Origin of the sequence: Pseudomonas azotoformans, assembly GCF_001579805.1 — a bacterium.
Lineage (GTDB): Bacteria > Pseudomonadota > Gammaproteobacteria > Pseudomonadales > Pseudomonadaceae > Aquipseudomonas > Aquipseudomonas azotoformans_A.
The window spans coordinates 3,879,098-3,936,455 of record NZ_CP014546.1; the positions used below are offsets into that span (position 1 = coordinate 3,879,098).

The window sequence follows — 57,358 nt, forward strand, 5'->3', positions numbered from 1 at the left end:
GCCACTGGCGACCAGGACCTGAACAACCAGCACAAGGATTACGAACGCTACGACTACCCCGGTCGCTACAAACGCGATATCGCCGGCAAGCCCTTCACCAAAACGCGCCTGGCGGCCCTGCGCAACGACGCCAAGTTGGCACACCTGGAAGGCGACGATGAGCGCCTGCAACCGGGGTTGGCGTTCGACCTCAACGATCATCCGCGTGAGGACTTCAATGATCGCTGGCGCACCATCGCCATCAAGCACGAGGGCAAACAGCACACCAGTTTGCAGGAAGAATCGTTTGGCAGTGGCCTTGGTACCTCTTACTCGTTGAAGGCCAGCGCCATCCGCTGGACCTCGGATTGGAAGGCGCCGCTGCGGGACAAACCGTGCATCGACGGGCCGCAAATCGCCACCGTGGTCGGGCCTCCTGGGGAAGAGATTTATTGCGATGAATGGGGCCGGGTCAAGGTGCAGTTCCCGTGGGACCGCTCGGACAAAAACAACGATCACAGCTCGTGCTGGATTCGCGTCACCCAAGGCTGGGCCGGCGCGACTTGGGGCTCCATGGCCATCCCGCGTGTGGGTCAAGAGCTAGTGATCAGCTATCTGGACGGGGATCCTGACCAGCCAATTGCCATTGGACGAGCGTACCGGCAGACCAATTTGCCGCCCTACGAACTGCCCAAGCTGAAGGCGCTGGCAACCACCAAAAGCCGCGAGTTCGGGGGGACGCGGGCCAACGAGTTGCGTATCGACGACACCACCGCGCAGATCAGCGCGGCGCTGATGAGTGACCACGAGCATAGCGCGCTGCACCTCGGTTACCTCACCCATCCACGCCACCATGGTGGCGGCAAACCCAGGGGCGAGGGGTTTGAGTTGCGCACCGATGGTCACGGTGCGTTGCGCGCAGCGAAAGGTTTATTGCTGACCGCTGAAGCTCAACTCAAGGCCGGGGCGGGCCAGTTGGAGCGCCAGCAGGTGATCGATGTGTTGCAAGCTGCCCTGACGTTGGCCAGGCAGTTGGGCGCTTCTGCCGAAAATGCCCAGGGAGTTGCCCAGGACTCACAACCGCAACAGGCGCTGACTCAGGCAGTGAATGCACTGGGCCATGGTGCCAATGATCAACCCCATGGCACCGATAATGGCACGCACCCCATCATCGCGCTCAGTGGGCCAGCCGGCATCGCTGCCGCGACGTCCCGAAGTATCGCCCTGGGCGCAGGCGAGCATATTGACAGCGTCGCACAACACAACCAGCAACTCACCGCGGGTAAAAAAGTGGTGATCAATGCGGGCGACGAAATCGGCCTGTTCGCCCAGGGCGGTGACATGCGTCATATCGCCCACAACGGCCAATTGCTGTTGCAGGCCCAGCACAACAGCATTCAGGTGCAGGCGGACCAAAGCGTGGAAATCAGCGCCAGCCAGCAACATGTGCTGGTAGCGGCGGACAAGCACATCACCCTGTTGTGCGGTGGGGCGTACATCAAGATGCAGGGCGGCAATATCGAGCTGGGCATGCCCGGTAATTTCACCGTGAAGGCCGCGAACAAATACTTCATTGATCCAAGCAATGCCGCAGCCGAGCTCAATAGTTGGCCTGCCACCTCCTTCAACGAACGCTTCCAAACACGCTTCACCAACGGTGACCCCATCCGCGACCGCGCCTACGCCTTGATTCGCAAAGACGGCGCACGTTTCGAGGGCCGAACCGACGGGGAAGGCTACGTCACCTTGCAACAGGGCATGACGCTCGAAGGGCTGGTACTGGAATGGCTTGATAACGGAGAACCCGCATGACCGAAAGCCCATCGGCGCCGCGTATTGCGCCCATGACCTACAACGCCCGGGGCAACCCCGTGCATACCTGGACCCTGACACCCGGCCATATCACCGACCCGGTGCAGTGCATATTGCCGCCGGATGGGATTTTGCCGGTGATTTTTGTGCCGGGGATTATGGGGTCGAATTTGAAGAGTAAGGCTGAGGAACAGGAGGGCGGGGAGCCTGGTGAGGAGGCCGTTCCCGTCTGGCGCCTGGACGCGGGGTTCATGGGCAAGAATATGTGGCTTGCCTTGAATTGGATCAATAAAAAAGCCGGTATCCGGCAAAAGCTGTTGCACCCGGATAGGGTGGAAGTCGACAACCAAGGCGCGGTGCCTAAGCGTGCTGCCGGTACAGTATTGGCGCAGCCTGGGCTGGACAGGAAAAAGACCATCCTCGCGCTGAGCAAACGTTATGAAGAGCGCGGTTGGGGCGAGGTCAGTGAGACCAGCTATCACGCTTTCCTGCTTTGGTTGGAGGAGGCGCTCAATAGCGAATTCCTGCCCCATCGATGGCCTCAATTCGACATCCAGCCGGAGCATTTGCATACCGTCGCGGTCGAGCCTGGGCCGACGCACATCACCCGGTTGAAGCCCGAAACCCCCATCGCCATGCCAGGGTTGGGCGCCAACTTGGCCAGCCAGTTGCCGTCGATTCTGTCGGACGAGCTGGTGGCGCGAGGTGGCTATCGAATGCCGGTGCATGCGTGTGGGTATAACTGGTTGGATTCCAACGAGTACGCCGCGATAAGGCTGGCTGAGCGCATTGACGAACTGATGCACCAGTACGGTCGCAATTGTCAGCAGGTCATTCTGGTGACGCACTCCATGGGTGGGTTGGTGGCGCGCCGTTGTGCGCAGTTGCCCGGTATGGCCGCCAAAATTGCCGGTGTGGTACATGGGGTAATGCCTGCCACGGGTGCACCGGTTGCTTATCGCCGTTGCAAGGTCGGCATGAGCGACGAAGACCCCATTGCCGGCGCAGTGATTGGCCCAACCGGCCAGGAAGTGACCGCCGTTTTTGCACAGGCGCCTGGTGCCTTGCAATTGTTGCCCACACAAGATTACACCCCGGGCTGGCTGAGACTGATCGACAATCAAGGCGTATCGGCGATGCCGCGCCAGCCTGTAAAAGACCCTTATGAAGAGATTTATCTACGCCGTGATCGTTGGTGGGGATTGCTGCGCGAAGAATGGTTGGCGCCGAAGGATGGGGATCCGATCACATGGAAGGTGTTTGCAGATAACATCGGGAGCGCAAAAGAGTTTCACCAGGATATTGCTGGCTCCTACCACCTTCAAACCTACGTCTACTACGGCAGCGAAGACAAACACCCCAGCTTCGAGTCCATCACTTGGGAAATGAGCCGTGGGTCTCGCCTAAATGGCCCCCACGGTTCGCACCCCGATCGCTTCACGGTTTCAAATCTCGAGATGCATGAGGTAAGGGATGATGGCCGCAGTCCTGTGTATGTCGGAGGGCAAAATCAACCTATCCCTCCCATGCGTGGCGACCCCGACGCGCCAGTCAAAACCGTGCAAACCAGTTACTGGGAATTGCATTGCCGAATGCAGGACGGGTCTGGCGACGGCACTGTTCCCGTGAGCTCGGGCAGCGCGCCGATAAAGCATGCACGCAACGGCGAGGTTCGCCAGCAAATCAAGGCCCCCGGCTTTGATCATGAAGCCTCCTATGCCAACCCGTTGGCACAGCATTTCACCCTCTATTCCCTTATCAAAGTCGCGGCTAAAGCCAAGAGGCCCTTATGCGTCACCTGACTCTCTTTTTTGCGTGTCTGGTGCTGGGTTTCTTCACCGGATGTGCCGTCTTCAAACAGCCCAGCGAACAGGAGAAAAACAACGTGAGCGAAATGACTACCCAAATGCGTACCTGGGCGCTGGGACGAGGCCTGATCGATCTACCCGTCAATTGGAGTGGCGGCGGTGATGTGAAGCTCTATTACGGTTTGGGCGCCGATCATTCGTCGGTTGAAGTGCGTGTGCTGGGGGAGGGCGTGACGCAGGAGCGGTTTGATGCGGCGTTGAGCGAGCGGGCGCATCGAATTGCGGCGGTCAAAAACTATAAGCAGTCGGATGTGCCCATGTTGGTTTCGGCGGTGCGGGTCTCACAGCAAAGTGTGACGCTGCAGTACTACAAGCAAGCATCACGCCGCCAAACCTTCGTCCATGAATTCCACCTGCTGGTTGGGGACGCGTACGTCATGCTGCGAGCCGAATCGTACGATGGTGAAACCGCCCCAGTTGAGGCGCGCCTTTTAAAACTGTCCAAAGAAATCTTCAAGGTGACTGCCCCACAGAACGCAGGCGCAGGCTTCGCTTTGGGCCCCATCGTCATCAGAAGCCATCACGATCAGGAAATCGCCAGCTTCTACTTTCGCCCCCCAGCTTCGGATGTGGCGCTAAATGTCTATATCAACGCCTTATCCCGGGATGATGAAGATCGGCTGCATGTTCGCACTAAAAAAGACGCGCAAATATTTCTAGCTGGCGACTATGAAAACTTGCGGGCTGGAGAAATCACCTTGGCCGACATGCAAGCCGAAGAGTCCCTGATCGGCTTCAGTGACGACACTCACCGTCAACTGCTCTTCGTGAGCGAAAACTATCGCGACAACCCCTCACTGAATCGCCCAGCCATGAGTTTTCGCCTGTCGGCAGGCGGAAAAAAACGCTCCGCCATTGATCCGAGCAAACCCAAAGACCTGGTGCGCTGGACGCTCCCCCAATTTGCCAGCAAAGGCTACCAACGCCCGCTCTGGCAACTTCCTGCGCCGAAAGAACCCGTCAACCCGTCTCTAACCGACTACGAAGCCATGGCCGTCTGGGACGCGATCCTCAAGTCCGTGCGCATCCGCTACGGCGCGGTCGCACCCAAGCCGGACCCATGGTTCAACCCCCGTGGACCTACGCCCGAAGACGCAGCCGAAAGCAAACGCATCCTGGATGAGTTCATCGCCAGCTTTGAGGCGCGCAAGCCATGACGATGGGTGGGGTTTTAGCGAGAGCGAGGGGCATATTCATCCTGTCCATGGGCAACGAACACAACAAATACGCTAGGAGCGATTCATGAAAACGGTCTGGAGTTACCTCAAACGCTGTGGCCTGCCGGTACTGCGTCAGCTCAACCAGGCGGTGCCCGTACTGGTGCTGCTGGGCGTGGTGTTTTTGTTGATCGCCATCTGGTGGTTGGGCCCGCAGTGGACCTGGCGTGAGCGTCAGCCGCTGAGTGAATTGTCGATGCGTATCTCGGCCAGTGTCGTGGTTTTGGTGGTGCCGTTGCTGATCTGGGCATGGCGGGTGCGTAATCGTTATCAGCGCCTGCAGCTTGAACGCCAACATGAGGCTGCGGTGCAGGCCGACCCGTGCCTGCCCTATGTCGAGGCGCAGGAACGGGCGCTGGACCGCAGCTTGGGCAATTTATTGAACAACATGGAGCGCCGCCGTTCGCTTTATCAACTGCCGTGGTATCTGGTGCTGGGCGAGGAAAATGCCGGCAAAACCAGCCTGATCACGCGCTCAAATCAGAGTTTTTCTTTGTCCCATGTGACCAAGGTCGGTGTCAGGGCGCACCAAGAGGAGCAGCTCGCCTATCCGGTGGATTGGTGGATCGGTGACGAGGCGGTATTGATCGACCCACCCGGTGAGTTCCTCAGCCAGCCAGATTCACCCGCTGAAAACGTCGAGCAGCAGGGCAAGGTCAAACCGGTATTGCCCGCTGGTACCCATCCACGCCTATGGCTGCACCTGCTCGATTGGCTGGCGCGCAACCGCAGTCGTCGGGCGCTGAATGGGGTGGTATTGGTGATCGATGTGCAGGCCTTGTTGGCGCAACGTCCCGAACAGCGCAAGGCCCACGCCAACCTGTTGCGCACCCGGTTGTTTGAGCTGACGCGGCAGTTGGGAACGCGCCTGCCGGTGTACGTGACGTTGAGCAAGTTTGATCTACTGGAAGGCTTCGAAGAGTTCTTCGCCGGGTTGTCGCGCAGTGGGCGTGAAGACCTGCTGGGTTTCACCTTCAGCCTGGAGGCAGTGGATGACTTTGATGCCTGGTTGGCGGAGTTGACGCGCCAGTACCAAGCCTTTGTCACCTGTCTGAGCGAACAGGTTTTCGACAGCACCCGGGAGTCGCACACGTTGACAGAGCGCGATCGGTTACAGGCGCTGGTGCACCAGATGGCGGGCCTACGCCCGGCGCTGTTCGGCTTCTTGAGTGAAATGCTCGGCAGCGATCGTTTCACCACTCCGGCGCTGGTGCGTGGTCTGTATTTTTCCTCGGTCTTGCAGCAAGGCACCCTGAGCAATGCCTTCATCAAAGAAGCAGGGCAAGCCTATCAACTGCCGCCCCCGCCCCCCGAGGTCAAGCCTGCCGGTGGCACGGCGATCTACTTTGCCCAGCAACTGTTCCAACGCGTGATCTACCCGGAAGCGGGCTTGGCGGGCGACAACATCAAGGTAGCGCGCAATAAGCGGCGGCTGCTGATCGCTGGGTTCGGCGTCGCGTCCCTGGGTTGTTTCGTAGTCATCGCAACCTGGCAGTTTTACTTCAATATCAACCGCGACAAGGCTGCCAACGTCCTGGCCAAGAGCCAGGATTTCAGTGGCCGGGACATCGACGCCAGGGTCGACACCACCGGTCGCAACCTGCTGGTGCCTCTGGACCAGATTCGTGATGCGGTGCTGGTGTACGGCGACTACCGCGAGGCGTGGCCGTTGCTGTCGGATATGGGGCTGTACCAGGGGAGGGCGATTGGCCCGACAGTGGACGAGGCCTATCTGAATTTGCTGTCCAAACGTTTCCTGCCGGCGATTGCGGGTGGCGTGCTGGAGGCGATCAATACGGCACCTGCCGGTAGCAATCAGCAATTGGCGGCCTTGCGCGTCTACCGCATGCTCGAAGAGCGTCAAAACCGCCGCCCGGCCATCGTCGAAGAGTGGGTCGCCAAACAGTGGCAGCGCGCCTATCCGGGGCAGGGGCAATTGCAGGCCGATCTGATGGGGCACCTGGGCTACGCGCTGAAATACGCCGACGCCGATCTGCCGCACTACCGGGAGCGCATTGCCCAGGTGCAACAGCAATTGCGTCAGTTGCCCATGGCCGAGCGGGTCTACATGAGCCTTAAACAGGATGCCCTGGAACGGTTGCATCGTCCTCTCGACCTGCGCAACGAGGTCGGTCCGGCGTTCGATATCGTCTACCGTCCGCTTAACACCGATCAAGGAGGCAGCGGCCTGCTGTTGGCGCCACTGCTCACCGCCAAAGGCTTCAAGGACTACTTCGAGCCTGGCACCGAGGGCATTATCGAACTGGCCATGATCGACCAGTGGGTGCTCGGCGAACGCCAACGCCTGGACTACTCCGACGAAGACCGCAAGGTGTTGACCCAACGGATCCGCGCCCTGTACAGCGCCGATTACGTCGACAGCTGGCGCCGCGCACTGAATCAATTTGCGGTCACCGACTTCGATGATCTCAGCCACGGCGTGGCGGTACTGGAACAAGTCACCGGCCCGGCCGCGCCGCTGCGGCGCCTGCTGGAAACCCTGCGCGACAACAGCGTGATCTACCCGTCGGTGCCCCTGACCCAAGGACAGGCACCGCTCGCGCTGGACAAGGTCTCGGACGGCCAGCAACAAGCCGCCGGTATCCGGCGTGCGTTCTCCAGCCTGGCCGAGCTGATCACCGCGCGAGGCGAGCAGCCGTCCTATTACGAAGAAACCCTGCGTTCGGTCAGTGCCGTCTACGACTACGCCAAAGCCGTGCACGACAATCCAGATCCCGGCAAAGCGGCGCTGAAAACCGTACTCAACCGTTTCTCCCTCGGTGGTGCAGACCCTATCGCCAACCTGCAACGCGTCGCGGTGGGCCTGCCCGAGCCACTGAACCAGCAGGTCAAAAAACTTGCCGACCAGACCTCGCAGGTACTGGTTATTGCCGCCCTGCGTGAGCTGGAAAAACGCTGGGACAGTGAAATCTACAGCTTCTACCGCGACCGCCTGGCAGGCCGCTACCCGTTCAAGGCCAGTGGTGAGGACGCTTCGCTGGAAGACTTCGAAGCCTTCTTCGGCCCGCAGGGGCGCTTGCAGCAGTTTCACGATCAATACCTGAACGTGTTTCTCAAGGACAACCTCGATGCCCTGTACTCCGACAGCCTCGGTGGCTACCTGGTGCGTAGCGACGTGCTGGAGCAGTTGAAAAAGGTCGAGCGTATCCGCGACACTTTTTTCAACCATCGCGGTCACCTGGCCGTGCAACTCACCATCGAACCCCTGGCCCTCAGTGCCACCCGCCTGAGCAGCATGCTCAGCGTCGACGGCCAATTGATCCCTTACCAGCACGGCGCGCCGCAACGCACCGGGCTGGTGTGGCCCAACAGCCTGGGCAACACCAATGGCAGCCAACTGACGCTGGTACACAGCACGGGCAACACCGCCAGCCTGAGCTATCGCGGGCCGTGGTCACTGTTTCGGCTGCTCAGTCGCGGGCACCTTAATGGCCGCACCGACACCAGTGTGGACCTGACCTTTGCCATTGCCGATGGGCTGATGCGTTATCGCATTGGTGCAGAGAAGGCCAACAACCCGATTACCCAGCGAAGTTTCGACGGGTTTGTGTTGCCAAGGACGTTGTTGGAAGAGCGGCGGGGGAAAAAGATCACAGACAACGTTACGCAGCGGTGAGAATCCGATGGGTGACGAGTGAGAATTCAGCCAGTGCTGAGATGAGTTAACAACTTGCGCAATAGGACCCTTGCATGCCAATCAGGTTACAACTACTGACCGAAGACCCAAAAGAAGTCGAGTTGATCGAGCGTTACTGGGCGATGGATGAATCAGGGCAATTCCTTGAAAAAGTGAGTGCGCTGAGCGATGTCTTGGAAATGGGCCAGGGCGTTACCCTTGCTGGCTTCATACGCCAACGCTGTAGGGCGTTTGATGAAAACCAAGTCTGTCCTCAATGTGGCGAATTGATTGAAGTTCGAAGCCGATCTGAGGCCAGGAAGATGCCGCTGCGCTCCACCCGGCTCTGCACTCGCTGTCAGGATGAGCGAGATGCAATCACGCTGAAGGCTGAAAAAGACAAGGTGGCAAAGCTTGAAACTTTTCTTGCTGAGTATGTCCGCGGGCAGGCCTCTAGAGTTGTCGATTACGACTCGGTTTCGGACGCGCAGGTGCTACTGCTGCTGGCGCTGGACAGGGCGGTTTCGCCAAGGCTGACTCAGGGTGGTTTTACGCTCGGCGATTGTCGGGGATTGGCGCCTCTGTATATCAGCGGCTTTCTGAAAACGTTGAATGACGCTGGTTTGTTCCTTGAAGATCCCTCAAAGGCAAAGCCTGGTACGTATTACTGGAAGGGTGATGACGTTTGGCAGGTGAGTGCCCAAGTTGTATATCTTCTGATGCCAAACACTCCCTATGCGGAAGGCGAAGAAGTGATCCGTCGCCTATCGGAGAGGACATATACCGACGCTGAGGGGATTTTCAATCTATGGCTTGATTACTCCGTTGCCGATGTTATGTGCTACCTGCAGACTCAATGCGAGCTCTACAATCATGAGCTGACCGAGCAAGCGTGGGACGAAATAAAAAGCACGCTACGCTGCGCGTTAGAAACCTACAGCGTTTCTCAACTGTGGTCGGTGGCATGGAAAGTAGTCAGAGACGCTGCCAGTTTGGCCAATCGCGAGTACTACACCCGCCAAAAAGCGGCAGCAACTGTGGCCGGCAAGGTCCGACGGTATCTGGAGAGGGTTGAACGAGAGTCGCTTGAACTCAAGTCTTGGAGTCGCCCCGAGCAGCAACCGGTGGGAACCTTGGGGATGTTGCTTGGCGAGATGTTTGGCGTTGACGAACATACGAGCGGTATTGCCGCGATGTCCCGCATTCGCATGCTGACCGGAGAGGGCAACTCAAGTATGGAAGCCGAACTGGGCGCACCCATACGAGAGTTGATGACCAACGCGCTGGCGATGGATATCGCAGCCTCCGTTATGCTTCGCTTTGCGGAGTTGATCCGTGCCGGCCATGATGTGAGTTTCGCGGTCGAGGAGATTGTCGGTTCTCTGAGTGCGCGAATGACCAGGCCTTGTTGATAAACGCTTCACCATTCAACTCTGTAGTCACCGCCAATGAAGCTTTCTACTCAGGTGCAACCTCCAGATTGCTCAAATAGCGATACAGGTTAGCCGCCTCTGGCGACAGGCGCGTCGCATCCGCCACGCCGACATACAAGGTCCTCGACGCCCATTCTCCCTCAAGCGGTATCGCCCGCAGCTTGGACGCCAGCAACTCGGGATGCACCGATCCCAACGGCAGTATGCCGATCCCCAGTCCCGCTTCGATCATCCGGCAAATACCATCAAAACTGCTCACCTGGATACGCACCTTGAGGTGCTTGCCGGTGCCGGCAGCGGCATCGTTGATACGGCGCAGCAGCGAGCTGCCTTGGTTCAAGGCGACATAATCGAAGTCCAGCGTGTCGGCCAGCGTCACGCTTGAACGCTGCGCCAACGCATGGGTTTGCGGTACCAGCACCACCAACCGGTCACGTCGATAGGGCTGCATGTGCAAGCCGGGAGCGGGCACGTTGTCGGCAAAGATGCCGATCTCGGCCTCGCCGTTTTCCACCGCGTGAATGGTGCGATCGCTGAGGGCTTCTTCCAACTCGATGCGCACATGCGGGTTGGCGGCCAGGAAACTCGCCAGGTCCGCCGGCAGGAACTGGATCACCGCCGAGGTATTGGCAAACAACCGCACGTGGCCGCGCACACCCTTGGCGTAGTCGTTGGCGTCATGGGCCATTTGCTGGGCCACGTCGAGCAGGGTGCGCGCATGCTCGGCCAGGCCGCGTCCGGCCGGGGTCAGTTGCAGGCCACGGGGCACGCGGGTGAACAGGGTGCAGTGGGTGACGCGTTCGAGTTCGGCCAGCCGTTTGCTTGCGGCGGAAACGGTCATATGGGCGCTGTTGGCGGCCTGGGTGAGATTTTCTGTTTTGGCGGCCAGCACCAGCAGGCGCAAGGAGGCCAGGTCCAGTTGCAGCAGGTTGATCATTTCCACCTCCGTGTTTCCAGTCAGGAAAGAGTAGTGGAAATCTTTGACATTCTCACGGCCTGTTTTTGAGGGGATTATCCGGCCATCACCTCCAACAAGAACGGACAACGTCATGAGCCTACCCCTGGAAGGCATCAAGGTGGTCGAAATGGGCCAGCTGATTGCCGGGCCTTTCGCCGCCAAGATCCTCGCCGAGTTCGGCGCCGAAGTGATCAAGATCGAACCACCGGTCACCGGCGATCCCCTGCGTAAATGGCGCTTGCTGCACGACGGGACGTCAGTGTGGTGGGCTGCACAGTCGCGTAACAAACAGTCTGTCACCCTCGACCTGCGCCAGGTCGAAGCCCGTGACGTGGTCAAGCGGCTGGTCAAGGGCGCCGATATCCTAATCGAGAATTTCCGCCCTGGAACCCTGGAAAAATGGGGCCTTGGCTGGGATGAGCTGTCATCGATCAACCCTGGGCTGGTGATGCTGCGGGTCTCCGGCTACGGCCAGACCGGTCCTTATCGCGACTTGCCAGGCTTTGGAGTGATCGGGGAGGCCATGGGCGGCCTGCGCCATCTCTCCGGCGAGCCGGGCCGTACGCCGGTGCGGGTAGGGGTGTCGATCGGCGACTCGCTTTCCGCGTTGCACGGCGTGATCGGTGTGCTGCTTGCCTTGCGCCATCGCGAGCAGAATCGCGGTGCTGGTCAGCAGGTGGATGTGGCTTTGTACGAGTCGGTTTTCAACATGATGGAAAGCCTGATTCCCGAGTATTCGGTGTTCGGCAGCGTGCGCGAACCGGCCGGCAGCAGCCTGCCAGGTATCGCGCCGACCAATGCCTACCGTTGCAAGGATGGAAAGTATGCCTTGATCGCGGGTAATGGCGACAGCATCTACCGGCGCCTGATGGAAAAGATCGAACGCCTGGACCTGGCCGACGACCCGGAACTGGCGCAGAACGACGGCCGCGTGCGCCATGTGGCGCGCATTGATGCGGCGATTTCCGCCTGGACGGCCGAGAGAAATCTCGATGCGGTGCTAGTCGCGCTCAAGGACGCCAACATCCCCTCCGGCAAGATCTACGACGCCGCCGACATCGCCGCCGACCCCCATTACCAGGCCCGCGACATGCTGCTCGCCAGCCAGTTGGACGACGGCACCGCCGTCACCTTGCCCGGCATCGTGCCCAAGTTGACGGCCACCCCCGGCCGCGTGCACTCGCGCGCACCCACGCTTGGGCAACACACCGATGCGGTACTCGACGGCATCGGTATCGATGCACCGACCCGCGAAGCCTGGCGCGCTCGCGGACTGATCTGAATCAAGGAGTAGCTCCATGAAACGCCTGTACCTGCAGGAAGTCGCGACCCGTGACGGCTTCCAGAACGAAAAGATCTTTATCGACACCGAACAGAAAATCGCCTTGCTCGACGAACTGAGCCAGTGCGGCTACGCGAAGATCGAAGTGACCTCGTTTACCTCACCCAAGGCTATTCCCGCGTTGCGCGATGCGGAGGCCGTGATGGCCGAGATCCGTCGTCAAAAGGGCGTGGAGTACACGGTGCTCGTACCCAACGTGCGCGGTGCCGAACGGGCGCTGGGTTGTGGCATCGACGAGGCCAACCTGGTGATGTCGGTGAGCGAGCCGCATAACCGCTCCAACCTGCGCATGACCCGTGATCAATCATTTGCCCAGTTGAGGGATGTCGTGGGGGTGATTGGACATGGGCCGGTGGCCGTCAATGTGTCGTTGTCCACGGTGTTTGGCTGCCCGATGCAGGGCGATGTGCCGGCGGACGATGTGTTGGGATGGGTCGGGCGTTTTGCCGAGTTGGGCGTGCGCGGCGTCACGCTGTGCGACACCACCGGCATGGCCTATCCCACACAGGTGGAAGCCTTGTCGCGGCAAGTGCGCGAGCGCTTTCCCGAGCTGCAACTGACCCTGCATTTCCACAACACCCGTGGCATGGCCCTGGCCAATACCCTGGCGGCGTTGCAGGCCGGGATCGACCGTTTCGACGCTTCGCTGGGCGGCCTTGGCGGGTGCCCCTATGCACCCGGCGCCAGCGGCAACGTGTGCATGGAAGACCTGGTGCACATGCTCGATCTGATGGGCTATGACACCGGCCTGCAGCTGGACCGCGTACTGGCCGCATCTGCCCGCTTACCCGGCCTGATCGGCCACGCCACGCCCAGCCAGATCCTCAAGGCCGGCAAGCGCCTGGACCTGCATCCCATTCCCGAACACGTCCACACCCTGACCCAACAGGTAGCCCATCATGATTGATCATCTCGACCATCTGGTCCTCACGACTATTGACCTGACCGCCTGCAAAGACTTCTACACCCGCGTCATGGGCATGCGCCTTGAGACCTTTGGCAACGGCCGCGTCGCGTTCCGTTTTGGCAACCAGAAAATCAATGTGCATGAGCGTGGGCATGAATTCGAGCCCAAGGCCCATCTGCCGGTGCCTGGCGCGCTGGACCTGTGCTTTATCGCCAGTATTCCCCTGGAAGCAGTGATTGCCCATTTGAAGGCTGAAACCTGGCCGATCATCGAAGGTCCGGTGCTGCGTACCGGCGCAACCGGCCCGATTCGCTCGGTGTATGTGCGCGACCCCGACCTGAACCTCATCGAAATTTCCGAGCAGGTGCCCGCATGAATATCGTGTTTCTCGACGGTGCGAGCTTGCCGTCTCCGTTGACACGTCCCGTCCAAGCCAGCCACTGGACCGTGCGTGAGCACACCCGTCCCGATCATGTAGTCGAAGCCCTGGCCGACGCTGACGTGGCGATCACCAACAAGGTACGCCTGGACCGCGTCACTCTGGAGCAATTGCCGCGCCTGAAGCTGATCTGCGTGGCAGCGACCGGCTACGACTGCGTGGATCTCGCCGCCTGCCGTGATCAGGGCGTGACGGTGTGCAATGTGCCGGCCTACAGCGCGGTCAGCGTGGCCGAATCGGTGATCGCTTCGCTGTTTGCGTTGCGCCGTCACTTGCTGGCGTACCGCGCTGCCTCGGCGCACTTGTGGCCACAGTCATCGCATTTTTGCGTGCACGGCGCGCCGATCCAGGACCTGCAAGGCTCGACCCTGGGCATCGTCGGTCGCGGCGATATCGGCAGCCGTGTCGCGCGCCTGGCCAAGGCTTTGGACATCACCGTGCTGTTTGCCGAACACCGTGGCGCGCCGCAGGTGAGGGCGGGCTACGTGGCGTTCGACGAGGTGTTGGCCAAGGCTGATGCGCTGACTCTGCATTGCCCGCTGACGCCCCAGACCCGTTACCTGATCGGCACCGCCGAAATCGCGCGGATGAAACCCGGCGCCTTGCTGATCAATACCGCTCGCGGTGCATTGGTGGACGAAAACGCCGTCCTGGCCGCTCTCGCCAGTGGTCAATTGGGCGGCGCTGCACTGGATGTGCTGCACGTGGAGCCGCCGCAGGCTGACCACCCGTTGCTGCACTGTGAACACCCTAATTTGCTGATTACGCCTCACGTTGCCTGGGCCAGCCAAAGCAGTGTCGCGCGCCTCAAGGCGGTACTGCTGGCCAACATCGAGGCATTCGCCGCCAACAAACCGATCAACGTGGTGACCTGAAACCCCAGCGAAGTCCCTCATAAACCCTATAGGCAGAGCCATGACAAAAATAATCAGCTCGTCGATCCAAGCGCTGCCACAGCGCACACCGTTCTACCAGCACCTGTATGTGCAAGTGCTCGCAGCCATTGTGCTGGGGGTGATCCTCGGCCATTTCAGCCCAAGTTTGGGCGAACAGATGAAGCCCTTGGGCGACACCTTCATCAAGTTGATCAAGATGCTGATCGCGCCGATCATCTTCTGCACGGTGGTCAGCGGCATTGCCGGCATGCAGGACCTCAAGCGCATCGGCCGCATCGGCTTCAAATCCCTGATCTACTTTGAAGTACTGACCACCATCGCCCTGGTGATCGGCCTGATCGGTGTCAACCTGCTCAAACCGGGCGCGGGCATGCACATCGACCCGGCCAGCCTGGATGCATCGGCTATCGCCGGTTACACCAAGGCGGCCCACGATCAGAGCGTGGTCGGCTTCCTCACGCATATCGTGCCCAGTACGGTGTTTGGCGCGTTTACCGACGGCGACATCCTCCAGGTGCTGTTCATTTCGGTGTTGTTTGCGTTTGGCCTGCAGTTGTTGGGCGATACCGGCAAACCCTTGCTGAACACCATCGACCTGGTGGCCAAGGCATTTTTCCGCATGCTGAAGATCGTCATGTACCTGGCGCCGCTCGGGGCTTTTGGTGGCATGGCGTTCACCGTCGGCAAATACGGCGTGCAATCGCTGGGGGCCTACGTGAACCTGTTGGTGTGCTACTACCTTACCGGGTTGGTGTTTGTGTTCGTGGTGTTGAACCTGGTTGCACGATTGGCCGGTTTCAGCCTGTGGAAGTTCCTCAAGTACATTCGTGAAGAATTGGTGTTGGTGCTGGGCACCTCGTCCTCGGAATCCGCCTTGCCGCGCCTGATGGGCAAGCTGGAAAAGCTCGGCTGTGAGAAGTCCACCGTCGGCCTGGTGGTGCCATCCGGTTATTGTTTCAACCTCGACGGCAGCTGCATCAACATGACGGTGCTGGCGATCTTTATTGCCCAGGCGCTGGACATCGATGTGTCGCTGTATCACCAGGTGACCTTGTTGTTGATCCTGCTGCTGACCTCCAAAGGCGCGGCGAGCGTGACCGGCGGCGCATTCATTACTCTGGCCGCCACCCTCGGCTCCATCGATGTGATACCGGCTGCGGGGTTGGTGCTGGTGCTCGGCGTGTACCGATTTATCTCGGAAGGCGGTGCGCTGATCAACGTGATCGGCAACGGTGTGGCCACGTTGTTCATTGCCCGCTGGGATGGGGCGTTGGATCGCGAGCAACTCAAGCGTGAGTTAGGGTAGGGCGCGCGGTTCGAGAGCAAGTTTGCTGGCTCTCGAACCGCGTTGGAGTGCGACATGGCCTCTAACATCAAGCCGCAGGCCTGACCCGAAAAGCCAGGAACACCGGGCCCCCTGGAAAGGTGCTGACCTCCAGTTCATCCAGCGGGTTGAGCGTGCGTGTGCGGTTTCCCGCATTGCTGTACAGCGTGTGGCTGCTCGATGCGGCGATGTTGATCTTGCCAGCTGCCGCCTGGATCAACGTGGCCCTGAAGCCTTCAGTCACATCGTCGCCGATTGTCAGCGTGACGTCCGTATTGCTGATGACCAGGATCGACTTGCCGGAGTCCGCCATGCTCAGGGCTCTGCTGCCGGTGATCGAGATATTGGTGTGCACATGGCCCCCTGCGTGATAACTGACCATCCGAGGGTCGGCAAAGACGCGGGCGAACGCCCCGACATAGTTGACGCTGGCGCGCATGTCATCGAACTGTTCCACCACGTAGGTGCCAATGCTGCCGGTGTCCGCTGCGTCGGCATCCAGCGCCCATTTGCGGCCTACCATCAGTCCGATCTGGGTGTTGGCGCGTACGCCGGCGCGCACCTCTTCGAGAAACAGCGTGCCGACCTGGCCACCGCCGTTGCCTTGGGCATAGGTCAGCCGTGCGATGGAGTGGCTGTCACCGGTCGGGCTGCCTTGGGCGGTATTGACGCGATAGTCGACACAATCCGCCGAGACGATGGTGGTGGTCGTGTTGGCGTCAGGCGTCCAAGTGAAATCCAGGGCCCTGCCGGTTTTAGCCTGCTCGAATGTGGTGGTGGGTTGGGAGGTGGTGGTAGAACCTGACTGCTTCAAATCGTCGTTCATGGTGCTCATCCTTAAGGTATTTAGCTGTACATAAATACAGTAGTCCGGATTTTTTCTTCGTGCGGTTTTACCGACGAACTGCACTCATGGATGAGGGGGTGTAGAGTGACCGGCAATTCCCCGGCAAAGGTGACCCAAGGATGTCGCAACCCGCAAAACCGCGAGGCAAGAACCAGGACACAGGCTGGCGCGGCTCGGTCGATGTGTGGCTGGACGCCGCCTACGCGGCCCTGAAAGAGTCGGGTATCGACGCCGTGCGCGTGATGCCCCTGGCCAAGCAGCTGGGCTTGTCACGCACCAGTTTCTATTGGTTTTTCGAGGATCGTGAGCAACTGCTCGCCGCCTTGCTGACTCGTTGGCGCGACAAAAACACCGGTAACCTGGTGTACCAGTGCGAGCGCTATGCCGAGAGTATTTCCGAGGCCATTCTCAACGTCTTCGAATGCTGGTTGAACCCGGAACTGTTCGACTCGCAATTCGAATTCGCCGTGCGCAGTTGGGCGATGCAGTCGGCGGAGGTCGCGGCAGAAATCGCGCAGGCCGATGACACCCGTATCAACGCCTTGACCGGCATGTTCCGGCGTTTTGGTTACGACGACGAGGCCGCCGATGTGCGTGCCCGGACCATCTACCTGACGCAGATCGGCTATATCTCGATGAACACCACCGAAGAGGTGGTGGTGCGGTTCCGGCGTATTCCCCAGTATGTCAGCGTGTTTACCGGCAAGGCCCTGAAGCGGCGTGAACTGGACCGCTTCTATGGGGCGTTTGGCTATGCCGAAACCACACCGGGGGTGTTTGAGCGTTTTTAAAGGTCCTTGACCAACCGCAACGCATCGTAGATCGCCGCATGGGTATTGCGTGCGGCCACTGCATCACCGATCCGGAACAGCTGGAAGCGACCTTCAGGGTTGGTCACGATGTGCTGCGCGTTCCCTGCGATCAAGTCCTGCTGCTCGACCGCGCCGCCATTGCTGGAGTGCGCACGCAACTCGAAGTACAGGTCATCCAGGGGAAGCGTGCCATGGTTGACCACCACCTGGTCGACCACCCGCTGCTTGTGCACCTTGCCGTAGTCACTGCCAAAACGCGCGACCAGCCGACCGTCGCGTTTCTCCACCGTCTCAACCCGATAGGTCACGGTAAAGGTCACGTCCAGGTCCTGCAGGCTGCGCATGTAGGGCACCAGGTTCATGGCCATGACTTCCGGGGCGAACGCGCGGTCCGGGGTGACGATTTCGACGCTGGCGCCACTCTGCGCAATCACCTCGGCAGCTTGCAGCGCGGCGTGGTCGCCGGCGTCGTCGAAGATCAACACATGGCGCCCCGGTTTGACGTCGCCGGAAATGATGTCCCAGGTCGACACCACCAACTCATTGCCCGCGGCCAGCACGTCGGTGTGCGGCATGCCGCCGGTGGCGACGATCACCACGTCCGGCTCATGGGCCAACACCGTCTCGGTTTCGGCCCAGGTGTTGAAGTGGAATTTCACGCCCAGGCGTTCGCACTGGGCCATGCGCCAGTCGATGATGCCGATCATCTCGCGACGCCGCTCACTCAGGGCGGTCAGGCGGATTTGCCCGCCGGGCCGGTCTGCCGCTTCCAGTACGGTCACATCATGCCCGCGCTCACCGGCGACGCGTGCCGCTTCCAGCCCGGCCGGGGCCCGTGCCGATGATCAGCACCTTGCGCTTCACCGCGGCCTTGGGAATCTCATGGGGCATGCTGGTTTCACGGCCGGTCGCCGCGTTGTGGATGCAGTAGGCGGCGCCGCCCTGGTAGATGCGGTCCAGGCAGTAGTTGGCGCCGACGCAGGGGCGGATGTCTTCTTCACGCCGCTCGATGATCTTGCGCACGATATGCGGGTCGGTCATATGGGCGCGGGTCATGCCGACCATGTCCACCTTGCCCGACGCAATGGCGTAGCGCGCGGTGGCCACGTCCGGGATTTTCGCCGCGTGGAAGGTGGGGAAGCCGGTGGACGCGCGGATCTCGCCGGCAAAATCCAGGTGCGGCGAGTTGCGCATGCCCTGGATCGGAATCACGTCGGTCAGCCCCGCGTCGGTATCGATATGCCCACGTACCACGTTGAGGAAATCCACTAGCCCGCTGTCCTTGAGCATATGCGAAACCTGCAGGCCCTCGTTGGCGGTGAATCCGCCCGGCAGCGCCTCGTCACCGGTGTAGCGCACGCCCAGAAGGAAGTCTTCACCAACGCGCTGGCGAATGCCGCGCAGGACGTCGAAGGTAAAGCGCATGCGGTTTTCCAGCGAACCGCCGTAAGGGCCGTCCAGTTCGTTGGTCAGCGGTGACCAGAACTGGTCCATCAAATGGCCGTAGGCTTGCAGCTCCAGGCCATCCAACCCGGCAGCCTGCATGCGCTCGGCGGCGTCGACGTAGTCCTTGATGATCCGCTCGATATCCCAGTCTTCCATCTTCTTCGGGAAGGAGCGGTGTGACGCCTCGCGACGGTGCGACGGCGAGACCACCGGCAGCCAGTCGGCCTTGTCCCAGCGTGTACGACGGCCCAGGTGCGTCAGCTGGATCATCACTGCCGCGCCGTGTTCGTGGCACTCATCGGTGAGGTCCTTCAACCAGCCGACCACTTCATCTTTGTACGCCAGCACGTTGTTGAACACTGGCGGGCTGTCCCGCGATACGGCGGCGGAGCCTGCGGTCATGGTCAAGGCCACGCCGGCCTTGGCGCGTTCGACGTGATAGGCGCGGTACAACGCCTGCGGCATGCCGTCCACCGGGTAGGCCGGTTCGTGGGCCGTGGTCATGATCCGATTGCGCAGGGTCAGGTGCTTGATTTTGTAGGGCTGCAGCAGGGGATCGCTGGACATTATTCTGTGCTCCGTAGTGGGCATCATCAGGCTCGGCGATCTGAAATTAGGATAAATGTACATAGGTGTCAATAATGGCCGACATGACTGTACATTTTTATTGCGGTGCCCTGAAGTCGTCGCTAAGATCGGCCTCACCCCTTAGGAGGACGTCTGATGAATGCTCATGTGCACTATCGGAAAAAAGCCTGTGCCTACCTGCTCGGCCTTGCGCTGGGCACCACTGCGGCGGTGACCCACGCCGAGGAAAAACCCCCGGTGCGCATTGGTTGGGTGAATTGGTCCGACACAGAAATCACCGTCAAGCTCGCCAGCACGGCCTTGCAGGAACATCTCAAGCAACCGGTCAAGTTGGTGATGGCCGACATCGGCATCCAGTTCCAGGCGCTGGCCAACGGCAACATCGACCTGATCCCGATGGTCTGGCTGCCCAGCACCCACAAGGCGTTCTACGACAAGTACAAAGACCGCCTCGAAGACCTTGGCGTGCTGTATGAAGGGCGAATCGGCATGGCTGTGCCCACGTCGGTGCCGGTCGCAGAAGTCGCCAGCGTGGAAGACCTGAACAAACCCGGGATCCGCGAGAAGTTCGACGGCAAGATCTTTACCTCCGAAGTCGGCAACGGCCAGTACAAGCTCACCGTCAAGGCGATCGAGGACTACAAGCTGGCGGGCTACAAACTGGTGGGTTCTTCGGAAAGCGGCATGCTCAACGAGCTGGACCGCAACCTCAAGCGCGACAAGTGGTCGTTGGTCAACGCCTGGAGCCCGCACTGGATGTTCTCCAAATGGTCGCTGCGCTACCTGGATGATCCCAAGCAGATTTTCGGCGGCGCTGAGCAGATCCACGCCATGGCCCGCAAAGGCTTCAGCCAGGAGCATCCCGAAGTGGCGTACTTCTTTGCGCATTTCTCCATCCCCCAGGCCGACCTCGAAGCGTTGATGATGCAGGCGCGGGAGAGCACGGCAGACAAGGCGGTGGCGGCGTATTACGCGGCGAACAGGGCGCGCTTTGAGGGGATGTTCAATCCGGGATTGGTTTCCCGGTTGCCATAATCGCTCTCAACGAATCGCGAACGGCATCGGTGCGCAACTGAAGTGTCATCTGCGCCTCGTCGATCACGATTTCCGCGACGATCAACACGCAGATCAGCGGCGCGGTCACGAACCAATGGCACCAGCATTGCGTCGCCAGCGACACGAAGACGCCGATGATCCACAGCGCCAGTACCCACTTCGGTGCGCGCTGTTGCAGCGGCACCCAGAACCGTTGCAGGCGTTTCAGGCGAGCCGTGTGCTGTCGTAGCGACTCTTCAAGGAGTGATAGGGAAGGGCTCATGTTCACACTCGCTCAGTTAACCGGGCACGGCTGGGGAGGGGATTGCCCAGCCACGACAGGTTGATGTGTTCAACTTCTATCCAGTGCCCGTGTTGAGGCATTGCGGCGCAGCTTTTGAACGCAATGCAAACAAGCCCGGTGTCCAACAAGACAAAATAACGATAGCGCTGGGTGGTTCTAAACAGCCTGGAAAAGATGCGCATGGCGGGGCCTGGCTTACTCAAAGGTTCCAGCTGAGTTCGAACAGCGTTCCGCCGTTTTCCATTTTTCGACAGGTCACAGCGCCGCCATGGGCAATGGCAATCGCGCGCACCACCGCCAGGCCCAGGCCGCTGCCGCCCTGGGCGCGTGAGCGAGAGTTTTCGCCGCGCTGGAAAGGTTCGAACAGGTGCGTCGCAAAGTCCTCATCAATACCGGGACCATCGTCGCGCACCCTCAGGTAGTGCACGCCATCACGCGTGCTCAGGTGCACGTTGACGTTGCCGGGTGTCGCATGCCGACGCACGTTGTCCAGCAAGGCCAGCAACGCCTGGCGGATGCGTGCGGGGTCGCAGCGCAGGATGCGGCGTTGCAGGTCCAGTTGCAGGGTAAATCCAGCAGCGGCCAGGCTTGGTTCGAACAGTCGCACATCCTCCTCAACCCCTGCGGCCAGGTCGGCGTCTTGCACGTTGATTTCAAGGTAGCCGCTGTCACCCAGGCCGACCACGCGCAGGTCCTCGATCATCCGCGCCAGCCCTTCGACCTGCCCGAGCAGGCTGTAGAACTGCGCCGTGTCCGGCTCGAACACACCCTCGGCCAAACCTTGCAGGCGACCGCGCAAGATGGTCAGCGGCGTACGCAGTTCGTGGGCAATCGCCGCGTTCCAGAACGCCTGTTCCTGCGCCATGCGTTTCAAGCGTTGGGCCATGCTGTTGAAGTCATTCACCAAAATAGCCGCCTCACCGATGGACTGATCGCCAGCCACGGCCTGCACATCGAGGTCGCCGTCCGCCAGTTTGCGCAGGTTCTCGGCCACCGAATTCAATGGCATCAGGATGCGCCGCGACAACTTGGTCGCCACGAATGCACCGACCGCCAGGCTGACGCAGGTGGTCAAGCCCATCCACGCCCATTCGGCATTAGCGGGCATCCACTCATCGACCTGCTCGTCCGGAAGCGGCCAGTAGGTCCAAAGCAGGGCGTAGAACACATAGGAGCCGATCACCGCCAGGGCGATCACGCACAGCACCACGACCGACATGGACAGGATGATCTGGCGGCTCAAACCGTTGAATAGTTTCACGCGCCACTCCCGAAGCGGTAACCCACCCCGCGAATGCTTGCCGGCACGCCTTGCAGCCCGAGGTCCTCGATCTTGCGGCGTAACTTGCTGATATGGCTGTCGACCGTGCGTTCCAGGCTGTCGCTTTCCGGCGAGCACAGCGCCAACAGTTCCGCGCGGCTGAACACACGTTTCGGCGCTCGGGCCAATTGGGCCAGCAATTTGAATTCGGTGACGGTCAGCAGCAGCGGCAGGGCGTTGCCTTCGATATTCACCGTCACCTGATGGCTTTCGATATCGATTTCAAACCCATCCACCCGCAGCACACTGGCGCTGACACCGGATTTGTAGTTGACGGAGCGCCGCAGCACCGCCTGGGTACGCGCCACCACCTCGGCTGGGTTGAACGGCTTGACGATATAGTCGTCGGCACCGATACGCAGGCCCATCAACTTGTCCATGTCCTGGTCCTGCGCGGTCAGCATGATCACTGGCGTGTTGCCGCGATGGCGCACTTCGGCCAGCACCTGCCAGCCATCGACGTGGGGCATCAGCACATCCAGCAGCATCAGATCCGGCTTGAGGCTCAGGTGCAGTTCCAGCGCCTGCCGGCCATCAAGGGCGTGGGCGGTGCGAAAGCCGCTGCGCTTGAGATAGGCGATCAGGATATCCGCAATCTCGGGCTCGTCTTCGGCGATCAGCACCAAGGCCTGGTTCTCCCGGATGCTGCTGGGCTGGGGAGTCGATGTGACGGGGTAATCGTTCATAGTCTGCTCGGTGAATAGGCCTTGTCGTGGTTGCCGCTCCATGGCCCACGCTGTCAGGTATTGATCATAGCGCTCAACATCGAACCCGATTATGCGCAACTAACGTGCGCATTCATGGGAGGTTTTGTGGAGGAATGATGGAGAGGGGAAATTTTCTACAAGGGTTTGCCCCGAGTACATGCCGTGCCTGGGCAGGTTAGCGCACGGTTGGAGTGATGAATTTCACATAGATCCACTCAGGATCGTGATCGTCCAGGTTGTCGATCTGCCCGCTCGGCACGAATCCGGCCTTTGCAAACAGCGCCTGGGAGGCGGTGTTTGACGCATTGGTTGACGTAAACAGCTTGGGCGTCTTGCACGCCGCCTCTGCCGCCGCCAGCAACCGCTGCGCAATGCCCTGACGCTGATGAGCGGGTGAGACGACCACCAGCGCCACAAAACCATACTCGAAAAAGTCATGGGTCAGAACGAGGTAACCGGCGCAACGGCCAGCAGTGTCGACGGCCACCAGGCATTCTTGACGAACCACGGCATCATGGATGAACACACGGCGATGGGTATGGGCCGTTGCGTAGGTGTCCAGTTCGATCAGGGCGTGCACGTCGTCGGATGTGGCCCGGCGGATAATGTTTAGAGGGTGTGTAGACAAAGTCATACCCTCATAAAGTGGACTTGGCCTTTGACTTGGTGAGTCTGGGAGAAGCCAACACTCGATTTAACTCGCCAGCGAGTGCGATCAGCTGTTGTTCCAGCGCTTCGACCTCGCAGACGCTAATGCCATCTTTGATAACGTGCAGGGTTTTGGTTTTTTTCACCGACGGAGGTGCCAGGTTATGTGTTTCTTGGGAAAGCAGCGCCTGACGTAGCAGGTTATTGATCACGGTCTGATAGCCTGTACCAGCATTTTCCGCGCGTGCACGTGCCGCCTCGATCACCGAGTCGTCCAGCATGATAGTGATGCGGGTCTTGCCCTTGTTACTGGCGACTGCACCGCGTTTACCGGAGCTGAAGTCGTATTCGTCTTTCATGTCTCAAGCCTCTAGGTATTGGCGCCTTTCATTCTTCGATGCGAGTCGCGCACTGATGACTCGCACAAAATTTGGATCGCGGTAGGTGTAAGCCACGACTAACACGCGTCCCCTCGCGTCCGAGCCAACGATCACCCAGCGTTCTTCATCATGACGATGATCTTGGATTGTCAGAGCTGCCTCGTCGTAGAACACCGGTTCCGCCTCGGCAAGGCTAATGCCATTGTGCTTCTGCTGATTTGCGGTGTTTTTCGTCTCGTCATATTGAATCCTGAATGTTCTCATTATGCATACTTTATATGTATATAAAAGCGATTGAAGAAAGTGACAGTCAGGAGGCTGGTTTACTTCCGCGCATTACATTCTGGATACGCCTTATCCCTGCTTATCAATGAGGGTTTGATTGTGCTGAGGCCACCTAGGTATGTCCGTGGGCACCCGGTGCTTTTTTAAGTAGTCGGATTCTGATTCATCTGACAGATGCGAACCCATGTCGATATCAGACCAATCCCCGCCGCTCCCAGGCTATTTTTGATGAACTCAGGCCGCGTAAGGTGACCCATCATTAGGAAATGATGATCGCCTGACTCTTCAGTCAGTACACCTTGATGTCGATCACCGAGAACAACAAAAACAATGAATAGCCTGAATTCCAACGATTCCAACGGCCAGTTGGCGCAAGGCTTCAAGCCGCGTCATGTGACCATGCTTTCCATTGCGGGCATTATCGGGGCGGGGTTGTTTGTCGGTTCCGGGCATGCGATTGCGGCGGCGGGGCCGGCGGTGCTGCTGGCTTATCTGTTCTCCGGCACGCTGGTGGTGCTGGTGATGCGCATGCTCGGGGAGATGGCGGTGGCCAACCCCGATACCGGGTCTTTCTCCACTTATGCCGACCAGGCCATTGGCCGCTGGGCCGGGTTTACCATCGGTTGGTTGTACTGGTGGTTCTGGGTGCTAGTGATCCCCATCGAGGCCCTGGCCGCCGGGCATATCCTCAACCAATGGTTCCCACAGATCGACGCTTGGCTGTTTGCCTTGTTGTCGATCTTTTTGTTGGTGGTCACCAATCTGTTCAGCGTGTCCAAGTACGGCGAGTTCGAGTTCTGGTTCGCCATGGCCAAGGTCGTCGCGATCATCGGTTTTATCGGCCTGGGCTTTGCGGTGCTGATGGGCTGGATTCCCGAGCGCGAGGTCAGTGGGTTGAGCCGGTTGATGGAGGAACACGGCGGTTTCGCGCCCAACGGGCTGTCGGCGGTGGTGGGGGCCTTCATCACCATCATGTTCAGTTTTATCGGCACCGAGGCGGTCACCATCGCGGCGGCCGAGTCCAGTAACCCGGCGCAGAACATCGCCCGGGCCACGCGCTCGGTGATGTGGCGCATTGGCGTGTTCTACCTGTTGTCGATCTTCGTGGTGATTTCCGTGGTGCCGTGGAACGACCCGTTGCTGGCCTCGGTAGGCTCTTATCAGCGCGCCCTGGAGCTGATGAATATTCCCAACGCCAAGCTGCTGGTTGATGTTGTGGTGTTGATCGCCGTGGCCAGTTGCATGAATTCCTCCATCTACATTGCCTCGCGCATGCTGTTTTCCCTGGGCAAGCGTGGGGATGCTCCCACGTTGATGAAGAAAACCTCGGCGGCGAGCGTGCCGAGGGCCGCGGTGATTGCCAGCACCATCCTGGGCGCAGGCGTGACCCTGTTCAGTTACTTTGCGCCGGCCGGGTTGTTCCAGTTCCTGCTCGCCAGTTCGGGCGCCATCGCCTTGCTGGTGTACCTGGTGATTGCCGTGTCGCAGTTGCGCATGCGCAAGATCCTGCGACAGCGCAACGTCACGCTGACCTTCCAGATGTGGCTGTTTCCCTGGCTGACCTGGCTGGTCATTGCGTTCATCTGTGCTGCATTGACGGTGATGCTGGTCACGCCGGAACACCGTTTTGAGGTGTCATCCACCATCGGCCTGGCCCTGATGATTTCCCTGGTCGGCTTGCTCACCGCGCGGCAGCCCGAACGTTCGCAAAAAACCGTGGCCGCAGCCTCACCGCCATGAGTGGCCGCCCCGTAAGCAGCATCGTGTTCCTGCTGCTGGACCAATTCACCCTGATGTCACTGGCCTCAGCGGTCGAGCCCTTGCGCATGGCCAACCAGCTGTCGGGCCAGGAACTCTACAAGTGGCACACCGCGAGCCCGGACGGTAACCCCGTGTGGGCCAGTGACGGCGTGCCCATCACGCCGGACGGGTCGATTCTCAGCGTGCCGTCCGCCGATATTGTGATTGTCTGCGGCGGCATCGGCATCCAGGGCACCGTGACCGGCGAGTTGGTCAAGTGGCTGCGCAGCCAGGCGCGTTACGCCAAGCGATTGGGCGGTATCTGTACCGGTAGCTTTGTGTTGGCGCGGGCGGGTTTGCTGGATGGCTATGAATGCAGCGTGCATTGGGAATGGTTGGCGGCCATGCAGGAGGCGTTTCCACGGGTGACGGTCAGTTCCAGCCTGTTTACCCTTGACCGCGACCGTCTCACCAGCTCGGGCGGCACGGCGCCCCTGGACATGATGCTGCACCTGATTGGCCGTGATCACGGGCATGAGCTGTCGGCGGCCATCTCCGACATGTTTGTGTACGAGCGCATCCGCAACGAGCAGGACCATCAGCGCGTGCCCCTCAAGCACATGCTCGGCACCCAGCAGCCCAAGCTGCAGGAAATCGTCGCGTTGATGGAGGCCAACCTGGAGGAACCGATCAACCTGGATGAGCTGGCGGCCTATGTCGCGTTGTCCCGCCGTCAGCTGGAGCGCATGTTCCAGAAATACCTGCACTGTTCGCCGTCGCGCTACTACCTGCGGCTGCGGCTGATCCGGGCACGGCAGTTACTCAAGCAGACGCCCATTTCCATCGTCGAGCTGGCGGTGCTCTGCGGCTTTGTGTCCACGCCGCATTTCTCCAAGTGCTACCGCGAATACTTCGGCGTGCCGCCCAGCGACGAGCGCTCGGTAACCGACAGCGAGCGCTCCATCGTGCTCAAGCCGGTGATGCATGCGTTGCCTACGCCCGCGCCCATGAACGTGTTGGAGCAGGCGCGGGGCGAGGCAACGTTTGCCAGCGTGAAAAACCTGAAGCCCTGACCTCAGCGCATGTGCAGGATGATCGGGCTGCTGCTCGCCGGGTCAGTGTGCCCGCGCAACTTGCCCACTGCTTTGGCATCCACCGCACCGCCATTGTTGCCCCAGGTGCCGCGCACGTAGCTGAGTACCTCGGCGATTTGCGCGTCGGACAATTGCTCACGAAACGCTGGCATGCGGTAGGCGTCCGGCACGCCGGCCGCGACCACGCGTTGCGAGCCGTTGAGGGTGATGTTGATCGCCGAGGCGCTTTCCTTCGCCAGTGCCGACGTGGCGCCGGCCAGGGGCGGCATCCACTCGGGCTGGCCCTTGCCGTCGAGACCATGGCAAGAGGCGCAGCGGGTGGCATAGGTGTGGGCGCCGGGGGCGTCTTGAACCGCCGCCACCGCCTGATACTGCCAGGGTGCGCCGTCGCGCTGCGGGTCGCCGGGCAATGACTTGAGGTAGCGAGCGATGGCCGCCAGGTCGTCGTCCTGCATGAACTGCGTGGAGTTGTTGAAAGCCTCGGTCATCGAACCGTAGACCACCGCATGGGCGTTGCGCCCGGTCTTGAGGAACTGCACGATCTGCGGCTCCGTCCAGCGGCCCAGCCCGGTGTTGGGGTCTTGGCGCAGGCTCGGCGCATACCAGCCGTCGAGCAGGGCGCCGGCGAGGAACGGCGCGCCGGATTCATCCAGGGCTTTTTCATTGAAGGCCAGGCCGCGCGGCGTATGGCAACTGCCGCAGTGGCCGGGGCCTTGGACGATATAAGCGCCACGGTTCCACAGTGCGTCCTGGTTGGGCTTGACCGCGTAAGTCGCAGTGGGCGCGAACACGCCGTTCCACAGGGCGATGGGCCAGCGCATATTCAGCGGCCAGGGAATATCACTGGGGATATTCGGTTGGTTGGCCGGTTGTATGCCCTGCATGAAAAACGCGTACAGCGCTTTGATGTCGTCATCGCTGAGTTTTACGTAGGACGGGTAGGGCATGGCCGGGTACAGCCGACGGCCACCCGGCGCTACGCCATGGCGCACCGCACGGTCGAAATCGGCCAGGCTGTAAGTGCCGATGCCGGTTTGCTTGTCTGGCGTGATGTTGGTGGCGTGGATCGCCCCCAACGGCGTGGCCATTTCCAGGCCACCGGCAAACGGCGCCTTGCCCGCCAGGCTGTGGCAGGCCACGCAATCGCTGAGGCGGGCGACATACTCGCCACGGCTGATCAAGGCGGGATCGAAGGTGGCTTTCGCCTGTTCCTGTTCGAACGGCGTAGCCGGTTCACGGGTGACGTACCAAGCCAGCAGGCCTGCGGCGACCAGGCAGGGCAGCGCCAGCCAGCCTGCGGTTCTTGCGAATCGACGGTTGTTCATGGGCGTTTCCTGAAGGTCAGCTGAAAGTGTGTCGGCTCAAGGGCAGGCTGCGCACGCGCTGGCCGGTCAACTGCGCCACCGCATTGGCCACGGCCGGAGCCACGGCAGGCAACGGCGGCTCGCCGATACCGCCCATCTTTTCGCCACTCTCGACTATCCGTACATGCACCCGTGCCATCTGCGCGGGCGCCAGGATCGGGTACAAGTCGTAGTTGCGCGCCCGTGGCTTGCCGTCCACATACACTGCTTCTTCCAGCAAGGTCTGGGACAAGCCCAACGCCACCGCGCCATTGACCTGGGCCTCGACAATCGCCGGGTTGACGATGCTGCCGGGGTCGATGGCTTGCCAGATATCGTGCACCCTGACCTTGCCGTTCTCGATGGACACCTCAGCGATCGCTGCCGTATGCGAGCCAAACGGCGAGGCCATGGCCACGCCGCGAGCGCGTCGAGTGCCGTCCTCGGCGGTGAAGGGGCCGCGCTTCCAGCCACCGGACAGTTCACCCGCCGCTTGCAGCAACGTGGTCAGCCGTGGGTTGTCGCGCAGCAGGTGCAGGCGCAGCTCATAGGGATCCTGCCCGCCCTTGTCCGCGAGTTCGTCGAGGAACGACTCGTAGAAAAAGTCGTTGAGCGAATTGCCCACCGAACGCCAGTAACCGAGCATGGGCGCGCCTTTGACGTAGATCTGCGCGATGCGTTTGTTGGGGATAGCGTAGGACTTGCCCGATAACCCTTCAACCGCCGTGGGGTCGATTTTATCGCCCTGTTTGCCGGCGAGGGCTTCGGTCGGGCCTTCGGTCGCACTGACGGCTTCGATGGCGACCGGCAAGCCTTTGTCATCCAGCGCGGCGCGGAACTTGACCACTGCCACTGGGCGCAGCACATCGCGCAAGAACTCTTCTTCGCGACTCCAGATCAGCTTGACCGGACGGCCCACCGCCTTGGCCAACGCAATGGCCTGCGGGTAGGGGTTGGCCGAGTCATACAGGAAGTGCCGGCCGAAGAAGCCACCGAGCAACGGCGAGTGCAGGTTGATTTGCGCAGGGTCGAGGCTGGTGCGCTTGGCGATGTCGGCGCGGAACATGTCCGGCGCCTGGTTGGGCAGCCAGATGTCCAGCGTGCCATCCGGGTTGAAGCGCGCCAACGCAGAAGGCGGCTCCAGCTGGCCGTGGTTGAGGTATTGGTTGTGATACGTCGCCTCGAGCTGGGTCTTGCCACCTTTCAACGCGGCGGCGACGTCACCTTCGTTCTCGTCGTCACGGGCCGGGCCTTGCTGGGCCGCGAGGAACTCGAAGTGCTTGTCGCTGGAGAAGTCCGCCGGCATGACGCGCAACGTCGAGTCGGCGGCGGCTTCCTGCCAGTCGACCTGGATCGCTTCTACCGCACGCTTGGCGTGCCACCAACGTTCAGCCACCACCGCCACCGCGCCGGGCAGCACGTGCACCGAATGCACGCCTTTCATGCCTTCGACCTGAGGCTGGTTGCGCAGGGTGCCGACGGTCATGCCCAGGCGTGGCGCATGTTGTACCGCCGCGTGGAGCATGTTATCGACTTTCAGGTCGATGCTGTAGAGCGCCTTGCCGGTGGATTTGTCGTAAGCATCCAGGCGCTTGACCGGCTTGCCGATCCAGCGGAATTGGCTCGGGTCGCGCAGGGTGATGCTGGATGGATCGGGCACAGGCATGTCGAGGGCGCTGCTGGCCAGCTCGCCATACCCCAATGAACGACCGGACGCCGCATGCACCACGCGGCCGGGCTGGGTGGTCAGTTCGCCAACCGGCACGCCCAATTGTTTAGCGCCAGCTTGCAGCAACATCGCGCGGGCCAGGGCGCCGAGGCGGCGCATGGTCGGGTAGCTCATGCGCACCGACATGCTGCCGCCGGTGATGCGCAGACCGTTTTCCATCACCACATAGGCTTCGCCGGGCGGGGCGGCTTCGACGATAAAGGTGGCGGGGTCGGCATCCAGTTCTTCGCCGACGATCTGCGCCATGGCGGTGTGGGTGCCTTGTCCGCCTTCCATGAACGGGCTGAGCAGGCGCACTGTGCCGTCCGGGCGAATCTCCAGGAACGCCGGCACCTGGGTGCCGCGTTCAGCAGCGGTGGCGGCTTGCACCCGGCCCGAGCCCAGTGGCAGGCCAAAACCAATCACCAGTGCGCCCACCGCCGTACTCGCCAGAAAGCGGCGACGCGACAGGTTGACCGGTGCATCAAGCAGTTCGTCGAGGATACTCATCAAGCGCCCTCCTGCTTGGCCAGGGCGTCGACCGCCGCATGGATGGCGTTATAGGTGCCGCAGCGGCACAGGTTGATCATCGCCGCGTCGATCTGCGCCTTGCTTGGCGCGGGGGTGTGCTTGAGCAGCGCAGTGGCGGCCATCACCTGCCCGGACTGGCAATACCCGCATTGCGCCACCTGATGCTCGACCCAGGTCGCGACCACACGCTTGCCCACTTCATCGGTCTCAATCGCCTCGATGGTGGTGATTTCACGCCCGACCAAGGCGGCCACCGGCGTGACGCAGGAGCGCACCACATTGCCGTCCACCAGCACCGAACAGGCGCCGCACTGGGCCAGGCCGCAACCGTACTTGGTGCCGGTCAGGCCCAGGTCATCGCGGATCACCCACAACAAGGGCGTGTCCGCGTCGGCATCGACCTGATAGGCCTTTTGGTTGATTCGTAATTCCATGGCTCACCTGCTGATCAACGGTAGGTGCGGCCTTTTTAGTGATGAACGCAGTGGCCGCTTATTGTCGAACTCTAGACCAGAGTGCAAGGGCGCAGATACCCGGTGGTCGACAAATCGGAGGATCGGGCAAGGATTCAACAGGATCGGGTGAAAGCGCTGTAGACAAGGCTATACGGCGGTTTTGCATCAGGCGGAGCTTGCTCCCGTTGGACTGCGCAGCAGTCCCATTTTTGGGGCCGCTTCGCGACCCAACGGGAGCAAGCTCCCTCGCCACAGATAAAGTGTTCGCCTTTAACTGACTGGCATTAGGGCTGGCCCGCTCCCATCTGTTTTAGTTGTGTTTCAGGCATTCGATAGAGCGGTCCACCGTGGTCTTGGCGATTTCCAGCAAATGCCACACCGCCAGGATCTTCGCCCGTTCGGGGCTTGCCAATTGCTCACCACAATCGAGTGCGGTGGCCGACGCGCTGTCGAGCAGGCTGGCGGTGTAGAGCAGGGCGTCTTCGAAGCTGAGGTCTTCGTTGACCGAGTGGAAACCTTGGGTAGGCAGGTAATGGTCGATGGCGCGGTTGAAAGCGGCGCGGTCTTTTGCGGGGTCGATGGGTGGATCGGGTAGGACTTTATTCATGGTGTAGTTCCTCGTGTAAATAGGAGCCAACACCTGTCGCGACTAAACGAAGGGTGGCGGCTGTACGCAGGTTAGTCGACCGGCCACAAGGAAATCCGGCGCACCCGAAGGTGCCCTGCGCACAGCCACCATAAAACTACATGTGACCGTGCGCCTTGTGTCATTCCGGGCGACTAAACCCGATCACTGAATAGGCAGTGACGGCTGCAGACTAGCCACCGATTCCAGCAGGCACAAGGCGGCAGGGATTGTCTAGGAAACGTCCTGCAATTAAAAGCGATGCGCCTTGCTGGCCCTTTACAAGCCATGACAAAACGCCACCCTACGGACTCAAGCCTTACACGATATCGTCGATCAAAATATGCGGCTGCCCCCGACTGCACCGCTCGATCCGCGCCTCGACCTTGTACACCGCGCGCAGCATCGCCTCATTGATCACCTCATGGCTCGGCCCGCTGCCCTGGGCGGTGCCGTCGGCGATCACCAGCACCTGGTCGGCAAAACGCAGCGCCTGGTTCAGGTCGTGCAGGGCGATGAACACAATCACCTCCCGTTTGCGCGCCAGGGCCTGCATGAAGTTCAGCACCTGCACCTGGCAATGCATGTCGAGGGCGCTGGTGGGTTCGTCCATCAGCAGCACGTCGGGTTCGCGCACCAAGGTCTGGGCGATGGACACCAGTTGTTGCTGGCCTCCGCTGAGTTCACCGAGGTTGCGAAAGGACAGCTCGGTGATGCCCAGGGCGGTGAGGATTTCATCGACCAACTTCAGCTCGTCATCATGCACCGTCCAGCCGGGTGCTAGTTGCTTGCGTGCCAGCAAGACGGATTCATACACCGTCAAGCGGGCGCTGGCGTTCAGGCCTTGGGGCATGTAGCTGATGCCTTGGAGGCCTTTTGCCGAGTCCTGCAGGATCACCTGTCCAGGCCCGTCGATCAGCCCGGCCATGCGCTTGAACAAGGTGGACTTGCCGGCCGCATTGGGACCGACCACCGCCACCACTTGGCCGCCGACAATACGGGCGGTGGTCACGCCGCGGATGATGCTGCGTTGCCCATAAGTGGCGCCGAGGTCTTGCAACTGAATGCTTACCATGGGGTTTTCTTCCCGCTCAGGATCAGGGAGATAAAAAACGGTACGCCGATCAGTGAGGTGACCACGCCAATCGGGAAAATCGCACCGGGGATCAGGGTTTTGCTGACCACCGAACTGGCCGACAGAATCAACGCGCCGGTGAGCAGCGAGGCGGGCAGGAAGAAGCGTTGGTCTTCGCCAATCAGCATGCGGGCGATGTGCGGGCCGACCAAGCCGATAAAGCCGATGGTGCCGACAAAGGCCACCGGGAACGAGGCGAGCAGGCTGACCATGATTAGCGTCTGGAAGCGCAGGCTGCGCACGTTGATGCCGAAACTGGCGGCCTTGTCGTCGCCCAGGCGCAGGGCGGTCAGGGCCCAGGCGCGTTTGGCGAAGATCGGCAGGGTGATCAGGATCACCAGGCAGATCACGCCCAACTTGGGCCAGGTGGCCTTGGTCAGGCTGCCCATGGTCCAGAACACCACGGCTGCCACGGCTTGCTCGGTGGCGAAAAACTGCACCAGCGCCAACAGCGCATTGAAGGTAAAAACCAGGGCAATGCCGAGCAGCACGATGGTTTCGGCGGTGACGCCACGACGCAGGCTCAGGAAGTGGATCAGCAGTGCGCACAGCATCGCCATGATGAACGCGTTGACCGGCACCATGTACTGCGCCGCCAACGGAAACAGCGCCACGCCGAAGGCCAGTCCCATGGCCGCGCCAAAGCTGGCGGCAGCGGAAAGCCCGAGGGTGAACGGGCTGGCCAACGGGTTGTTGAGGATCGTCTGCATCTGTGCCCCGGCCAGGGATAACGCCGCGCCGACCGCCACCGCCATCAGCGCGACCGGCAGGCGGATATCCCACATCACCACGCGTACCTGGGACGCTGCGCTGTCTGGCGACAGCAGCGCGCCGAGCACTTCACTGAGGCTGTAGCGCGCCGGGCCGAGGGCCAGATCCAGCAACACACTGCACAGCAACAGCAGGGTCAGGATGACCAGGATCAGGCGTTTGCGCAGCACCAATTGACGGTAGGCAGTCATGGCTTGAGGCTCACGAAGTAGCCAGGCGCGTAGGGCACCGGCAGGAATCGTTCATGCAACTCGCGAAATGCGGCTTCCGGGTCGAGGTCGGCAAACAGCGTCGGATGAAACCATTTGGCCAATTGCTGGATGGCCACGAACTGATACGGGCTGTTGTAGAACTGATGCCAGATAGCGTGGAAGGCCTGGGTCTGCTGGGCCTTGATCCCGGCGTAGGCAGGACGTTGGGTGTACCACGCCAGCTTGTGCCGGGCTTGGTCCCTGTCTGCGCCAGGGCCGACGCCGACCCAATGGCCACCCGGCGCGAAAGCCTCCCAGTTGGCGCTGGTGACGACCACCTGGTCCGGGTTGGCCACGATCACCTGCTCGGGATTCAGTTGGCCAAAGGTGCTGGGGATGATGGTTTTGGCAATGTTGTTACCGCCGGCCATTTCGACAAAAAGCCCGAAGTTCTCATCGCCGAAACTCAGGCAACAATCGTCGGTGTAGCCGCCGATGCGCTCGATGAACACGGCGGGGCGCTTGGGTTGCTGCGCGGCAATCACCTCGGTCACACGGCGGATCTGCTGGTTGCGGAACGTGATAAACGCCTCGGCCCGCTCTTCTTTGCCGAACAACTGGCCGAACAGGCGCATGGTCGGTTCGGTGTTAGTCATGGGCTGGTTGCGAAAGTCCACATACACCACCGGAATGCCCAGGGCGTCGAGCTTCTCGATGTAGCGCGCGTCCTCGGTGGCGTGTTGCGCCTCGATATTGAGGATGATCACGTCGGGCCGCTGGGAAATCGCTTGTTCGATGTCGAAGGTGCCGTCTTCAAAACCGCCGAAGGTGGGGATGTTGGCGATCTCGGGGAATTGACGCCGATAGGCGTTGTAGGTGTCCGGGTCGGACTGGATCAGGTCCTTGCGCCAGCCGACGATGCGCTCGATGGGGTTTTGCGTATCCAGCGCGGCCACCAGGTACAGCTGGCGGCCTTCACCCAGAATCACCCGCTGCACCGGCAGGTTGACCTTGACCTGGCGCCCCAGCAAATCAGTGACGGTGGTGGGCGCCGCCAGCGCAGGCATGCCCAGCAACCCGGTGAACAACAGTGCCGCCAAAACGTGGCCGCATCGAACAATCGAACGCATCATGTGAGCCCTTGCAGGTATCAGAAGTCGACCGTGGCCGACAGGAGGAGGGTGCGTGGCGAACCCTGGGAAAACGCGCCGTAGGAGGCCACGCCGGACCAGTATTCGCGGTCGAACAGGTTCTGCACGGTGGCGCGGAAGGTGGTCGGACGCTCGGCGATGCGCGTGCTGTAGCGCGCGCCGACATCGAAGCGGGTCCAGGCGTCCAGCTGTTGGGTGTTGGCCTGGTTGACGTACTGGCTGGCGGTATAGATCGCGCCGCTGGTCAACGTCAGCCCTTCGACCCACGGGGTGTCCCATTCGGCCCAGAGGTTGGCTTGCACTTCGGGCACGCCCACCGGGGTGTTGCCCTGATTGGCGGCGATGCTGGTTTTGGTGAGCTGTGCATCCAGCAGGGTCACGCCGCCGAGCAGGCGCGTGCCTGGGGCGACTTCGCCAAACAGGCTCAGCTCCAGGCCGCGATTGCGTTGTTCGCCTTGTACCGAGAAGCGCCCCTGGGCCAGTTCGCCGGTGGGTTTCTGGATCTGGAACAGCGCCAGCGTCGACATGAAGGTGCCGTAATCGAACTTCACCCCGACTTCATGCTGCCTGGAAACATAGGGCGCAAAAATTTCCCCGGCGTTGGCCGCATTGGACGGCGCCACATCGCCCTTGCTCAGGCCTTCGAGGTAGTTGTAATAAAACGACACATGCTCCCAGGGCTTGACCACCGCGCCGAACAGCGGCGTGGTCTTGCCGGCGTCGTAGGCCGTGGTCACCGCGCCGGCGGCGTTGTAGTTGTGGGACTGGATGTTCTGTTTGCGCAAGCCCACGGTGACCTGCACGCGTTGGTCGAGTATCGACAAAGTGTCGGCAATGGCCACGCCGGATAACTCGGTGGCGGAGACTTTCGGCGCGTCCGGCTTGGCGATGGAGGGTTTGGGGCGCTCGACCGGGTGGTAGATATTCGACAGCACCGGCGCGCCGGAGATAATCCCTCGCGACAGCTCATCGCGATAGCGGGTGACTTGCAGGGTACTGCTGTGGCTGATCGGCCCCGTGTCGAAGCGCAGGCGCGCACCGGCATCCACCGTGTAGCGCTGCACTTCGAAGCGGTAGTAACCGGGGATCGACGAGGTGTCGCCGGCTGTGTTGACAATGCTTGGGGTCTGGTCGGACAGGCGCGCCACTGCCGATTTGCCGCCGCCGGCATGGGCGAACACCGTCAGGTTGTCAGTGAGGTCGTACTCGCCGCTGAGCAGGGCGGATTTGTCCCGGGTGCGCGACCAGCCCCAGTCCTGGCTGACGTTGGTACGGCCATTGGCGGCATCGGGAATCTTTACGCCGGAGGCGATCAGGAACGGTCGGGACGCGGCGTCGAAGGTTTCTTCCTGGGAAATCAGGTCCAGGCTGGTGCGCAGGCGCTCGCCTTGATAGTCCAGGGACAGCGCACCGATGCCGACTTCACGGGATTGCTTGTCGATCACCGTGTCGCCTTGTTGCACACCGCCGTTTAGCCGCATACCGAAGCGGCGCTCTTCGCCAAAACGCCGGCTGATATCGATCCGGTTACCGACGTGGGCATCCTGGGCATAGCTGGCGGTGTAGCGGGTCAGGTCTTCCTCCAGCGAGCGCTTGGGCACCACGTTGATCACTCCGCCTACCGCGCTGTTGGGTGACATGCCGTAGAGCAGCGCGCCGGGGCCTTTCACCACTTCGATACGTTCTGCGTATTCGGTGAACACCCGGTAGTTGGAGGCCACGCCGTACACGCCGTCGAACGCCAATTCGCCGAGGTTGCCTTCGCCCACCGGAAACCCACGGATGAAAAACGAGTCGACAATGCCGCCGGTCTGCCCGGTGGAGCGCACCGAGGAATCGCGCTCCAGCAGGTCTCCGACGGTGGTGGCTTGCTGGTCCTTGATCAACGAGGCGGTGTAGGTGCTGACGCTGAACGGTGCGTCCATCACATCCGCATTACCGAGCATGCCCAGTCGCCCACCGACGGCCACCTGGCCGCCCGAATACACCGGTGGCAGGCTGTCGGCGCGTTGCTCGACGCCACTGACCGTGGTGTCCGAGAGGGTGACTTGGCGCTGCACCAGCGTGTAGGTGCCGTCGCTGCGCAACACCATGTCCAGGCCACTGCCGGCCAACAGGCGGGTGACGGCTTCCTGGGTTGAGTAAGTACCGGACAGCCCAGGGCTGGTCAGGCCTTCGGTGAGGGCCGGGACAAACGACAGGGCGATGCCCGCGTCCACGGCAAAGCTCGACAGCGTGGCGCCGAGCGGGCCTGGCGCGATCTGGTAGGCACGGACCGCGACCGCATCCAACTGCGCGGCCATGGCGGCGCTGACCAGGGCCAGGCTGAGCAGCGCGCTGCGAATCACAAGCATCAAAGGGAGCCCTGTGGACGAGAGGAAAAGGGGGGTTCCTGTGTGTGCCAGTCGAGATCGGAAAAAGTATCACCCGAGCGGTGTTTTATTTTTCGCGCCCGCTCAGGCGGGCGACAGGGTGACCCAATAGCCGTTCAAGTGGCCGCTGACGAGCACCGGGTAGGTCTGCACCAGCATGTTCAAGGTGCGCTGGGTATCGCTGATGGGGAAGGCGCCGGAAATGCGCAGGTCGGCAATCGCCGGGTCATAGCGCACGAAGCCTCGGCGATAGCGGGTCAGCTCGGCGACGAAATCCGCCAGGCGCATCTTGTCGGCCATCAGCATGCCTTGGGCCCAGGCGCCGACATTGCGGTCGGTGGGGGTGAGCGAGCCAAAGGTCTGCGCGGAAAAATCCGTGCGTTGCCCGGCGTTGACCACCAGCGGCGCGACCTGGCGGTTGTCGGCCAGCATCACTTTGACGGCGCCTTCGAGCACGGCCAGGTGGGTGCGCGCGTTCCATTCGCGCACGGTAAAACGCGTGCCCAGGGCTTGCATGCGGCCCTGGCCGGTACTGACCAGGAACGGGCGGGACGCATCCTGGACGGTCTGTACCAGTATTTCACCTGCGCGCAGGTGCACGAGGCGTTGCTGGCTGTCGAACAGCACGTCGATGGCGGAATCGGTATTGAGGGTGATGCGCGAGCCGTCGGCCAGGACCCATTCGCGCCGCTCGCCCACACGGGTACGGTAGTCGGCGGTCCACTGTTGGGTCTGCGCCAGTTTCCAACTGCCCCAGCCGACCGGCATCACCGCCAGCAGCAGGGCCAGCTTGCCCAGGGCTGCACGGCGTTCCGGATGGCTCGGCCGATCCAGTGCCGACATGGCCAGGGCCGGCGGCAGGCCGCCCAACTTGCTTTGCAGCAACTGCGCGCGGGCCCAGGCGCGATCACGCTCGGGGCTGCTGACTTTCCAACGCTCCCATTCGGCGCGTTCGTGGTCGCTGAGGCCGCCTTCGCTCAAGCGCATCAGCCACTCGGCAGCTTCTTCGAGGACTTCGGGGGCTAACGGGGGTTGCTTGCGCAGGCTGAGCACTTATTCCACCAGCATCAGGCACTGCACAAAAGCCTGTTTCATGTAGCGTTTGACGGTGATCAGCGACACGCCCAGTTGCTCGGCGATGTCCTGGTATTTGAGGCCGTTGAGCTGCGACAGCAGGAAGGCACGCTTGACCAGTGGCGGCAGGGCGTCGAGCATTGCGTCGATCTCATGCAGGGTCTCCAGCACCACGAAATGCGCTTCCGGCGAAGGCACTTCATGGGTCGGCACGCTGGCGAGCGCCTCCAGGTAAGCGCGTTCCAACGCCTTGCGCTGATACCAGTTGACCAGGATGCCCTTGGCCACACAGCTCAGGTACGCCCGCGGCTGGTCAATCACCGTGACCTGGGACGCGAGGATGCGCGTGAAGGTGTCCTGGGCCAGGTCGGCTGCATCCATGGCGTTGCCGAGTTTGCGCTTGAGCGTGGCGTACAGCCAACCGTGATGGCCGCTGTACAGGGCCTCGATCACGCGCAGGTGCTGCTGGTTATCGGCGGTAAGGATTTCGCTCATGGCGCGGATCCGTGCAATTGAGAAGTATTCCCAATGCTAAGGGACAACCCTGCGGTAACGCAACGCGAGAATCGCAACCCAGGCCACCGCGTACGCCAGGCACACGAACAGGTAGGTGTACGCCAGGCCATACACCTGGCTGAGCAACCCGCCGAGGCAGATGCCAGCAATCGAGGCGAACTGCGCGGTGCCCTGGGCGATCCCCAGCACATGGCCCTGACGGGCGCTGTCGGCGGTCTTGGAGATCAGCGCGGTCAGCACCGGCGTGGTCGCGCCCAACAGCACGCCCCAGATGAAGTAGGTGCACACAAACACCACAGGTTCGCGGGTGACGCCGGCCAGGCCGGTGAGGACGATACAGCCGAGCACCACGTAACCGATGCGCCGCAGCGTGTCGGCTTGCGTACGCCCCTCGAAATGCCGCGACCAGGCCGTGGCCGACAGGATAAACCCCAGCGCCAGCAGCCCGTAGCACAGGCCCACCACCGTGTTGCTCACGTTGAAGGTGGTGCTCACATACAGCGAGAACGAGGTTTGCGGCAGCATCCGCGCGAGTAGCAGAATGCCCAGCACACTCAGCAGCGGTAACAGTGCGGACCCTTGCCACACACCGTTCTTGGCAGCCGACGCGGTTTTTTTGACCGGCGCAACATCCGGCAGGGTCACCGCCGCCACCAGCGTGCACACCGCGCAGAGTGCGGCGGCGCTGAGGTTGATCCAGAAGAACGTGGCATGGTCGAGGATCAAGCCGCCCACCACCGCGCCCAGCAATGAGCCGACATTGGTGGAAATCTGCAGTAGCGCAAACAAACGCGCGCGCCGCGAAGGCGCCTCGATGCTCACCCCATACGCCTGCGCCGGGGCGATATACCCGGCGCAGGCGCCCTGCAGGAAGCGCAGGACCAGAATCGTCCAAAGGTCGCTGAACAGCGCCAGCCCCAATTGGGTCAGGGTCAGCCCGACCAGCGCACGGATCATCATCCACTTATGGCCGTAGCGATCACCGATACGGCCCCAGAACGCACTGGTCAGCAAAATGCCAAGCATCGGCCCCACGTACACCGCGATGCTGGCGAAGCTGAACAACGTGTCGGAATCGGTCAGCCCGCGCAGGTGCAAGGGCCAGAATGGGCCGCTCATTTCCATGGCACCCATCGACACAAGTTGGATCGTGAACAGCAGGTAAATCAGGACACGGGTGGTTGGCATGAATCGGTCTCGGTAAAAAACGCGCGGGATGCTGATACTTTTTCCCGCGTCGGCTGGCATCAGGAGTAATGCTCATTTCTCACGATGAAAGGACCCTGATGCCATGCTCGTTGCCAGCCGGTTAACCCTCGCTGTCCGTACTGCCCTGATGCTCGCCGCCGCCAGCACCAACACCTGGGCTGCCACCCAGGCGTCGACCGACGACAGCGCGCAAAGCCTGACCCTTGACGCGACGAACGTCAACGCCGTTTACCACGGCCCTACCGACTTGCCGGAGGTGCTCGCCGGTGGCCAGGTCGCCCGTGGCGCGCGTTTGGGCATGCTGGGCAACAAGGACGTGATGGACACGCCGTTCAGCGTCACCAGCTACACCGCCAAGACCCTGGCCGACCTGCAAACGGTGACCGTGGCCGATGCCCTGGAACGTGATCCTTCGGTGCGCTCAACCGGCCAGACTGGCGGTATCGTCGACTCCTTTTTCATCCGGGGCTTCGCCATCGGCGAGGGCAACTTGGGTGAGTTGGCCTACGACGGCGTGTACGGCGTGGCACCCAACTACCGGGCGTTTACCGAGTACGCTGAGCGCGTTGAAGTGCTCAAGGGACCGGGCGCGTTGATGTACGGTATTTCACCGAATAGCGGCGTCGGCGGGGTGATCAACATTGTGCCCAAACGCCCGCTGGACCAGGATCTGACACGCTTCACCGGCAGCTACGCTTCGGACACACAAGTGGGCGGTCACCTGGATATCAGCCGGCGTTTCGGTGACGAAAACCAGTTTGGCGTGCGTTTCAACGGCAGCCTGCAGGGCGGCGATACCGCCGTGGACAACCAGAACCGCGACGTCGGTATCGGCGCCATTGCCCTGGATTATCGTGGCGAACGCCTGCGCCTGAACCTCGACTACATCAGCCAGAAGGAAAGTTGGGAGGGCGCCTCGCGGCCCTTCACCATTGCGCCAGGAGTGGAAGTGCCGTCCGCGCCGAATGGCCGCACCAGCCTGCCGCAGAAATGGGGTTGGTCCGATACCAAGGAGCAATCGGCCTTGCTCGGCGGCGAATACGACCTCAACGACAACCTGACCGTGTTCGCCCATGCCGGTGGCGGTAAATCGGATGTGAAGCGCAAGTCCGACCAGGTGCCGCGCATCCTCAACGAGGCCGGCGATACCAGCAATATCCCGGGCTACTACAAATTCAACGTCGACCGCTCGACCGCTGAAGTGGGCTTGCGCGGGCTGTTCGCCACGGGGCCAGTGACCCATACCACCACATTGATGGCGACCCGTTACCAGGATGAACTGTCACGGGGCATCACCAACGGCACGGAGATCCGCTCCAATATCTACCACCCGGTGGACACGCCCAAACAATCGATCAACACGCCGAAGGTGCTGCGCATCTCCGAATCGGAACTGTCCGGCGTGGCGCTGACCGACACCTTGGGGATTCTGGATGACCGTATCCAACTGACGTTGGGCGTGCGCCGCCAGGACATCGAGTCGCGCAACTACAGTGCAAACGGCGTGGTCAGCTCGCGCTACAAAGACAACGCCACCACGCCGTTGGTGGGGGTGGTGGTCAAGCCCTGGGAGGATGTGTCGCTCTACTACAACTATGTCGAGGGCTTGAGCAAAGGTGATATCGCCCCCGGCACGGCGGCGAATGCCGGCGAGACGTTTGCACCCTATGAATCCAAGCAACACGAAGTGGGCGTGAAGTACGAACACGGCACCTTCATGACCACCGTGGCGCTGTTCCAGATTGAAAAGCCCAGCGGCGAATTGGGTGCCAACGGCGTGTATTCAGTGCAGGCCGAACAGCGTAACCGTGGCGTCGAACTGAGTATGTTCGGCGAAGTGGCGCCCGGCACCCGTTTGATGGGCGGCGTGACCTTCCTCGACGGTGAGCTGACTCAGTCCGCGACCGCCGCCAACCGTGGCAACAAACCGGTGGGCGTGCCGGATATCCAGGCCAACCTCTGGGCCGAGTGGGACACACCGTGGCTGGAAGGCTTTACCCTCACCGGCGGTGCGATCTACACCGACAGCCAGTACGTCAACCAGGCCAATACACAGGAACTCGATTCGTGGACGCGCATCGATGCCGGCGCGCGCTATGCGACCAAGATCGAAGGCCGGCCAACCACCTTCCGCGCGACCGTGCAGAACGTGTTTGACCGTGAGTACTGGTCGGGCGTGGCGTCGTATGGCGCGTTTTCGCCAGGCTATCCGCGCACTTTGCAGCTGTCGGCCACGGTGGACTTCTGACCGGTCAGGCAAAATCCTCTTCGAAATACTCCTGTTCACCCCGCGTGTCGCTTTGGCGTCGCACCACCTCCATCTGCCGCAGCTCCACGCGGCGGATTTTCCCGGAGATGGTCTTGGGCAGTTCGGTGACGAATTCGATACGTCGCACCCGTTTGTAGGGGGCGAGGTTTTCGCGGGCGAAGGCAAGGATATGCCGGGCCAGTTCATGGCTGCCCGGTTCGTCGTGGGCCAGGATCAGAAACGCCTTGGGCACCGCCAAGCGTAACGGGTCGGGACTCGGCACCACGGCCACTTCCATGACCGCCGGGTGTTCGATCAAGGCACTTTCCAGCTCGAACGGGCTGATGCGGTAGTCGGAGGCCTTGAACACATCGTCGGCGCGACCGACGAAGGTGATGTAGCCGTCGGCGTCGATCTGCGCGGTGTCGCCGGTGCGGTAGTAGCCGTCACGCATGACCTCGGCGGTTTTCTCCGGGCTGTCTTCATAGCAGAGCATCAGGCCGAGCGGGCGCACGTCGAGGGGCAGGGCGACTTCGCCTTCGTTGCCGGGATTGCCGTCCGGGTCGAGCAGCGCAACCTGATAACCCGGCAACGGGCGACCCATGGAACCAGGCTTGAGCAACTGTCCGGGCGTGTTGCCCACCAGCGCAGTGGTTTCCGATTGGCCGAAGCCATCACGCAACGGCAGGCCCCAGGCATGCTGGATCTGTTCGATGATTTCCGGGTTCAGCGGCTCGCCGGCGCCGACCAATTCGCGCAGGCTCAAGCGTGATTTGTAGCTGGCGAGGTCCTCCTGGATCAGCATGCGCCATACCGTGGGCGGCGCGCACAGGCTGGTCACGCCGTAGCGTTCCAAGGCACTGAGCAGGGCCGGCGCGCTGAACCGTGCGACGTTATGGATAAAGATGCACGCGCCGGCATTCCACGGGGCGAACAGGCAACTCCAGGCATGTTTGGCCCAGCCCGGTGACGAGATATTCAGGTGCAGGTCGCCCGGTTGCAGGCCGATCCAGTACATGGTCGACAGGTGCCCGACGGGGTAGCTCTGGTGGCTGTGCAGCACCATCTTTGGCTTGGACGTGGTGCCGGAGGTGAAGTACAGCAACATCGGGTCGGTGGCCAGGGTGCGGCCTTCGGCCTCGAACTGCTCGGAGTGCTCAAAGGCCGCGTTGTGCGCGACCCAACCGGTAGGTGCAGCTCCCACGCAGACGCGGCTGCAACCGTCCGCCAGCCCGGCGAACTTGTGCACATGCGCTTCACCCACCACCAGGTGACGTACCTGCCCGCGCTCAATGCGATCACGCAGGTCATCGGGGTTCAGCAACGCTGTGGCGGGGATGACCACCGCGCCAAGCTTGAACGCGGCGAGCATGGTGTCCCACAACGCCACGTCATTGCCGAGCATCAGCAGCACGCGATCACCCCGGCGCACGCCGAGGGCGCGCAGGTGGTTGGCCACCTGGTTGGAGCGCGTCGCCAGTTGCTGGAAGCTGTAGCGTTGCTCGCTGCCGTCTTCCTCGACGATCCACAGCGCATCCGCCGCATTGCCCTCGGCCATCGCGTCGAAATAGTCCAAGGCCCAGTTGAATTCGCCCAGTTGCGGCCAGCGGAAATCCCGTACGGCAGTGGCGTAGTCGGTGCGGTGAGCGAGCAGAAAATCCCGAGCGGCCAGGAAAGGCTGGGTCATGGTGGCTGTCCTTAATTATTGTTGTGGGACTTTGCCTCGGCTGAACCGAGAAGCTGGACCGAGTATAGGCACGCAGAAATCAGAGCAGAACGCTCAAAAACACCGTTGCGTTGTGCAAAAAAGTCATGGGTGTTGAACCGCCAAGCAGGGTGATTGACGATAAAAACGTAAAAGTCCAATATGGAATTATAAGTACAAAAACTGGCTTCATCTCTTTCTTCAGGCTTGCCAAACCAACAACAACTTGCGAGAACATCCCCATGAAGAAGCGCTCCCTTATCACCGCACTGGCCCTAGGCCTACTTGCATCCAGCCATTTGATGGCCGCCGAGAAAACCCTGCGCATTGGCATCGAGGCCGCTTACCCACCATTTGCGTCCAAGACGCAGGAAGGCAAGATCGTCGGCTTCGACTACGACATCGGCAATGCGCTGTGCGCGCAGATGAAGGTCAAGTGTGTGTGGGTAGAAGGTGAGTTCGACGGTCTGATTCCTTCCCTCAAGGTGAAGAAAATCGACATGGCCCTGTCGTCCATGACCATCAACGAAGACCGCAAGAAGTCGGTGGATTTCACCCACAAGTACTACTTCACCTCATCGCGTTTGGTGATGAAGGACGGCGCCGTGGTGGATGACCAATACGCCAGCCTCAAGGGCAAGACCATCGGCGTGCAGCGCGCCACCACCACCGACCGGTATGCCACCGAGGTGTTCGAACCCAAGGGCATCAACGTCAAGCGCTACAGCAATAACGAAGAGATCTACATGGACCTGGCGGCCGGCCGCCTGGATGCGATTTTTGCCGACACCATTCCCCTGAACGACTTCCTGCAGATGCCGCGCGGCAAGGGTTACGCGTTTGTCGGCCCGGAACTCAAAGACCCGAAATACGTGGGTGAGGGCGCCGGGATTGCGGTGCGCAAGGGCAATACGGCGTTGGTGGGCGAGTTGAATGCGGCCATCGATGGCATTCGTTCCAGTGGTGAATACCAGAAGATTTCGCAGCAGTACTTCAAGTCTGATATCTACGGCGACTAGCGCTGTCGCACAACATATTCGAACCCTTGTGGCGAGCGGGCTTGCCCGCTCACGTTATCCCTTCAATTCTTTCAAATGCTTGTAGACCGTCGCCCGCCCCATGCCCAGCACATTGGCCACATAGTTCGACGCGCTCTTGCCCTTGAACGCCCCCTCGGCATGCAGCGCCAGCACCAGCTCGCGCTTGTGGTCACGGGTCAGCAGGTTCAGGCTCAACTGGCGCTCGCGCATCCACGCATGCAGGAAGGTATTGATGCGCTCCTGCCAGTCATCGCGAAACAGCGAGTCCGGTTGCGGGATCAGTTTGCTCGGAGACAGGAACAGGTCCAGCGCCGCCTTGGCGTTTTCGAACAATGAAATATTCAGGTTGATGCACAGCACCGCCAGGCGACGACCTTTGTGGTCGTGCAGCACGGTGCTCAGGCTGCGGATTTTCTGACCGTCCCAGTTGAGCTTTTCGTACGGGCCGATGTTCACTTCGCTGACGTCAGCGTCGAGCATGTCCTCCAGCGCCGAGTCATCGCCGATGCTGCGCTTGGACAGGTTGTTGGCGATGTAATCGACTTTTTGCGAGCGCAGGTCGTGCAGCACCGCTTCGGCGTGGGGGAAGAACAGCGTGGCGATGGCGTCGGCCATCGCGCGGAAGTTCTGCATGACCTTGTCTTGTTCAGCGGTGTTCATCAATGGGGCTCCAGGCGGGCAGGGGAGAGCATACCAGCGTCGAGGCCGAACCGCGTCAGTGCCTCCGGCAGCGGCGCGCCGCGTACCAAGGCCGCACTGGCCTGGCCCATGGCCGGTGAGGTCTGGATGCCATAGCCGCCTTGTGCCGCGACCCAAAACAGGCCCGGTATCATCGGGTCAAACCCCGAGAGCAAATCACCGTCGTGTACAAAACTGCGCAGGCCGGCCCAGGTGCGGGTCGGGCGGCGGATGGTCAGGGTGGTGGCTTCTTCGATCTGGTAGATGCCCATGGCGATGTCCAGTTCTTCGGGCTGGATATCCTGGGGTTCGACCGGGTCGGCGTTAGCCGGTGAGCCGAGGAACATGCCGGCGTCGGGTTTCATGTAGAAGGATTCGTCCAGCGCCACCAGCATTGGCCAGTGGTGGCTGTCGACGCCTTCGGGGCCGGCGAAGATGAACGCCGAGCGCCGCTTGGGCTGCAAGCCGATGGACGCGGCGCCGGCGAGCCCGCCGATGTGGTCGGCCCAGGCGCCAGCGGCGTTGATGATGATGGGGGCGGTGCAGGTTGAATCCTGGGTTTGCACGTGCCAGATGCCGTCGGCGTCGCGGCTCAAGCCGAGCACATGACTGTCGGTGCGAACCTCACCGCCGTTGCGGCGGATGCCACGCAGGTAGCCTTGGTGCAGGGCGTCGGTGTCGATGTCGCTGGCGGTGGGGTCATACAGCGCACCGTGGACTTTTTCGCGGCGCAAGATCGGCAGCTTCCCACAGGCTTCGTCGGCGCTGAGCAATTGCACCTGCGCCACAGTGGCCTTGGCGCTCAGGTACTGGGCGTTCAGCTCGGCCGCATCGCCGATGAAATCCACCGTCAACTCGCCGCGTGGCGTCAGCAGTGGGTGTTCGCAGAAACCGCTGGGCGGGTGGTCGAAAAACTCACGACTGGCCAGGGTCAGCGCACGCACCTGCGGGGTGCCATACGCGGCGGTATACAGCGCCGCTGAACGCCCGGTGGAGTGATAGGCCGGGTGGCTTTCGCGCTCCAGCACCAACACCTTGCCGTGCTGCGACAACCAGAAACCCGTGGACGCGCCGGCAATGCCGCCGCCGATGATGATGAAGTCTGCAGGGTTCATAGCTGTCTCCAGAGGGCATTGGCCAGGGCGATGTCTTCCAGGCCCAGGCCGATGGAGCGGAAGAACACGTGGCGGTCGTAGGTCGGGCGCTGTACCTGTTCGCTGAGCAATTCGGGTAGGTCACCGGCCACGGTGCGCGGGTCCCAACCGTACTGTTCGGCGGCGATCAGCATTTCACCGGCCGCGCCAGGGGTGGTGCGGCGATAGTCGCAGAATACCTGCATCGTGTTGAGACTGTGTGGCGGCACTTCATGGGCGCGAGGGGCGTTGGTGCTGATCGAGGTGATCAGCGCCGGTTTGCTCAAATGCGTCGGATCGAGCACCGGCCCGGCTGACGACGTGCACAGCAGGATCACATCGGCGCCTTCCACTGCCGCCGCGCAACTGTTGGCGATGACCACACGTGGGTCCAGGCCCTTGAGCTGCGCGATGGCCTCGGCGGATGCGTTGGCCAGGCTGGGCGAATACACGTTGATGCTCTGCCAATCCCTGAAACCTTTTACATACTGCAGGTGCGCCTGGGCCACCTTGCCACTGCCGATGATCGCCAGGCGTCGCGCGGATAACGGCGCCAATGCGTCCACTGCCAGCGCCGTGGTCGCGGCCGTGCGTGCCGTGGTCAGTTCGGCTGCATCGCATAGCAACAGGGGCTGGCCGGTCTGCATCGACATCAGCAAGGTCCATGCCGTCACCAGAGGGCCTTGCTCACGCACGATATAGGGCGAGGTCTTGACCCCGTACACCCCATCTTCGGCCAATACACCCAGGTAGTTGATGAAGTCGCCTGCGGCTTGCGGGAACTCCACCCGTTGCTGCGCTGGCTGCACCGCTTGCTCGTTCGCGAGGTCGCGGAACAGCTTGCGCAGGATCTGCGGTACATCGATCTGGCTGAGCAGCTCGCGGGCCTGGGCGTGATGGATCACATGAGGTGTGCTGGACATCGGTGTCTCCGCAGATAAACTAATTTGTCCATTATGGACTTTTAGTTCTGCTGAGCAATATCCTTCGAGAAAAAAGCTGGCGTCTTACTTGCCCAGGTTCTGATTCATCAGATTACCCAGTACCGGCCCTTGGCTTGCTGTTTGCCACGCATGGAAATTCTCGCAGCCTTCCACATTTGCCTCGGCAATGTTGCTGCGCGGGTCGCAGATCATCGACCAGCGTTGCTGTAACGACGGGTACTTGATGAAGTCAGCCCGTGTGGGCGGTTGGCAGCCAAGCAGGGCAATGGCGGACATCACCGCAGCGGTGGTTTGAAAGGCGGTGGAGGGGACGATGTTCCAGTTCATGATGATCAACACTCCCCACTAGGGAGCCCTTGAGATGACGCTGCCACGGCCTGGAGTGTTGTGGCCGCAAGAGAATGCTACGGCCGAATTGGCCCTTCAAGAAGATCCACTTTTAGTGAGTTTGCTGGAGCCATTTGATGGTTTTAACGTTCTTCAAGTCGTTTGCTGAAAGTGGGTATGGATAAAGTTTGTCTGCACGGTGATTACGAAAAAGTATAAGTAGCTGTCAGTTCTAACAGGTCTCGGCGCCTCACCGATCCGTTAACTTCAACACCATTGGAGATGGGCAAGCGCAGGGATAAAAAATGAAAATCAAAACGTTAATCGCCGGACTGGTTTGCGCTGCCGTGGCCTCATCGGCATCTGCACAGCCTCTTGCTTGGAATGATCCGAGTATCAGCGACGGCCCGTGCACCAATCCTCCTCCTCTTCAATACCCGGCCGCACTGTTCAATACACTACTAGGATTGCCTCAGCTCTTCAGGGTCTATTTGCCGTTTGGTAACCAGGCCTACTACCGCTGGGTTCATCAGAAAATGAATGCAGGCGTGCCCGCGACAACCCCAGCTCAACTCTTGGCCACTAAACCTAGGGTGACGTTTCCGTACCTGCTTGCATTGCCTTTTTTTGCCTTGGGCAAAGTCGACGTCTACGATCAGCCCCCGTTCGGCAGAGGGTATTTTCTACAGCCCGTTCCTTTGAATGCGGTCGCTACTGATCTAAAAATCAATATCGTCTACGCAAGCCCAGGGTCTGCTCCGGATAATTTTGGCGGGACAGATATTCCAACACGGTTTATCTGGGCAGATCTCACGACACTGGTCGAGTGGCACTGTTTTGCTGGGGGAGTGCAAGTGGTTAATATTCTGTCGCTTACCCCTACGCTGACAACTGGGCAGATTTCAGCGATTACCACGTTTCTGCAAAGTTATGGTTTTCAACCCCAGAACCTGATGACGATGCCCTATTAATAGGCTAGGGCTCAACCGACAAACCTGAACCCCTTTGACAGCTTTTCTTTAAGAAACCCCACCAACACACTCACCGCCTTCGGCACATGCGGCGAATACGGTCGGATCAGGTAGATCTCATCGGCAAACGCGCCCTTGAGGGTCCAGCCCTTGAGCACCTGCACCAGCTTGCCGCTGGATAGCGCGGCATGGGCGCTGAAGTCCGGAAGCAGAGCGATGCCCAGATGATTGAGCGCCGAATCGCGCAGGGCTTCGCTGTTGTTGGTGGCGAAGCTGCCGGCAATGGGCACGGTGAGGCGTTCGACGTTTTTAGTGCCGCGCTCGAAGGTCCAGGCGGGCTGGTCGGTGCCGCGTGGGTAGAACAGGCAGTTATGTGTAGAAAGATCGCCAGGTTCGCGCGGCTCGCCGTGGCGTTGCAGGTAATCCTGGGTGGCGACCAGTACCGAGCCGGTGTCACACAGCTTCCAGGCCACATGGGTTTCCGGCACTTGGAAACCGTGGCGCACGGCCAGGTCGTAGCCTTCGGCGGCCAGTGAACTCAAGGCATCCGACACGTCCAACTGGATACGCACCTGCGGGTACTGCTGCAAAAATTCCGACAGATGCGGCACCAGTTGCTGACGGGCAAACGCCACCGGTGCCGTCAGCCGCACCAATCCACGAATCTCCCCGACCGAGTCGCGCACCGACGAAAAACTGCGGGCGATCTGTTCATAAGCGCTGCGCACTTCGCGAGTCAACGACAGCCCCGCATCGGTCAGCCGCACACTGCGCGTGGTGCGCGTCACCAGCCGCGTGCCGGTGGCCTTTTCCAGGTCGGAAATACGCTGGCTCACGGCGGACTTGCTCACGCCCAGGCGTGCGGCGGCGGCGGTGTAGGTGCCTTGTTCCTCCAGCACTGACAGCCAGTGGATGTGAGTCCAAAGCCCTTCGATTTCAGCCTTTTCCATGAGTAGATTGTTCGCGTATGTGGACAATAAGTTCTGGATTCTGCTCTGGTTTGGAACAAAGCGAAAGCCTATCGTGATCCCCAACGCTACCCACCTGGGATCTACTGCCATGACAACGACAATCGAGCATTACATCAACGACCAGCGCGTTTCCCGCGATGATCGTTATCAGGACGTCTTCAATCCCGCCACCGGCGAAAAGACCGGCCGCGTCGCCCTGGCCAGCCGCCAGACCGTGTCCGAAGCCGTTGCCGCCGCCCAAGCCGCGTTTGCCGGTTGGGCCGATACGCCGCCAATCCGCCGCGCCCGCGTGCTGTTCGAATACCTGCACCTGCTGCGCGAACGCAAGGACGACCTGGCACGCATCATTGTCGCTGAGCACGGCAAGGTCTTCACCGACGCCCAGGGCGAAGTCGACCGGGGCATCGACATTCTCGAGTTCGCCTGTGGCATTCCCAACCTGCTCAAGGGTGAGCATTCCGACCAGGTTTCCCGTGGCATGGACAACTGGACGATGCGCCAGCCCCTGGGCGTTGTGGCCGGTGTCACGCCGTTCAACTTCCCGGTGATGGTGCCGATGTGGATGTACCCGATCGCCATCGCGGCGGGCAACACCTTCATCCTCAAGCCAAGCCCGACCGACCCAAGCGCCTCGCTGTTCATGGCCGAACTACTGCGTGAAGCCGGCCTGCCCAAAGGCGTGTTCAACGTGGTTCAGGGCGACAAGGAGTCGGTGGATGCGCTGATCGAACACCCGGACGTCAAGGCCGTGAGCTTTGTCGGCTCCACGCCGATTGCCCAATACATCTACGAAACCGGCGCCCGCAACGGCAAACGCGTGCAAGGTTTGGGCGGCGCAAAAAACCACATGGTGGTGATGCCCGACGCCGATATCGAAAAAACCGTCGACGCCCTGATGGGCGCCGCCTACGGTAGTGCTGGCGAGCGCTGCATGGCGATTTCCGTCGCCGTGCTGGTAGGCGATGTGGGCGATAAAGTCATCGCCGCCCTGACCGAACGCGCCAAGCAACTGCGCATCACCGACGGCCGTGATTTGAAAGCCGAGATGGGCCCGATTGTGTCCCGCGCAGCGTTGGAGCGTATCAGCGGCTACATCGAGCAAGGCGTACAGGCCGGTGCCCAATTACTGCTGGATGGGCGTGACTACGTGCCCACCGAAGCGGGCCTGGAAAACGGCTTCTGGCTGGGCGCGACGCTGTTCGACCATGTGACCCAAGAAATGAGCATCTACCGCGAAGAAATCTTTGGTCCGGTGCTGGCCTGTGTGCGTGTGAATGACTTTGCCGAGGCGATCAAGCTGGTCAACGATCACGAGTTCGGCAACGGCGTCAGCTGCTTCACCCGTGACGGCAACATCGCCCGTGAATTTGCGCGGCGGATTGAGGTGGGCATGGTGGGCATCAACGTGCCAATCCCGGTGCCGATGGCCTGGCATGGCTTCGGTGGCTGGAAGAAGAGCCTGTTTGGCGACATGCACGCGTATGGCACCGAAGGCGTGCGCTTCTACACCAAGCAGAAGTCGATCATGCAGCGCTGGTCGGAGAGCATCGAGCAAGGCGCCGAATTTGCCATGCCCGTCTCCAAATAACTCAAGCCAGTACGCGGTCAACTGTGGGAGCGGGCTTGCCCGCGATAGCGGAGTGTCAGTCAACCTTTTTGGTTCTGATACACCGCAATCGCAGGCAAGCCAGCTCCCACATTTGCGTCAGGAACGGGCACAAGTCTTGACTTCGCTTGCTCTACTCAGAGGAACTTGGCACGCTCACCCAGCGAGCGAACACAGTCAAGTCAATCAATAGGGAAATGCTCGGTTGAGAACGCTTTGAAAACAATCATGGGTATCGCCTTGTTGGCCACGTTACTGGCGGGCTGTGCGCCGTCTCACTCGGCATGGACGGGCGTCAGGAACGCGTTTGTCGGCACACGCTTCGATGCCCACCTCTATGACGATTGCAGCCGTGGCTGTGGCGATTCCTATTGGTCCCCGGTCAACAAGAAAAAGGTCTATGACCAGGTAGTGAAGGAGGGCGACAGCCAGCGCTACTTCGTGACCTGGATCCGCGACTGTCGATACTCCGTGCTCGTCTCGGGTGAAGGCATTATCCAGTCGTGGCGCTATGAGAATGAAGACCGAAGCAGCTGTTACATTTTTTAGTCGGCTGTCAAGCATCAACGGCCGCTAACCGATCGGTTGAACGACCCGCCTGGCAATCAGAATACCCATCACCGGCGCCAGCGCAAACACCCCGAACAACCACACCGCAGCGCTTGCTGTGCCTTCAATGCCGCCGGGTTCAGTCAGGCCCGCGATATTCGCTACCATGCCCGCCAGTGCTGCGCCAAACGCGGTGGCGAACAGTTGCACCGTGGTAATCGACGCAGAAGCCAGGTCCTGTTCGCCGTCGGGTGCCACCTGGAATACCCGGGTCAGCAAGTGCGGCCAGGCCAGGCCCACTCCCAGGCCGATCAGGGTAAGGGCCAGGCAAATCGGCGTAAGCGTCTGCGCACCGCCATTGCTTTCGCGAGGCATTAAAAGAGCCAGCGCCAGCATGCCGACAACACCCAGGATCGGCCCGGCCAGGATCGCGCGACGAACATTCGCGCCTGCCATTCCCGCGCTGGCGATTGACCCCAGCGTCCAGCCGGCCGCCATCAGTGCTGCCAGATAACCGGCCACCAGCGGTGATTGGTGGTGCAGGACTTGAAGAAACAGCGGTACAAAGATTTCGCCACTGGTCACAGCGACCGCCAACAACGACATCGTGGCGTACAGCGCGCCAAGCGCGGTGGTGAGCCGAAAGGCTCCAGCGGGCAGCAGTCGATGGCGGGATCGGCTTTCTGTGAAGACCAGCAGCGCCGTGAACATTGCTGCCGCTGCGAGCCCCAACAGGTTCAGGGGCAGGGTGGAAGAGACACTGCCGGCCGACACCGCCAGTACCGCTGCCGTCAGCAGCCCCAACTGAGTGAGCGGCAACGGTGTGGATTCAACACTCTCTGTGCTGCGCCTAGGCAGTACGGTCGCGGCCAGCACGGCGAACAACCCGGCCACCGGAATCAACGACCAGAATGCCGCCCGCCAGATGCCCAGTTCGGCAAACACGCCGCCCACCGCTGGTCCGACCAGCGTCGCAACCCCCCACATCCCCGAGACCAGCGCCATTGCGCGTGGCCACAAGGGTTCGTCGAATACCAGGCGAATCATCGCGTAGGACAGCGCAAACAAGAGCCCTCCGCCCAGACCCTGTACCAGCCGTCCGACCAGCATCACCGGCATGGAAGGCGCAAACGCGCACGCTAAGGCTCCGCCGGCGAACACCAGGCTGGCAACCAGATAAGCACCACGCGGCCCCAGGCGACCAAGCAAACGCGCGGACAACGCTGAACCGAGGATCGAGGCGGCGACAAACAGCGTGGTATTCCACGCGTAGTAGTCGATGCCGCCGATATCCTTGACCACTGACGGCAGAATCGTGGTGGCGATGTAGACGTTGATCGCATGCAGCACCACGCCGCCTGCCAGGGCCAGTGACCGTACGCCATTTGCACCGGACAGCAAGGCGGCCCAGTTGGAGGGAGAGGTTTGCGTTGTGTTCATGGAGACTCCATGTCAAAGGAATGAAGGCTTGCCAGGGCAGGCCGACACTCTTTATAAGACCTCATGTATAGATGAGGTCAAGCCGCCGATGGAACCGAAAATCGATGTGCACATCCCCCTCGGGGTAGGCGAGTTGGCGCGGCGTAGCGGGGTGACCGTGGCGACTGTGCATTTTTACGAAGCCAAGGGTTTGATTCAGGGTCAACGCAGCCCAGGTAATCAGCGGCGCTACCACCGTGATGTGCTGCGCCGCATTGCGGTGATCAAGGTGGCACAGCGCGCGGGGATTCCATTGGCAACCATCAAGGCTGCACTGGAGGAACTGCCGTCGGGGCGACCGCTGACGGCCAAGGACTGGACGCGGCTTTCCACGCGTTGGCGAGACATGTTGAATGAGCGAATCAACAGCCTCACGCAACTGCGCGACCAACTCGACGGGTGCATTGGCTGCGGGTGCCTGTCCCTGGATGACTGCCCGCTGCGCAATCCGGGAGATCGGTTGGGGCAGGTCGGGGACGGGGCGGTGTTGCTGGGCAAGTGAGGCGGTCAGCGTCTGCCCGTGCGCGTGCTCACATCCACCCACACCGCCAGCACCAGGATGCTGCCCTTCACAATCATCTGCCAATAACTGTCCACATCCAGCATCGACATCCCATTGTCCAGACTGGTGATCACCAACGCCCCGAGCAACGCGCCATACACCGTGCCCGAGCCGCCACGCATTGATGTGCCGCCAATAAAACACGCGGCGATGGCGTCCAGCTCACCCATGCTCCCCGCCGACGGCGAGCCGGCCGCCAGACGAGCCGTGTTGACCAAACCGGCGAGTGCACACATCACGCCCATGATGCCGAAGATCCACAACTTCACCGCCTGTACGTTGATGCCGGATAGACGCGTGGCTTCCATATTGCTGCCCACCGCATACACGCGACGGCCAAATACGGTCTGGCTGGTGACGTAGCTGAACACGCCCAATAACACCAACAGCAGCAAGACGGGGACGGGAATCCCATCATAGCTGTTGAGGGTCGAGACGAACCCGGCCAGTACGGCGCCGATTACCGCCACGCGCACCAGGTCACGCACCAGGGAATGCGTCGCCAAGCCATGCAGCGCGCGGTTGCGCCGCTGTTTCCAGGTCAAAAAAACCGTCAGCGCAAACAACAGCACGCCCAGCCCGATACCCACCGAATGCGGCAAATACCCCTGGCCCACATACACCAACGATGGCGACACCGGCGCAATGGTGGTGCCGCCGGTAATCCCCAGCAGAATCCCGCGAAATGCCAGCATCCCACCCAGGCCGACAATGAATGACGGGATGCGCAGATAGGCCGTCATGTAGCCGTTGGCCAGCCCGATCATCAACCCGCACAGCGCCACCAGACTCAAGTTGGCCAGCAATGGTATGTGATAAATCACATCCAGGATCGCCGCCAACCCGCCGAGCAAACCGAGCAATGACCCCACCGACAAGTCGATCTCGCCGCTGATGATCACCAGCACCATGCCGCACGCCAGGATCCCGGTGATCGACATCTGCCGCAGCAGGTTGGACAGGTTGCGCGGTGTAAGGAACCCCCCCTCGGTCTGCCAGCTGAAAAACACCCAGATCACCGCCACGGCGATGACCAGGGCGAGCATTTTGTAGCGGGTGAAAAGGTGTTTGACCTGATTCATCTACGCGGTCTTCCGATCATTATTGTTGTGTTGGCTGAGCGCGGCGGCGAGCACCTGTTCCTGGGTGAGCCCCTCGTTGATAAAGTCACCACGCAACTGGCCGTCGCCGATCACCAGCACGCGGTCGGACACGCCGAGCACTTCGGCCAGCTCCGAGGAGACCATGATGATCGCCACGCCTTCGGCTGCCAGCGCGCCCATCAGCTTGTAGATCTCATACTTGGCGCCCACGTCGACGCCGCGTGTGGGTTCGTCGAGGATCAGCACCTTGGGCTTGGCCATCAGCATTTTCGCCAGCACGGCTTTTTGCTGATTGCCGCCGGAGAGGCTGGTGATCGGCAAAAACGGGCTGGAGGTTTTCAGGTGCATGCGCGCGATCTGCTGGTCGATGCTGCCCAGTTCGGCTTCGGCATCGATGCGGGTCAGGTGGGCGTAAGTGTCGAGCACCGCCAGGGTGATGTTCTGGCCCACGCCCAGATCGGGGATGATGCCCTGGCGCTTGCGATCCTCGGGCACCATGCACAGCCCGGCGCGGATCGACTTGAGCGGCGTGCGCGTGTCGATCACCTGGCCGTCCAGCCACACTTCGCAGCTGTAGCGGCCAGGGTAGGCACCGAACAGTGCCGACACCAGTTCCGTCCGCCCGGCGCCGACCAGCCCGGCAATGCCGAGGATTTCCCCGCGCTTGAGCACAAAAGACACATCGTCCACGCGCTTGCGCTTGGGGTTGTCGACGTCATAACAGGTGACGTTGCGCGCTTCGAACATCACCTCGCCGACCGCATGGGGCTCGGTGGGGTAGAGGTTGCTCATCTCGCGGCCGACCATCTGGGTGATGATCTTCGCAATGTCCATGTCGGCCATGGCGGTGGTCGCGATGTGCTTGCCGTCGCGAATCACCGCGATGGTGTCGCAGACTGCCGCCACTTCATCGAGCTTGTGCGAGATGTACACGCAGGCCACGCCCTTGGCCTTGAGGCCACGGATAATGTCCAGCAGCACCTCGATTTCCGAGCGGGTCAGGGCCGAGGAGGGCTCGTCGAGAATCAACAGCCGTGCCTGCTTGTTCAGGGCCTTGGCGATTTCCACCAGTTGCTGGTAGCCGCCGCCGTATTGCGACACCGGCAGTGCCACGTTCATGTCCGGCACCTTGAGCTCGCGCATCAGCGCTTCGGCGCGGTGGAACATGGCCGGGTAGTTCATGCGCCCACCCGGCAGAGTCAGTTCGTGGCCCATAAAGATGTTTTCAGCCACCGACAGGTCGGGCACCAGGGTCAGTTCCTGGTGGATGATCACGATGCCCGCGGCCTCGGTTTCACTGATGGAATGGGCCTTGAGCGGCTGCCCGTCCCAGAGGACTTCGCCCTCCCAGGTGCCGTGGGGATAGACCGCCGACAGCACCTTCATCAAGGTGGATTTGCCCGCACCGTTCTCGCCGCACAGGCCGACGCATTCCCCCGGCCGTACCTGGATATCGATGCCGTTTAGCGCGTTGACACCGCCAAAGCGTTTGACGATGCCGTTCATTTGCAACAGGTAGTCGGCCATGGCGGTCACTGCCCGGCAATCTGCTCTTTGGTATAGAACCCGTCCTTCTCCAACAGGTCGATGTTCGCCTTGGTCAATGGCGTCGGGGTCAGCAGGATGGTGTCGACCTTTTTACTGCCGTTGTCGTACTGCGAGCTGTAGGTGGGCTTCTCATTGCGCGCCAGTTGCACCGAGAGCCTGGCGGCTTCGGTGGCGATCAGTTTGAGCGGCTTGTACACGGTCATGGTCTGCGTGCCGTCGATCACGCGCTTGATTGCGGCGAGGTCGGCGTCTTGCCCGGAAATCGGCACCTTGCCCGCCAGCTTCTGCGCGGCCAGGGCCTGGATCGCGCCGCCGGCAGTGGCGTCGTTGGAGGCGACGATGGCGTCGATCTTGTTGTTGTTCCGGGTCAGGGCGTTTTCGACGATGCTCAGGG

50 protein-coding genes and 1 pseudogene (2 of these 51 cut by a window edge) are annotated in these 57,358 nt (G+C 61.2%); 20 read left to right on the top strand and 31 right to left on the bottom strand.

What is annotated here, in order from left to right:
- The 5 genes from AYR47_RS18180 to AYR47_RS18200 form a co-directional block, all read left to right on the top strand.
- On the top strand, positions 1-1,791 hold the 3' portion of the coding sequence (locus tag AYR47_RS18180; RefSeq protein ID WP_061436179.1) for a type VI secretion system Vgr family protein. Its footprint begins 732 nt before the window's first position; only the last 1,791 of its 2,523 coding nucleotides appear in the window; the start codon falls outside the window, past its left edge; it ends in the stop codon at positions 1,789-1,791.
- Complete coding sequence (locus AYR47_RS18185) at positions 1,788-3,593, top strand: esterase/lipase family protein (RefSeq protein WP_061436181.1); 1,806 nt, start codon at positions 1,788-1,790, stop codon at positions 3,591-3,593. The genes AYR47_RS18180 and AYR47_RS18185 overlap by 4 nt, the downstream gene beginning before the upstream one ends.
- On the top strand, positions 3,581-4,816 hold the full coding sequence (locus AYR47_RS18190) for a T6SS immunity protein Tli4 family protein (RefSeq protein WP_061436183.1): 1,236 nt from the start codon (positions 3,581-3,583) through the stop codon (positions 4,814-4,816). The genes AYR47_RS18185 and AYR47_RS18190 overlap by 13 nt, the downstream gene beginning before the upstream one ends.
- 85 nt (positions 4,817-4,901) lie before the next feature.
- Positions 4,902-8,513, top strand: coding sequence for a type VI secretion system membrane subunit TssM (gene tssM / locus AYR47_RS18195; protein ID WP_061436185.1), 3,612 nt, complete (start codon positions 4,902-4,904; stop codon positions 8,511-8,513).
- Between the two features lie 74 nt (positions 8,514-8,587).
- Entirely contained in the window at positions 8,588-9,925 is a 1,338-nt protein-coding gene (locus AYR47_RS18200) for a hypothetical protein (protein WP_033903065.1), read from the top strand.
- A gap of 46 nt (positions 9,926-9,971) precedes the next feature.
- Here the strand turns inward: AYR47_RS18200 and AYR47_RS18205 are convergent, their stop codons facing one another.
- A complete protein-coding gene (locus AYR47_RS18205) occupies positions 9,972-10,883 on the bottom strand; it encodes a LysR family transcriptional regulator (protein WP_033903066.1) in 912 nt (303 codons plus the stop codon).
- Positions 10,884-10,995: 112 nt separating this feature from the next.
- On the opposite strand from AYR47_RS18205, the gene AYR47_RS18210 reads away from it, so the two are divergent.
- From AYR47_RS18210 to dctA, 5 genes are read left to right on the top strand one after another with little or no spacing between them, the layout of a single operon-like run.
- Entirely contained in the window at positions 10,996-12,186 is a 1,191-nt protein-coding gene (locus tag AYR47_RS18210) for a CaiB/BaiF CoA transferase family protein (protein ID WP_033903067.1), read from the top strand.
- Between the two features lie 16 nt (positions 12,187-12,202).
- On the top strand, positions 12,203-13,153 hold the full coding sequence (locus AYR47_RS18215) for a hydroxymethylglutaryl-CoA lyase (protein WP_061436186.1): 951 nt from the start codon (positions 12,203-12,205) through the stop codon (positions 13,151-13,153).
- Complete coding sequence (locus AYR47_RS18220) at positions 13,146-13,529, top strand: VOC family protein (protein WP_033903069.1); 384 nt, start codon at positions 13,146-13,148, stop codon at positions 13,527-13,529. The genes AYR47_RS18215 and AYR47_RS18220 overlap by 8 nt, the downstream gene beginning before the upstream one ends.
- Positions 13,526-14,467: a D-2-hydroxyacid dehydrogenase gene (locus tag AYR47_RS18225; protein ID WP_033903070.1), complete on the top strand. Its 942-nt coding sequence runs from the start codon at positions 13,526-13,528 to the stop codon at positions 14,465-14,467. The genes AYR47_RS18220 and AYR47_RS18225 overlap by 4 nt, the downstream gene beginning before the upstream one ends.
- Before the next feature lie 40 nt (positions 14,468-14,507).
- Positions 14,508-15,794, top strand: coding sequence for a C4-dicarboxylate transporter DctA (gene dctA / locus AYR47_RS18230; RefSeq protein WP_033903071.1), 1,287 nt, complete (start codon positions 14,508-14,510; stop codon positions 15,792-15,794).
- 67 nt (positions 15,795-15,861) lie between these two features.
- On the opposite strand, the gene AYR47_RS18235 is transcribed toward dctA, so the two are convergent.
- Complete coding sequence (locus AYR47_RS18235; protein WP_208603904.1) at positions 15,862-16,638, bottom strand: hypothetical protein; 777 nt, start codon at positions 16,636-16,638, stop codon at positions 15,862-15,864.
- Between the two features lie 140 nt (positions 16,639-16,778).
- Between AYR47_RS18235 and AYR47_RS18240 the strand changes: the two genes are divergently transcribed.
- Positions 16,779-17,450 carry a TetR/AcrR family transcriptional regulator gene (locus AYR47_RS18240; protein WP_061436188.1) on the top strand — a complete coding sequence of 224 codons (672 nt, stop codon included), beginning with the start codon at positions 16,779-16,781 and terminating at the stop codon, positions 17,448-17,450.
- On the opposite strand, the pseudogene AYR47_RS18245 reads toward AYR47_RS18240, so the two are convergent.
- Positions 17,447-19,484: pseudogene (locus AYR47_RS18245) on the bottom strand (oxidoreductase). The gene AYR47_RS18240 and the pseudogene AYR47_RS18245 sit on opposite strands and share 4 nt — an antisense overlap.
- Positions 19,485-19,640: 156 nt before the next feature.
- Between AYR47_RS18245 and AYR47_RS18250 the strand changes: the two are divergent.
- Complete coding sequence (locus AYR47_RS18250) at positions 19,641-20,540, top strand: glycine betaine ABC transporter substrate-binding protein (RefSeq protein ID WP_061436189.1); 900 nt, start codon at positions 19,641-19,643, stop codon at positions 20,538-20,540.
- Here AYR47_RS18250 and AYR47_RS18255 read toward each other — a convergent pair.
- The 6 genes from AYR47_RS18255 to AYR47_RS18280 form a co-directional block, all read right to left on the bottom strand.
- On the bottom strand, positions 20,509-20,823 hold the full coding sequence (locus AYR47_RS18255; RefSeq protein ID WP_033903078.1) for a hypothetical protein: 315 nt from the start codon (positions 20,821-20,823) through the stop codon (positions 20,509-20,511). The two genes, AYR47_RS18250 and AYR47_RS18255, sit on opposite strands and share 32 nt — an antisense overlap.
- Positions 20,824-21,043: 220 nt before the next feature.
- Positions 21,044-22,105 (bottom strand): ATP-binding protein, encoded by a 1,062-nt coding sequence (locus AYR47_RS18260; RefSeq protein WP_061436191.1) that lies wholly within the window; start codon positions 22,103-22,105, stop codon positions 21,044-21,046.
- Positions 22,102-22,851, bottom strand: a complete 750-nt coding sequence (locus AYR47_RS18265) for a response regulator (RefSeq protein ID WP_033903080.1) — start codon at positions 22,849-22,851, stop codon at positions 22,102-22,104. Before AYR47_RS18265 ends, AYR47_RS18260 begins: the two co-directional genes overlap by 4 nt.
- Before the next feature lie 196 nt (positions 22,852-23,047).
- Entirely contained in the window at positions 23,048-23,500 is a 453-nt protein-coding gene (locus AYR47_RS18270; RefSeq protein WP_051422262.1) for a GNAT family N-acetyltransferase, read from the bottom strand.
- Positions 23,501-23,510: 10 nt separating this feature from the next.
- The gene (locus tag AYR47_RS18275) at positions 23,511-23,879 is read right to left on the bottom strand and encodes a BrnA antitoxin family protein (RefSeq protein ID WP_033903082.1); all 369 of its coding nucleotides are present in this window, start codon (positions 23,877-23,879) and stop codon (positions 23,511-23,513) included.
- A 3-nt stretch (positions 23,880-23,882) separates the two neighbouring features.
- The gene (locus AYR47_RS18280; RefSeq protein ID WP_061436192.1) at positions 23,883-24,164 is read right to left on the bottom strand and encodes a BrnT family toxin; all 282 of its coding nucleotides are present in this window, start codon (positions 24,162-24,164) and stop codon (positions 23,883-23,885) included.
- A gap of 351 nt (positions 24,165-24,515) precedes the next feature.
- Between AYR47_RS18280 and gabP the strand changes: the two genes are divergently transcribed.
- Positions 24,516-25,925, top strand: coding sequence for a GABA permease (gene gabP, locus AYR47_RS18285; RefSeq protein ID WP_061436193.1), 1,410 nt, complete (start codon positions 24,516-24,518; stop codon positions 25,923-25,925).
- Entirely contained in the window at positions 25,922-26,998 is a 1,077-nt protein-coding gene (locus AYR47_RS18290) for a GlxA family transcriptional regulator (RefSeq protein ID WP_038851427.1), read from the top strand. Before gabP ends, AYR47_RS18290 begins: the two co-directional genes overlap by 4 nt.
- Positions 26,999-27,000: 2 nt before the next feature.
- Here AYR47_RS18290 and AYR47_RS18295 read toward each other — a convergent pair whose 3' ends face one another.
- From AYR47_RS18295 to AYR47_RS18345, 11 genes are all read right to left on the bottom strand, one after another.
- Positions 27,001-28,344 (bottom strand): c-type cytochrome, encoded by a 1,344-nt coding sequence (locus tag AYR47_RS18295; protein WP_061436194.1) that lies wholly within the window; start codon positions 28,342-28,344, stop codon positions 27,001-27,003.
- 16 nt (positions 28,345-28,360) lie between these two features.
- Positions 28,361-30,580: a xanthine dehydrogenase family protein molybdopterin-binding subunit gene (locus AYR47_RS18300; RefSeq protein WP_061436195.1), complete on the bottom strand. Its 2,220-nt coding sequence runs from the start codon at positions 30,578-30,580 to the stop codon at positions 28,361-28,363.
- A complete protein-coding gene (locus AYR47_RS18305) occupies positions 30,580-31,035 on the bottom strand; it encodes a (2Fe-2S)-binding protein (RefSeq protein ID WP_033903091.1) in 456 nt (151 codons plus the stop codon). The genes AYR47_RS18300 and AYR47_RS18305 overlap by 1 nt, the downstream gene beginning before the upstream one ends.
- Before the next feature lie 331 nt (positions 31,036-31,366).
- Positions 31,367-31,663 (bottom strand): DUF6124 family protein, encoded by a 297-nt coding sequence (locus tag AYR47_RS18310; RefSeq protein ID WP_016978361.1) that lies wholly within the window; start codon positions 31,661-31,663, stop codon positions 31,367-31,369.
- 337 nt (positions 31,664-32,000) lie between these two features.
- The gene (locus AYR47_RS18315) at positions 32,001-32,756 is read right to left on the bottom strand and encodes an ABC transporter ATP-binding protein (RefSeq protein WP_061436197.1); all 756 of its coding nucleotides are present in this window, start codon (positions 32,754-32,756) and stop codon (positions 32,001-32,003) included.
- The gene (locus AYR47_RS18320; RefSeq protein WP_033903093.1) at positions 32,750-33,778 is read right to left on the bottom strand and encodes a FecCD family ABC transporter permease; all 1,029 of its coding nucleotides are present in this window, start codon (positions 33,776-33,778) and stop codon (positions 32,750-32,752) included. The genes AYR47_RS18315 and AYR47_RS18320 overlap by 7 nt, the downstream gene beginning before the upstream one ends.
- Positions 33,775-34,908: an ABC transporter substrate-binding protein gene (locus AYR47_RS18325; protein ID WP_061449443.1), complete on the bottom strand. Its 1,134-nt coding sequence runs from the start codon at positions 34,906-34,908 to the stop codon at positions 33,775-33,777. Before AYR47_RS18325 ends, AYR47_RS18320 begins: the two co-directional genes overlap by 4 nt.
- Before the next feature lie 20 nt (positions 34,909-34,928).
- Entirely contained in the window at positions 34,929-37,283 is a 2,355-nt protein-coding gene (locus AYR47_RS18330; protein WP_061449444.1) for a TonB-dependent receptor, read from the bottom strand.
- Between the two features lie 102 nt (positions 37,284-37,385).
- Entirely contained in the window at positions 37,386-38,354 is a 969-nt protein-coding gene (locus AYR47_RS18335; RefSeq protein ID WP_061436198.1) for a FecR domain-containing protein, read from the bottom strand.
- Positions 38,355-38,870 carry a sigma-70 family RNA polymerase sigma factor gene (locus tag AYR47_RS18340; RefSeq protein WP_061436200.1) on the bottom strand — a complete coding sequence of 172 codons (516 nt, stop codon included), beginning with the start codon at positions 38,868-38,870 and terminating at the stop codon, positions 38,355-38,357.
- Between the two features lie 36 nt (positions 38,871-38,906).
- A complete protein-coding gene (locus tag AYR47_RS18345; protein WP_061449445.1) occupies positions 38,907-40,079 on the bottom strand; it encodes an MFS transporter in 1,173 nt (390 codons plus the stop codon).
- 103 nt (positions 40,080-40,182) lie between these two features.
- Here AYR47_RS18345 and AYR47_RS18350 point away from each other — a divergent pair, with 103 nt between their 5' ends.
- On the top strand, positions 40,183-42,348 hold the full coding sequence (locus tag AYR47_RS18350; RefSeq protein ID WP_061436202.1) for a TonB-dependent receptor: 2,166 nt from the start codon (positions 40,183-40,185) through the stop codon (positions 42,346-42,348).
- A gap of 4 nt (positions 42,349-42,352) precedes the next feature.
- Here AYR47_RS18350 and AYR47_RS18355 read toward each other — a convergent pair whose 3' ends face one another.
- Both AYR47_RS18355 and AYR47_RS18360 read right to left on the bottom strand, forming a co-directional pair.
- Positions 42,353-44,035: an AMP-binding protein gene (locus AYR47_RS18355; RefSeq protein WP_061436203.1), complete on the bottom strand. Its 1,683-nt coding sequence runs from the start codon at positions 44,033-44,035 to the stop codon at positions 42,353-42,355.
- Positions 44,036-44,114: 79 nt separating this feature from the next.
- Entirely contained in the window at positions 44,115-44,297 is a 183-nt protein-coding gene (locus tag AYR47_RS18360; protein WP_061436205.1) for a hypothetical protein, read from the bottom strand.
- Between AYR47_RS18360 and AYR47_RS18365 the strand changes: the two genes are divergently transcribed.
- Positions 44,296-45,072 (top strand): ABC transporter substrate-binding protein, encoded by a 777-nt coding sequence (locus AYR47_RS18365; RefSeq protein WP_061436207.1) that lies wholly within the window; start codon positions 44,296-44,298, stop codon positions 45,070-45,072. The two genes, AYR47_RS18360 and AYR47_RS18365, sit on opposite strands and share 2 nt — an antisense overlap.
- 54 nt (positions 45,073-45,126) lie before the next feature.
- Here the strand turns inward: AYR47_RS18365 and AYR47_RS18370 are convergent, their stop codons facing one another.
- From AYR47_RS18370 to AYR47_RS18385, 4 genes are all read right to left on the bottom strand, one after another.
- Entirely contained in the window at positions 45,127-45,753 is a 627-nt protein-coding gene (locus AYR47_RS18370; RefSeq protein WP_016978348.1) for a helix-turn-helix transcriptional regulator, read from the bottom strand.
- Positions 45,753-46,886 (bottom strand): NAD(P)/FAD-dependent oxidoreductase, encoded by a 1,134-nt coding sequence (locus AYR47_RS18375; protein ID WP_061436209.1) that lies wholly within the window; start codon positions 46,884-46,886, stop codon positions 45,753-45,755. Before AYR47_RS18375 ends, AYR47_RS18370 begins: the two co-directional genes overlap by 1 nt.
- Positions 46,883-47,827 (bottom strand): ornithine cyclodeaminase family protein, encoded by a 945-nt coding sequence (locus AYR47_RS18380; protein ID WP_033903102.1) that lies wholly within the window; start codon positions 47,825-47,827, stop codon positions 46,883-46,885. The genes AYR47_RS18375 and AYR47_RS18380 overlap by 4 nt, the downstream gene beginning before the upstream one ends.
- An 84-nt stretch (positions 47,828-47,911) precedes the next feature.
- Entirely contained in the window at positions 47,912-48,175 is a 264-nt protein-coding gene (locus AYR47_RS18385; RefSeq protein ID WP_218174485.1) for a hypothetical protein, read from the bottom strand.
- Positions 48,176-48,480: 305 nt separating this feature from the next.
- On the opposite strand from AYR47_RS18385, the gene AYR47_RS18390 reads away from it, so the two are divergent.
- Entirely contained in the window at positions 48,481-49,146 is a 666-nt protein-coding gene (locus tag AYR47_RS18390) for a hypothetical protein (RefSeq protein WP_061436211.1), read from the top strand.
- 11 nt (positions 49,147-49,157) lie between these two features.
- On the opposite strand, the gene AYR47_RS18395 is transcribed toward AYR47_RS18390, so the two are convergent.
- Entirely contained in the window at positions 49,158-50,096 is a 939-nt protein-coding gene (locus AYR47_RS18395; RefSeq protein WP_061436213.1) for a LysR family transcriptional regulator, read from the bottom strand.
- A gap of 109 nt (positions 50,097-50,205) precedes the next feature.
- On the opposite strand from AYR47_RS18395, the gene AYR47_RS18400 reads away from it, so the two are divergent.
- Positions 50,206-51,705, top strand: coding sequence for a CoA-acylating methylmalonate-semialdehyde dehydrogenase (locus AYR47_RS18400; RefSeq protein WP_038844213.1), 1,500 nt, complete (start codon positions 50,206-50,208; stop codon positions 51,703-51,705).
- A 246-nt stretch (positions 51,706-51,951) separates the two neighbouring features.
- Positions 51,952-52,272 (top strand): hypothetical protein, encoded by a 321-nt coding sequence (locus tag AYR47_RS18405; RefSeq protein ID WP_051422265.1) that lies wholly within the window; start codon positions 51,952-51,954, stop codon positions 52,270-52,272.
- A gap of 24 nt (positions 52,273-52,296) precedes the next feature.
- Here the strand turns inward: AYR47_RS18405 and AYR47_RS18410 are convergent, their stop codons facing one another.
- Complete coding sequence (locus AYR47_RS18410; protein ID WP_061436215.1) at positions 52,297-53,712, bottom strand: MFS transporter; 1,416 nt, start codon at positions 53,710-53,712, stop codon at positions 52,297-52,299.
- A gap of 88 nt (positions 53,713-53,800) precedes the next feature.
- Here AYR47_RS18410 and soxR point away from each other — a divergent pair, with 88 nt between their 5' ends.
- The gene (gene soxR, locus AYR47_RS18415) at positions 53,801-54,253 is read left to right on the top strand and encodes a redox-sensitive transcriptional activator SoxR (protein WP_033903107.1); all 453 of its coding nucleotides are present in this window, start codon (positions 53,801-53,803) and stop codon (positions 54,251-54,253) included.
- A 5-nt stretch (positions 54,254-54,258) separates the two neighbouring features.
- Here the strand turns inward: soxR and AYR47_RS18420 are convergent, their stop codons facing one another.
- The 3 genes in view from AYR47_RS18420 to xylF are tightly spaced (at most 5 nt apart) and all read right to left on the bottom strand, a layout consistent with a single transcriptional unit that may run on beyond the window.
- Entirely contained in the window at positions 54,259-55,395 is a 1,137-nt protein-coding gene (locus tag AYR47_RS18420) for a sugar ABC transporter permease (RefSeq protein ID WP_061436216.1), read from the bottom strand.
- The gene (gene xylG, locus AYR47_RS18425; RefSeq protein WP_208603905.1) at positions 55,396-56,943 is read right to left on the bottom strand and encodes a D-xylose ABC transporter ATP-binding protein; all 1,548 of its coding nucleotides are present in this window, start codon (positions 56,941-56,943) and stop codon (positions 55,396-55,398) included.
- A gap of 5 nt (positions 56,944-56,948) precedes the next feature.
- Positions 56,949-57,358, bottom strand: the 3' end of a protein-coding gene (gene xylF, locus AYR47_RS18430; protein ID WP_061436220.1) for a D-xylose ABC transporter substrate-binding protein. It continues 583 nt past the right edge of the window; the window shows 410 of its 993 coding nt (coding positions 584-993); the start codon falls outside the window, past its right edge; it ends in the stop codon at positions 56,949-56,951.

Excerpts from the sequence above, each read along its gene's own strand:
- AYR47_RS18390 (WP_061436211.1), top strand. The coding sequence starts at position 48,481 with ATGAAAATCAAAACGTTAATCGCCGGACTGGTTTGCGCTGCCGTGGCC.
- AYR47_RS18295 (WP_061436194.1), bottom strand. The coding sequence starts at position 28,344 with ATGAACAACCGTCGATTCGCAAGAACCGCAGGCTGGCTGGCGCTGCCC.
- AYR47_RS18200 (WP_033903065.1), top strand. The coding sequence starts at position 8,588 with ATGCCAATCAGGTTACAACTACTGACCGAAGACCCAAAAGAAGTCGAG.
- soxR (WP_033903107.1), top strand. The coding sequence starts at position 53,801 with ATGGAACCGAAAATCGATGTGCACATCCCCCTCGGGGTAGGCGAGTTG.
- AYR47_RS18405 (WP_051422265.1), top strand. The coding sequence starts at position 51,952 with ATGGGTATCGCCTTGTTGGCCACGTTACTGGCGGGCTGTGCGCCGTCT.
- AYR47_RS18280 (WP_061436192.1), bottom strand. The coding sequence starts at position 24,164 with ATGAGAACATTCAGGATTCAATATGACGAGACGAAAAACACCGCAAAT.
- AYR47_RS18325 (WP_061449443.1), bottom strand. The coding sequence starts at position 34,908 with ATGCGTTCGATTGTTCGATGCGGCCACGTTTTGGCGGCACTGTTGTTC.
- AYR47_RS18370 (WP_016978348.1), bottom strand. The coding sequence starts at position 45,753 with ATGAACACCGCTGAACAAGACAAGGTCATGCAGAACTTCCGCGCGATG.
- AYR47_RS18375 (WP_061436209.1), bottom strand. The coding sequence starts at position 46,886 with ATGAACCCTGCAGACTTCATCATCATCGGCGGCGGCATTGCCGGCGCG.
- AYR47_RS18190 (WP_061436183.1), top strand. The coding sequence starts at position 3,581 with ATGCGTCACCTGACTCTCTTTTTTGCGTGTCTGGTGCTGGGTTTCTTC.
- AYR47_RS18410 (WP_061436215.1), bottom strand. The coding sequence starts at position 53,712 with ATGAACACAACGCAAACCTCTCCCTCCAACTGGGCCGCCTTGCTGTCC.
- xylG (WP_208603905.1), bottom strand. The coding sequence starts at position 56,943 with ATGGCCGACTACCTGTTGCAAATGAACGGCATCGTCAAACGCTTTGGC.
- AYR47_RS18395 (WP_061436213.1), bottom strand. The coding sequence starts at position 50,096 with ATGGAAAAGGCTGAAATCGAAGGGCTTTGGACTCACATCCACTGGCTG.
- AYR47_RS18235 (WP_208603904.1), bottom strand. The coding sequence starts at position 16,638 with ATGAACGACGATTTGAAGCAGTCAGGTTCTACCACCACCTCCCAACCC.
- AYR47_RS18330 (WP_061449444.1), bottom strand. The coding sequence starts at position 37,283 with ATGCTTGTGATTCGCAGCGCGCTGCTCAGCCTGGCCCTGGTCAGCGCC.
- AYR47_RS18265 (WP_033903080.1), bottom strand. The coding sequence starts at position 22,851 with ATGAACGATTACCCCGTCACATCGACTCCCCAGCCCAGCAGCATCCGG.
- AYR47_RS18355 (WP_061436203.1), bottom strand. The coding sequence starts at position 44,035 with ATGACCCAGCCTTTCCTGGCCGCTCGGGATTTTCTGCTCGCTCACCGC.
- AYR47_RS18350 (WP_061436202.1), top strand. The coding sequence starts at position 40,183 with ATGCTCGTTGCCAGCCGGTTAACCCTCGCTGTCCGTACTGCCCTGATG.
- AYR47_RS18380 (WP_033903102.1), bottom strand. The coding sequence starts at position 47,827 with ATGTCCAGCACACCTCATGTGATCCATCACGCCCAGGCCCGCGAGCTG.
- AYR47_RS18185 (WP_061436181.1), top strand. The coding sequence starts at position 1,788 with ATGACCGAAAGCCCATCGGCGCCGCGTATTGCGCCCATGACCTACAAC.
- AYR47_RS18250 (WP_061436189.1), top strand. The coding sequence starts at position 19,641 with ATGAATGCTCATGTGCACTATCGGAAAAAAGCCTGTGCCTACCTGCTC.
- AYR47_RS18300 (WP_061436195.1), bottom strand. The coding sequence starts at position 30,580 with ATGAGTATCCTCGACGAACTGCTTGATGCACCGGTCAACCTGTCGCGT.
- AYR47_RS18205 (WP_033903066.1), bottom strand. The coding sequence starts at position 10,883 with ATGATCAACCTGCTGCAACTGGACCTGGCCTCCTTGCGCCTGCTGGTG.
- AYR47_RS18360 (WP_061436205.1), bottom strand. The coding sequence starts at position 44,297 with ATGGGGATGTTCTCGCAAGTTGTTGTTGGTTTGGCAAGCCTGAAGAAA.
- AYR47_RS18290 (WP_038851427.1), top strand. The coding sequence starts at position 25,922 with ATGAGTGGCCGCCCCGTAAGCAGCATCGTGTTCCTGCTGCTGGACCAA.
- AYR47_RS18220 (WP_033903069.1), top strand. The coding sequence starts at position 13,146 with ATGATTGATCATCTCGACCATCTGGTCCTCACGACTATTGACCTGACC.
- AYR47_RS18320 (WP_033903093.1), bottom strand. The coding sequence starts at position 33,778 with ATGACTGCCTACCGTCAATTGGTGCTGCGCAAACGCCTGATCCTGGTC.
- AYR47_RS18255 (WP_033903078.1), bottom strand. The coding sequence starts at position 20,823 with ATGAGCCCTTCCCTATCACTCCTTGAAGAGTCGCTACGACAGCACACG.
- AYR47_RS18385 (WP_218174485.1), bottom strand. The coding sequence starts at position 48,175 with ATGAACTGGAACATCGTCCCCTCCACCGCCTTTCAAACCACCGCTGCG.
- tssM (WP_061436185.1), top strand. The coding sequence starts at position 4,902 with ATGAAAACGGTCTGGAGTTACCTCAAACGCTGTGGCCTGCCGGTACTG.
- AYR47_RS18315 (WP_061436197.1), bottom strand. The coding sequence starts at position 32,756 with ATGGTAAGCATTCAGTTGCAAGACCTCGGCGCCACTTATGGGCAACGC.
- AYR47_RS18305 (WP_033903091.1), bottom strand. The coding sequence starts at position 31,035 with ATGGAATTACGAATCAACCAAAAGGCCTATCAGGTCGATGCCGACGCG.
- AYR47_RS18215 (WP_061436186.1), top strand. The coding sequence starts at position 12,203 with ATGAAACGCCTGTACCTGCAGGAAGTCGCGACCCGTGACGGCTTCCAG.
- gabP (WP_061436193.1), top strand. The coding sequence starts at position 24,516 with ATGAATAGCCTGAATTCCAACGATTCCAACGGCCAGTTGGCGCAAGGC.
- AYR47_RS18345 (WP_061449445.1), bottom strand. The coding sequence starts at position 40,079 with ATGCCAACCACCCGTGTCCTGATTTACCTGCTGTTCACGATCCAACTT.
- AYR47_RS18400 (WP_038844213.1), top strand. The coding sequence starts at position 50,206 with ATGACAACGACAATCGAGCATTACATCAACGACCAGCGCGTTTCCCGC.
- AYR47_RS18240 (WP_061436188.1), top strand. The coding sequence starts at position 16,779 with ATGTCGCAACCCGCAAAACCGCGAGGCAAGAACCAGGACACAGGCTGG.
- AYR47_RS18210 (WP_033903067.1), top strand. The coding sequence starts at position 10,996 with ATGAGCCTACCCCTGGAAGGCATCAAGGTGGTCGAAATGGGCCAGCTG.
- AYR47_RS18420 (WP_061436216.1), bottom strand. The coding sequence starts at position 55,395 with ATGAATCAGGTCAAACACCTTTTCACCCGCTACAAAATGCTCGCCCTG.
- AYR47_RS18310 (WP_016978361.1), bottom strand. The coding sequence starts at position 31,663 with ATGAATAAAGTCCTACCCGATCCACCCATCGACCCCGCAAAAGACCGC.
- AYR47_RS18340 (WP_061436200.1), bottom strand. The coding sequence starts at position 38,870 with ATGAGCGAAATCCTTACCGCCGATAACCAGCAGCACCTGCGCGTGATC.
- dctA (WP_033903071.1), top strand. The coding sequence starts at position 14,508 with ATGACAAAAATAATCAGCTCGTCGATCCAAGCGCTGCCACAGCGCACA.
- AYR47_RS18365 (WP_061436207.1), top strand. The coding sequence starts at position 44,296 with ATGAAGAAGCGCTCCCTTATCACCGCACTGGCCCTAGGCCTACTTGCA.
- AYR47_RS18225 (WP_033903070.1), top strand. The coding sequence starts at position 13,526 with ATGAATATCGTGTTTCTCGACGGTGCGAGCTTGCCGTCTCCGTTGACA.
- AYR47_RS18275 (WP_033903082.1), bottom strand. The coding sequence starts at position 23,879 with ATGAAAGACGAATACGACTTCAGCTCCGGTAAACGCGGTGCAGTCGCC.